This window comes from Streptomyces ficellus (genome assembly GCF_009739905.1).
GTDB classification, from domain to species: domain Bacteria; phylum Actinomycetota; class Actinomycetes; order Streptomycetales; family Streptomycetaceae; genus Streptomyces; species Streptomyces ficellus_A.
Genome location: NZ_CP034279.1, coordinates 568,675 through 626,345, shown reverse-complemented (window position 1 = coordinate 626,345; position 57,671 = coordinate 568,675). Strand labels below are relative to the sequence as shown.

Below are 57,671 nucleotides of genomic sequence, written 5' to 3'. Positions count from 1 at the left end.
GTCCGGACGTGATCCAGTTCGTCCTGGGCGTCGAGCACCCAGTCCCCGTGGAACGACGCACCGAGCGCGGTCACGCCGAAGTCGAAGACCGTCTCGCCGTGCTCGGCTGCGGGATCGTGCATGGTGCGGCTCCTTACAGCGGGTAGGCGGTCAGGACGTAGAAACCGCCGGGCTTGTGGCCCTTCTTCGCAGCCAGGGTCACGGTGAAGCGGTTGCTCGTGGTCGCACGGTAATTGCCCAGGTGGTCCACGCTATCGCCCAGTGACCCCGTGCCGTACGTGCCGGTGAGGCTGAGTGTCTGCGGCTTGCCGGGCTTGCCGGACTCCTGGATGAACTTCGCGATGCGGTCCTTGTTCTGGTCGACGAGCTGGTTGACGGCCTTCTGGGCGAGGTCGGCGCTGGACCAGCGGGAGTTCGGGGTGAGGCGGCCGATCTTCCGGGTCTTCTTCTCGGCCAGCTCCTGCATCTGCTGCCGGGTCACGTTGACGTGCTCGTCCAGCGTGTGCGCGACACCCGGGAACATCCGCTCGGCGCGCGCCAGGTCGGTGCAGTTGTGCACCAGGACGTCCTCGGTGCCGACCTGGACGTAATAGCTGTCGATCCCGCTGACGTCGAGGTCGTACGTGTCCTGCCGCTCGTCGGTGCGGTCGGTGGCGGCCACCGTCACGGCCCCGCCCTCCGGGCTCCGCAGACGGTCACCGGGCCGCAGCTCGCCGGCCGGGATCCAGGCCCCGCGCTCGGGCAGCCAGTAGCGGTGGTTCTCGGTGGAGGTGACGGTGCCCGACTGGAGGGCGTCACCCTCGCCGGCTGTCACGGTGAGGCGGACGAACGCCTTGTCCGTGTACGACGACGTGAACGGCACCGACTGCACCGGCCGCGGCACCGTCAGCTCGGTGTCACCGCCCGGGTCGGTGGCCAGCACGAGGTCACCGGCGCGTACCTCCTCGATCGGCTTGTGGGAGCCGTTCGCCATCAGCACCGGCGTACTGGCCGGGAAGCTGTTGCACTCGAAGACCGCGTCGCCCTTGCGCGCGCCCTTGATGTCGTCCGGGATGAGCTTGCCGCCGAGCTTGAGCCAGCGCAGCACGGCGAGGGAACCGAGGCCCCGGTCGAAGCCGCTGACGTGCTCACCGGTCACCAGGTCCTTGCCGGTGACGGCCTCGACGATGCCCTTGCCGTCCCCGATGCCGGGCAGCAGGCCGAGCAGGATGGACATGCGGCGCTGCTGCTCCTCGCTGTCCATTCCGGAGGAGCCGTCGCTCCAGGTCTTCCCGAGGTCGGAGAAGTCGAAGTCGAAGGCGGGTACCTGGCGGAGTCCCTCGGCGGCCTTCTTGATCGCGGGGACGACCTTGTTCATGTCGTCGACGGCCTTGTTGGCCTCGCCGATGCCCTGGTTGAGCTGGTCCATGCCCTTGTTGGCCTTGGCGATGGACTTGTTCATGTCGCCGAGCGAGCGGTTGATGTCGTCGACGGCGTCGTTCATGGTGTTCAGCCCGCGGTTCATCTGGGCGAAGCCGGCGTTGATGTCGTCGAGCGCCTTGTTGATGCCGTCGAGGCTGCCCTTGACGCTGTTGACCGCCGCCTGGAACTTCGGGTCACCCACGATCTTCGCCAGCATCAGGACGAGCTGGATCAGCATCAGAGTGAGCTGGATCATGACCAGGATGGTCTCGATCGTCTCCAGTACGTCCTTGATCAGCTTGTCGATGTCGCTCTGCGCACCGGCGGCGACCGCGCGGATCTGGGCCTCGACCTTCTTGCGGTAGTCGGGGTCCGCGATGGTGGCCGGGTCCTGCTTGAGGGCCTCCTTCAGCCCGTTGAGTCCGGCGACCTCCTTCTTCACCGTGCCGAAGTGCTCGACGGTGTCCTTGTGGAGGTAGTGCACGCCGTAGGCGAACATACCGATGCCCGCACCGACCTTGACGGCCTTGCCGGCGAAGTCCCGGTAGCAGGAGGGCTTCTCCAGCAGCGGCAGCTTGCCGCAACCGGAGACGGCGGCGGCGCTCTTGACGATGGAGGCGAGCCGGTCGGCGTCGAGCTCCGCCTCCGCGCGGGCCAGCTTCTTCTCCGCGGCGACGACTTGGATGCTTTGTGCGGCGACCGCGCTTTCCTTCCCCATGCCGAGCGTCACGAAGAGGCTGAGCAGAAGGAGGAAGGAGACAGACCGCAATCTGGAACGGTGATTCATGTACGTCCTGTGCCGGAGGGCGCGGCGCCACCGGATGGTCGGTCCGGCGCGTCCTGGGCCCTGAGTTCCCCTGGGGACACGCGGTTGCCCCGGCATCCCCCGATTACCGACGAGTAGCTTACGTCCTCCGCGGCACTGCTCGACCACGAGAGGCATGCGACAACGGGACCGAGTGCGTCTCAGGCCCGGGGCCGGAAGCCGGGACGGGTGAGGACGCACGGACTTCTCCGCATCCACCGGACCCGCGACCATAGGAGCATGGAACACTTCGCGCCGGTGAGCGTCCTTGCCCTTCGTCACGTCCTTCCGCATCCGAAGGCGCTGAAGAGGGGTGCGGGCATACGTCCGTTGATCGATGGCCGTGACGTGTTGCAGGAGGTCCATCCGGACGGCGATTCGAGCTGCTACCAGGAGACGTGGTTCGGTTCGCCCGAGACGTGGCCGTTGTGGGCCGGCGACGAGCCTCGCCGGGTCGAGCTGTCGAACAACGACTGCGACACCGGATGCTGTGGTGGAGTGTTCGTCACCATCCAACGCTTCGGCGGTCTCGTCGAGTGGACGGACTGGCAGAACACCGACGACATCTGTGTACCGGTCCCACCCGAGATCCACTTCGAGGCCGCGCAGTACGACGCCGGACTGGCCCGGGCCGTGGCGGACCACAGCTGGGAGGAGCCCGTCGACACCGCGGCACGCCTGCTGGCCCACCGGATCGCCGCCACCGGATGGTCCAAGCGGTGGAACTGCCGGCTGTTCTCGAATGGCATCTGTGTCCGTGAGCGCGGAGAGTCCCCTGCTGTGAGCATGTCCTTCGCGACCGACGATTCTGGTCGGATGAGGGGATACCGCTGGTACGTCATGCCGGTGTCCGTGCAGGAGCCCGTCGAAGACCAGGTGCTGCGCTTCGTGGAACGGATCACGGCCACCGACCCCCGCGAGAACGCGAAAGGCCCCTGAGGCGGCGGAAGTCTGCCCGCCGACGGAGGTTGCGGGCCCGCACCGACGTCCGGGTCCGCAAGTCTGGCGGCGCTGTCGACACCGCCGCCCTGCGCCGCAGAGGGCCCACATCGGCATCTGTCCGGTGGGGCCCTCGCGTTGTGGAGCAGTCGGTAAGCAGTCGGTACGTGGTCAGTGCGCCCTCAGGAGGAGTGGTTCCTCTTGTCGCGGGCGATCTGCATGTCCGTGTCGAGTGTGCTCAGCCGGACGGGGTCCCGCCGGTCGTCGATGACGACGGCGTGCAGGACGGTGCCGACCAACGCCTGCTGGTCGCCGGACGGCCACGCCGGGCTCTTGGTGTTGTCGACGAAGCCACGGGCACCGTTTTCCGCTTCGACCTCAAGCCCCCACGGGCGGGCGGCGACCACGGTCACGTCGACCTCGTAGTGCAGAACGTAAGTCACGGGCATCAGTCCTTTTTGCCCTTCTGCCACTCACGCTTGATGGTGAGATCGTTGAATTCCTTGAGCCGGTCGACGGGGATGACGAACTCGATACGAGGCTTGCCGTCCGGTCCCTTCCAGTCGTACCGCTCGGCGCAATCGGCGAATTTGGCCAGGAATTCGGGGGACATTTCGTAGCGGATCATACCATCGGCATAGGGGCCGCTTCCGCTGCCCACGTACTCGCTGGCGACGCTGTGCTCACCGAAGTAGATGGCGGCGTCGCCACCGGTGTGCGCCGCGCCGTTCGGCCCGTTCTTCAGCTCGTGGTCCTTGTCGACCATCTTCGGCGTGCGGTAGATGGAGATGGTCGTCAGCGGGCAGTCGTCGTCACCCTTGCCCTTGTCGGAGGCCGAGCGCATCACCGACGTGCGGGAGGCCTTGGACTTGCGGTCCTTCGCCTTGTTCGCCAGGCACTCCGGGATCTTCCGCCTGATCTCCTCGACGGCCTTCTCGCCCTTTTCGACGAGCTTCTTCGCCTTGGCCGCCTTGTCGAGGAAGTCGTCGATCCCCGCGATGGCCTTCGCGATCTTCGGCAGCTTGCTCGCGATCTTGAGAGCCTTGACCGGACCGAGGTTCTGGACGATGGCCCAGATGCAGATGCCGACGTCGGGGTCGTCCCAGCACTCCTTGATGTCCTCGGCGAACATCTCGACGAGCAGCTCGCCGCCGTTCTCCCTCAGGTAGTCGAGCAGGTCCTGCTGGGCCAGCGCCTTGGCCGCCTCGAACTCGGCCGGAGTCATTCCGGATGCCTCGATCGCCTTCCGGTCGGCGTCGGACAGGTCGCCCATGCCGTCCTTGTTGCCCTTCGCCGCCTCGGCGCGGGCCTTGCGTTCGAGTTCGCGTTGGTACTCCTCGGCCTTCTTGGCGGCCTCGTCGGCCTCCTTGGCGTACGTACCGGCGTTCTTGGCGGCCGTCTCGGCGGAGGTGGCGTGCTTCTCGGCGGACTCCGCGAACGTGTTGGCGTCGGCGGCGTCCTTCTCCGCCTGGGCGGCGGCGCCCTGGGCGACGCTCGCCTCCTGCTCGGCGAGGTTCGCGGCGCTGTTCGCGGCGGCCGCGTGGTTCTCGGCCTCGGTGGCGGCGCCCCGGGCGCGGGCCGCCTCGGCCTCCGCCTGGGTGGCGGCGTTGCGGGCGGCGGCCGCGTCGGCGAACGCCCGGTTGGCGGCCTGGCGGGCGAGCTTGGCGTCGGCCTGCGCCTGGGCGTCGGCCTCGTTGGCGCGGGCGGCTGCGGCACGCGCCTTTGCGCCGTCCTCGGCGGCCTGCGCGGCGGACTTCATCGCCGCGGCCGAGGAGCGTGCCGCGTCGGCGGAGGAACGGGCGGCGGCTGCCGCCGCCTTGAAGGCCGGAGCGACCTGGGCCTGGGCGCGGGCTGCCGCGGCCTCGGCCGCTTCGGCGGCCTTGACCGCTTCCGCCGCCCTCGCCTCGGCCTTGGTGACCTCGGCCTGGCCCAGCGCCACCGCCGCCTTGGCCACCTCGGCGGCGAAGTCGGCGTCGACATCGGTGCCGGTGAACGGCGCGGTGAGCGCGATGGCCGTGTTGGCCGGGTCGGCGATGCCGGCGGCGGTGGTACGGGCCGACGTGGCGGCCTGGACCGCGATCGTGGACTGCAGGCGGGCCATCGCCGCCTCGCGGGTGGCCCCGTCGGCCTCGTCGCGGGTGCGGTTGGCCGCCTGGAGCGCCTGGTTGGCGTGGACGGCGGCCAGCCCGGCCAGCCGGGACGCCTCATGGGCGGCGATTCCGGCGCGGGCCTCCTGCGCGGTGGCCTCCGCCGCCTTGGCATTGGCGCGCTGGGCGGCGGCGCGGGTCGCGGCGGCCTCGGCCTCGGCCCGGTTGGCCGCCGCGTTCGCCGCGAAGGCGGCCGCCTCGGCCTTGTTGGCGGCGGCGTTGGCGCGTGCCGCGTGCGCGGTGGCCTCGGCGGCAGCCGCCCGGGCCCGTGCGGCGGCGCCCGCCGCCTCGATGGCCGCGGAGCGGGAGCGTACCGCCGCCGCCGACGCCTGGTCGGCCGCGCCCCGTGCCGTACCGGCCGCCGAACCGGCGGCGTCGGCCGCGGAACGCGCCTCGGTCGCCGCCGCGCGGGCGGTCTCGGCGTGCTCGGTGCCCTTGGCCTTGGCGGCCAAGGCCTCGGTCGCCCTGGCCCTCGCCGCTTCGGCGTTGTGGACGCGCTCGGCCTCCACCGCCTTGTCGCGGGCGGTACGGGCCTTGGTCTCCTCGCCCCGCGCGAGGTCGTCGGCCTTGGCCGCGATGCCCTCCTGGGCCTGCGCGGTGGCCCGCTTCTCGGCGGCCACGGCCGCCGCGGCCTGGGCGTCGGCCCGCCGGGCGGAGGCGGTACGGGCTTCGGCCTCGGCACGCGCGCGGGCCGCCGCGGCGATGTCCCGCTCCCGCTCGGCCCGTGCCCGCGCGGCAGCCGCGAGGTCACGCTCGCGTTCGGCGATCGCCCGCTGCTCGGCCGCGATCCGCGCCTGGCGCTCGGCCTCGATCCGTGCGTCCCGGGTCTTCCTGGCGTGCTCCCACGCCTCCTTCTCCGCCTGCTCCGCCGCGATCCGCGCCTGGCGCGCCTTGGTCGCCGCGTCCGCCGCGATCCGTGCCTGCTTGGCGGCGGCGTCGGCGAGCCGGGCCGCGGCCTTGGCGTGCTCCTCGGCGTTGGCCCGCCACTTGGCGGCCTGCGCGGCGTGCAACTCGGCGGCGTTCTTGGAGTTCAGCCCGGCCGCGTCGGCGGCGGTGGCGTCCACCGCGTGCCGCGCGGTCGCCGCGGCCTTCGCCGCCGCGTCCGCCGCACCCGCGATGCCCGAGGCCACCTCCGACCACTGCACCCCGTGCGTCAGCCCGGTATCGGTGAGAATCCCAGCTTCGACCTTGGCCAGAAGGGCCGCCACCTGCGCCTGCTTGGCGGCGCCCTCGGCGATCCCGACCTGCCGGCCGACCTCGGCCTTCACCGGTCCGTAGTCCGACAGGCGCTTCCCGGCCTTGTCGGCGGCGAGCATCCGGTCGGCCTCACGGGACTGCGCCGCCGCGGAACTCATCGCGTTGGACGCCGTCTTCAGTGCCTTCACCGCGTCGCCGTGCGCGGCGATCAGCTTGGTGCGGGCCTCGGCCGCGACGGCGGCCTTCTCCGCCAGCTCACGCAGCTTCCGCGCCGCCTCCAGCGCTTCCTGCTGCGCCTTCTCGTGGGCGGCCCGGTCGTCGGCGTCCTTCTGCGCGGCGACCAGATAGCCCTTCTCCAGGAACTCCGCGATCACCTTGTCGTCGCCCGTGGCGAGCGCGGCCTGCGCGGTCCGCTTCACCTCCGGGCCACCGACCGCGGCGAGCATCTCGACCCGCTTGCGGTTCTCCGCCGCGCGTTCCCGCTCGTTCTGCTCCGTGGCCTTGTCCCGCTGACGGGCGATGTCCGCACCGAAGGCCAGGAAGTCGGCGCGGTCCTGCGCCGTGCCCTTCAGGACCCGCTCGACCTCGGCGTTGAAGAACGGTCCACCGGTACCGCGCAGCGCCTCGATCCGGCCGCGGTTGGCGACGTCGACACCGGCGCGCTTGTCCTTGGCGCGCTGGCGCGCCTCGGCCTCCCCGCGCTCCAGGAACTCGCGGATCGCGTTCGGATCGGTGCTCTCCAGCGCCTTCCTGGCGGCCTCGCGGACTTCCTCCTCCTCGTCGAACTCCGCGAAGTCCTCGACCAGTTGCCGGTCCCGCTCGTCACTGATGCGGTCCAGTTCGGAGGTGGCGGGCGGGGGCGGGACGGCAGCCGCCGACGGTACGCCGGCCATGACGGCCGTACGGGGGATGCCGCCGGGGCCGGACGGTGTGACGGCCCCGGCCTCCCCGGCCAGACCGCCGAGGACGGCCAGGGCGAGGACGGTGGACACCGCCCGGCCCAGCAGGCCGGGTGCCCGGCCGCGGGTTCTTCCGGCTCTGCGCCGGAATCCTTCCCTCACGGGAATCTCCTTCGATGAGTCGATACGCCGACAAGTCGGTGTGGTGATGGGCCGGCCGAGCCGCCGACCGAACCTGCCGGGCCCCTCCCCGGACCCGGCCGAACCGGGCTCCCGGCCGGGGCCGTCCCGGTCAGGGCGCCAGCGGCGTGACGACGTGCCAGGCGGCCATGCGGACCGGACGTGCCTCGCCGGGGACACCGCCGGGGAGCGGGAACGTGTAGTCCTTGCGGGCGTAGACGTCCTTCACCGTGGGTGCCAGCCAGTTGGTGGTGCTTCCCGCGGCCTGGCTGAACGAGATGCCCGTGCGGGGGCCGATGGGCCCGAACTTCGTCGGCTTGGCGCACCAGGTCGCACTGTTGCGGAAGGCGGCGCTCCGGTCGTCCGCGGCGATCTCGACCCGCAGGCCGTCCTTCTCCGCCTTGCCGCTGCGGAGGTAATGGCCGGGCTTGCGCACGGACTCGAAGGAGTAGCAGCCGGGCCGGCTCGCGAGAGAGGGCACGACCACCCAGGTCGCGTCCTCGCGGTCGGCCAGGGGGCTGGTCGACTTGATCGACCCGTTGAGGACGACCTTGCCCCCGTCCGCGGTGGACTGGCGCGCGTAGTCACCGCCGCCGAACGCCCGGAGGGACTGGCGCTTGAGGCGGTACTGGGTGTCGGACTTCAGGAAGTGCGCCACGTCGTCGTCGCTGCCTGCGAGCGCCTTCTTGGCCGCGGTGACCAGGTGGGGGTTGACCCCGCCGTTCTCCGCGGCGGCCTGGATCTGGAGGGCCAGCTTGCGGTTCGCCTCGGCGAGCTTCTTGCGCCGGTTCTCGTCGTCGCGCTTGTACGCGGCGTCGGCGCCGGTGTGGATGTACGCCTTCCACACGGCCGGGTCGGCACTGAGCGCGGCGCGCTGCGCCTCGGCGTACAGCTCGGTGCCGTGCAGGTCGGCGGCGGCCAGGCGCAGCAGCTCGCGGAGGAAGTTGTCGTCGGTCAGCGTGAGCATGGCCTCCGAGGGCGTGACACGGAAGAGGGCCGCGGTGTTCTTGCGGGCGGCGAGCTCCTTGCGGCGTTCGGCCTTCTTGCGGTCCTTCTCCGCCAGGTCCTCCAGTTCCTTGGCCACGTCCCGCTTGTGCGCTTCGCGGGCACCGGTGGCGATGAACGCCTGCCAGTCCGCCGGCTCGCCGGCGAGCGCCTGGAGCGCGGCGGCCCTGACCTCGGGACCGGAGGCCTCGTGCCTGGCCACGGCACGGACGAAGTTGTCGTCGGTGAGGGCGAGCAGCTCCGGGGTGCCCGGGATGCCGATGGCGAGGAGGACCTGGGACCTGGCCTCCCGGGCGGCCCGCGCGGCCTCGGCCCTGTCGCGCTCGCGCTGCTGGTCGAGCGCGTACGCCTGGTGGACGCCGGTGACGATGAAGCGGACGTGGTCGTCCGGCACCGTGCTCGCCATCGCCTGCTCGGCGGCGGTACGGACGGCGTCGAGCTTCTCGCCCGCGGCCTCCGCCTTCTGCCACAGGGCGTGGACGAAGTCGTAGTCGCTCAGCAGGAGCACGTCGGGGGCCGGGTCGAGGCGGACCACGGCGGCGGCTTCCACGCGCTGGGTGTCGGTCGTCCCGATGCCCCCGGCGCGGGCGGCCAGGTCCGCCGTGCCCGTTCCGGGGGCGGTGGGGGCGCTGTCGGCGGCCGCGCCCGGTGCGGCGGCGCCGACGGCACCGGCGACAGCGGCGAGGGCGGTGGCGGTCACCAGGCCCCGGGTCATGATCGTGCGTATCCGTGCGGGGGTGGTGTGATGCGTGTGCATGGTGATGCGAAGGCTCCCTCTGCCGCCGAGAGTGCCGGGCGGCTCGGCGTGGACAGGGCGTACGGCACACGGCGGCGGCGCCCACCGGCGGACGCGCCGGAACGGCGTCGCCGAGATGCGCGTCAATAGGGCCGCGGTCGCGGGGGAGGGGACCCCGAACGCTCAGCCGGAGGGTTCCGGCGCGCGCGTGATGCCGTCGACGACGGAACGCTCCGGCATACGCGCCACGAATCCCCCTGGGTGTACGTCATCCGCACGCGCACGTACGGGAAAGAATGCGGGCACCCGGTCCGCCGGTGCGGGAATGCCCGTGCGGTCCCCTCCGGTGTGCCACTCATCCGACTGGTCGTCAAAACCCTAACGCGCGGCGGCGGATGTGATCAATGCGGTTCGGCGTGCCGTGACGCATCACGCTTTCGGTGCGCGCAATTCCGTTTCCGTCACCGGGACGCCCCGCCCGACGGGTCCCGCAAGCGGGATTCCTTCCCCCGGACAGGTGAAGCCCCGCAGATCGGATCTGCGGGGCTTCACTGTGTTCTCTGTGTCGTCAGTCGAATGTCACGGAGAAGCGCTTCGACTCGTCATTCGCCCGGTCCTGCTCCTGCACACGCAGGAGCAGGTCGCGAATCTGGTCGAAGACGTTCTCGCCGAACGCCGCTCTGCTGAGGTGCGCGTCCTTCCAGACGATCTCCACCGGGCGTTCGACGTCCGTCGTGAGGCGATCCCACAAGGCGCTCAGGTTGGCCCCGTAGTACGGGCCGAAATCCAGAGCCTGGGCGAGGAAGCGGTGGAAATCCGGCGCGCTACGGATGACCGCACCTTCGATGACGACTTCCATGACCCTCACTTCCAGTTGGGGAGCAGGACGAAGCTCTTGTAGTGGTCGAACGTCACGTACGCGAGACCGTCGTCCGAGTAGACGAGGCGAGTGCCCGGCTGCTTGGAACGCTTCATCGTGTTGGTGATTCCGATGTCGGCTTCGTACCAGGTACGCCCAGGATAGTCGGGCAGCAGTCCGTCCTCGTTCCGGAACACGTCACCGCCGATCTGACCGTCCTTGAGGTGGTTGCCCAGGGCCTTGCCCTCCTCCCAGCCCGCGGCCTTCGCCTGGTCCTTGGTCACGTAGTGGCCGGGCAGCTTGCCCGTCTTCTGAAGGCTCTCGATCAGCTCGTTGGCCATCTCGGCGGTCTTCAGAGCGGCACCGTAGAGCTTGCAGGTGGAGTTGTGCGCCAGGACCGGAGCGGCCCCCGCGAGCACGTAGTACGTGTGCAGGTCGTCGACCGTCAGGTTGTGGACGCGCAGCGGCTCGCTCCAGGCGCGGACCTTGAGCAGCTCCCTCGTCGTACCGTCCGGGGCACGCAGCCGGTCACCGGCCACGAGCCCGGAGGCGTCCACCCAGGCGTGGCGGTTGACCACCCAGAAGGGGTGCCCGTCAGTGGCAGTGAGCGTACCGGTGGCATCACCGGCCGCACCGTCGGTGTCGACGGTGAGCTCCCGCAGGGACTTCTGCCCCTCACCGGTGATGAGGCGGGTGACGGCGCGACCACCGGTCTGCCCGGTGGCAGGATCGGTCGCGAGGACCCGCTCCCCGACCTGGACGTCCCTGATCTGCTTGTACGTACCGTCGGCCATCAGAACCCGGGTGGCAGGCGTGAAGCTGTTACCGGGGTCGGGGCACGGAGGGTTCTTGCGGAACTTGTCGATCAGCGCCTGGCTCTGCGAAATGAGCTTCTTCGCCGCGGCGGACTTGTCGAGGAAGTCGTCGAGCCCACCGACGATCTTGACGAGCGCCTTGGTGATCGCCGGCGTCGCCTTGATGACCTGTAGTGCCTTGCCCCACGGCAGTGCGCCGACCACGGCCCAGAAGCAGCTCTCGAAGTTGCCCTCGGTGAAGCACTTCTTGATGTCCTCGAAGAGGAGGTCGACGATGATCTGCCCGCCGTTCTCGACCAGGAAGTCGAGAAGGTCCTTGTCCGCGAGGGCGCGCGCCTTCTCGTAGTCCTCCAGCGAGATTCCCGCGGCCTTGAGCGCCTCGATCTCCCACGGGGTGAGCTTCGCCGACCCGCCCTTCTGCTCGGCCGCCTTCGCCGCCGCCTCGCGGGCCTTGCGCTCCTGCTCCCGCTGGTACTCCTCGGCCTTCTTCGCGGCCTCGTCTGCCTCGCGGGCGTAGGTGTTGGCGTTCTTCGCCGCCGCCTCCGCCGACTTGGCGTGGCCCTCGGCCGACTCGGCGAACTTGTTGGCGTCGGCGGCGTCCTTCTCCGCCTGGGCGGCGGCGCCCTGGGCGACGCTCGCCTCCTTCTCCGCCAGGCTGGCCGCGCTGTTGGCGGCCACCGCGTGGCTGTCCGCCTCGGCGGCGGCGCCCCGGGCACGGGCCGCCTCGGCCTCGGCCTGGTTGGCGGCGTTGCGGGCGGCCGTGGCGTCCGCGTACGCCTGGTTGGCGGCCGAGCGGGCGAGCTTCGCGTCCGCCTGCGCCTGGGCGTCGGCCTCGTGGGCGCGGGCCGCGGCGGCACGCGCCTTGGCCCCCTCCTCGGCGGCCTGCGCGGCCGACTTCATCGCCGCCGCGGCGGACCGCGCGGCGTTCGCCGCCGAACGCGCCGCGTCGGCAGCGGCCTCGAAGGCGGGCGCGACCTGGGCGTTGGCCCGCTTGGCGGCGGCCTCGGCGGCGTCGGCGGCCTTCACGGCCTCCGCGGCCTTGGCGTCCGCCGAGGCGACCTGCTCGGCGCCCATCTGCTCGGCCGCGGCCGCGACCGCTGCGGCGAAGTCCGCGTCCGCGTCCTTACCGGTGAACGGCGCGGTCAGCGCGATGGCCGTGTTGGCCGGCTCGGCGATCCCGGCGGCGGTGCTGCGGGCGGCCGCGGACGCGTTCACGGCGACGGTCGCCTGGACGCGTGCCATGGCCGCCTCGCGGACGGCGCCCTGCGCCTCGTCCTTCGTGCGGTTCGCGGCCTGGAGGGAGTTGTTCGCCTCCATGGCGGCGAGACCCGCGAGCCGGGCGGACTCGTGCGCGGCGATACCGGCGCGCGCCTCCTGCGCCGTGGCCTCGGCGGCCTTCTCGTCGGCGCGCCGGGCGGCCGCACGGGTCAGCGCGGCCTCGGCCTCCGCCTTGTTCGCGGCGGCATTGGCGGCGGCGGCAGCGGCCTCCGCCTTGTTCGCCGCGGCGTTGGCCCGCGCGGCGTGCGCGGTCGCCTCGGCGGCGGCCGCCCGGGCCCGGGCGGCGGCGCCCGCCGCCTCCGTGGCCGCGGAACGCGCCCGTACGGCCGCACCGCTCGCCGTATTGGCGGCGCCCCGGGCCTGCTGGGCCGCCGCACCCGCCGTGTCGGCGTCCGCGCGGGCCGCGTCAGCGGCGGCACGGGCCACACCCGCGTCGACGGTGCCACGACCGGCGGCGGCGAGCGCCTCGGTCGCCTTGGCGCGCGCCTCCTTGGCCTGGTGGTTCTGCTCTGCCTTGAAGGCGGCGTCGCGGGCATTGCGGGCGGTGGTCTCCTCGGCCCGCGCCCGGCGGTCGGCGTCGGCGGCGATGCCGTCCTGGTGGGCGGCGTCGGCCCGCGCGGCGGCGGCCGTCGCGGCAGCCGCCTGCGCCTGCGCACGGGCCGCGGAGGCGGTACGGGCTTCGGCCTCGGCACGCGCGCGTGCCGCCGCGGCGATGTCCCGCTCGCGCTCCGCCCGGGCCCGCGCGGCGGCGGCCAGGTCACGCTCACGCTCGGCGATCACCCGCTGCTCAGCGGCGATCTTGGCCTGCCGCTGCGCCTCGACACGGGCCTCCCGGGTCTTACGGGCGTGCTCCCACGCCTCGCGCTCCGCCTGTTCGGCGGCCACCCGGGCCTCCTTGGCGCGCGCGGCGGCGGTCGCGGCGACCTGGGCCTGCTTGGCGGCGGCGTCGGCGAGCCGGGCCGCGGCCTTGGCGTGCTCCTCGGCGTTGGCCCGCCACTTGGCGGCCTGCTGGGCGTGCAGCTCGGCCTGGTTCTTGGCGTTGAGACCGGCGGCGTCGGCGGCGGTGGCGTCCACCGCGTGCCGCGCGGTGGCGGCGGCCTTCGCGGCGGCGTCGGCGGCGGAGGCGATGCCGGAGGCGACCTCGGACCACTGGACGCCGTGCTCCAGACCGGTGCCCACCAGGACGTCCGCCTGGACCTTGGCCTGGGCCGCGGCGACCTGCGCGGCCGTGGCGGCGTCCTCGGCGTACCCGACCTGGCGCGCGACCTCCGCCTTGACCTGGCTGTAGTCCGACAGGCGCTTGCCCGCCCGGTCGGCGGCCAGCATCCGGTCCGCCTCGCGCGCGGCCGAAGCGGCCGACGACATGGCGTTGGAGGCGTTCTTCAGCGCCTTGACCGCGTCACCGTGCGCGGCGATCAGCTTGGTACGCGCCTCGGCGGCGACGGCGGCCTTGCGGGCCAGCTCGCGCAGCTTCTCGGCGGCCTCCTGGGCCTCCTTCTGCGCCTTCTCGTGCGCGGCCCGGTCATCGGCGTCCTGCCGCGCCGCGACCTGGTAACCCTTCTCCAGGAACTCCGCGATCACAGCGGCGTCCTTGGACTCCAGCGCGGCCAGCGCGGCCCGCTTGACCGCGGGGCCGCCCACGGACGCCAGCATCTCGACCCGCTTGCGGTTCTCCTCGGCGCGCTTGGCGGCGTTCTGCTTGTCCGCCTCGTCACGCTGCTTGGCGATGTCCGCGCCGAACGCCAGGAAGTCGGCGCGGTCCTGCGCCGTGCCCTTCAGGACCCGCTCGACCTCCGCGTTGAAGAACGGCCCGCCGGTACCGCGCAGCGCCTCGATCCGGCCGCGGTTCGCCCCGTCGACACCGGCGCGCTTGTCCTTGGCGCGCTGGCGCGCCTCGGCCTCCCCGCGCTCCAGGAAGACACGGATGGCGTCCGGGTCGGTGCTCTCCAGCGCCTTCCTGGCGGCCTCGCGGACTTCCTCCTCCTCGTCGAACTCCGCGAAGTCCTCGACCAGTTGCCGGTCCCGCTCGTCACTGATGCGGTCCAGCTCCGACGTGGCGGCCGGTGCCGGCGGGGTGTCGCCCTTCGGCTCCACCGCCGCCGCGAGCCGGTCCAGCGACTGGAGCGTCCGCGTCAGCGACACCTGCTCGGCGCGTACGGAGGTCGCCGCGGCGGCCTCACCGGTGACGGTGCCGAGCACCGCCACGGCGATCGCCGCGGACACCGCCTTCCGTACGTGCACGGCCACGCCGACGCGCAGCCCTCCGGCTCTGGGCCGGACTCTTCCCTTCACGGGAAACCCCCTAGACGAATGATCGAAAAAATCCCGCCCCGGTCACGGGCGGGTGGTCGGTGAGCCGTTGAGCCAGTGGGCCGTTCGGCCGTTCGGCCGCTGGGTTGGTGGTCGTCGCGTCGGCCGGCGGCATGGGCGACGAACCGGTGCGGCGACCGGCCACCGGGCCGGCCGCACGCATGGTTCAGCCTCGGGCGCGGCTCTCGCCGTCCTGGGCGCGGTCGAACATCGCCTTCCAGAACGCCGCCGCCTCGTCCGCCGCGGCCCGCTCCCCGGACCAGGCGGTCTCGTGGTCGTCGGCGGTGCCGGAGATCGCCTGCCAGAGGCGTTCGGCGGAGTCGCGGGACAGCTGGGCGACGGTCCGCCAGTTCTCCGCCTGGGCGGCAGCGGCGGCCTGTTCGGCCTGCCACGCGCGCCGCGCGGCACCGGCGTGCTCGGACACCGCCTGCCAGGCGCGCTCGGCCTCGGCACGCGCGCGTGCGGCGTCCGCCGCGCCGGCCACGGCCGCCTCGGCCGCCGTGGCCTCCGCGATCAGGCGGGTCAGCGTGTGGTGGCGTACGGCCTCCGCGTCGGCCACCCGGGTGCGGTACGCCGACAGGTCCAGCGTGGCGCCGGTGGCCCAGCCGTAGCCGAAGAACTCCGCCACGTCGGCGTCCGAGGCTCCCGGCCGCAGTGCCCACTGGGCCGCGACCCGCACCTGCCCGCCCGGGTCCTGCGTGCCGAGCGTGCGGACGAACTCGCGGTCGGCGGCGGCGACGTCCAGCCGCTGCTGCTCGCCGGCCTCGCGCGCGGCGCGGTCGCGGCGCTGGGCCTCGGCGTACCCGGAAGCGACGAACGCGGCCTGTTCCGCGGCGGTCCCCTTCAGCGCCCGCGTCGCGGCGGCCCGCACCTGCGGGGAGAACGCCGCCGTGTGGGTGGCGACCACCCGCTCGCAGAACGCCTTGTTGCGGGCGCGGGTGTCCCGGGCGCGCTGCTTCGCGCCGTCGAAGCCGCCGCCGGGAGCGAGCCAGTCCAGGAGCGCCTGGTCCCCACGGGTGCTGCGCAGCGCGTTCCACGCCGAGGTCCGCACCTCGGCGGCCGGATGGGTCTTCGCCATCGACGTCACCCGCTTGCGGGCCTCCTCGACGGCGGCGGCCATCTCCGGCGACGACGCCTGCGCCTGTGACAACGCCTGCGTCTGTGACAAAGCCTGCGCCGCCACCCGCTGCGGCGCGGCGGCCGGGGCACCGGCATTCGCCCACGCCGGTACGCCGCCCGCGAGGGCGATCGTGCCGGCCAGCGCGCCGACGGTCACCGCCCGCGCACCTCTCCACTGACGACTCAACTCAAGGCCCCCCTCGGGAAATGAAAAACGGTTCACGGCCGCCGGGGCGGGGCCGCGCGTACGGCCCCGCCCCTCCGCGGCGTTCAACGGGCGCACTCGTGCGCGCCGTCCAGCCGGTTCACGCGACCGGCCGGACCTGCCACAGCTGGGCGTCGGTGCGGTTGCAGGTGTACAGCTGGAGGTCGACGCCGTTGTCCTTCTTGCCGCTGGTCACGTCGACGCACTTCTCCGCGGCGTGCGCGGGCTGGAGCTCGTACAGCTTGCGCACGGGGTCGACCAGCATCATCCGCCAGCGCTGGTGGTTGCCCTGGCCGCAGGCGAACTGCTGGACGGCCGCGCCGTTGGCGACGCTCTGCGTCTGGATCTCCAGGCACTTGCCGCTCTTGACGTTGCGCAGTTCGAAGGTTCCGCCGGAGGTGGCGACGGCCTTCCACTTCTGCGAGTCGGTGCCGTTGCAGTCGTACTGCTGGACGTTGATGCCGTCCGTGGTCTTGCCGCCCTCGATCTCCATGCACTTGTTGCTGTGGGCGGCGGTGAAGGTGACGACCGTCTGGGAGGCCTGCGCACGGGCGATGGCCTCCGCCCGTGCCGCGGCGGCGACGGTCGCCGCCTCGCGGGCCGCCTCCGCGGCGGCCGCCGCCTTGCGTGCCGCCTCCTCGGCGGTGGGGTTGCGGGGGTCACCGTCGGCCTGGACGGCGGTGGCCGTGCCGGCGAGGACGGCGACGGCCGCGCCCGCGGTCAGTACGGCGCGGATGATCCGAGACATGTGGGGATCCGTTTCTCTCGCGTGTACGGGGGCTCAGGCGGCCGTGACCGGCTGGATGCGCCACTGCTGGGCGGCGGTGCCGTTGCAGGCCCACAGCCGCGCGACGGCGCCGTCCGTCTTGCTCCCGGACTCGATGTCCAGGCAGCGGTTCGTACCGGTCGGGGTGTGGGCGGGCCTCAGCTCGTACAGCTCGTTGGCGATGTCGACCATCACCAGGCGCCACTGCTGGTTCGGCTTGCCCACGCACCACCACTGCTGGACGACCGTGCCGGTCGCGGTGCCGGCGGCCTCCACGTCGAGGCACTTGCCACTGTGCCCGAAGCGCAGTTCGAACGTGCCGGCGCCGGTGGGCACCATGTCGACGCGCTGGTTCTCGGCGTCCGGGAGGCAGGTGGACTGGACGGTGTTGACACCGTTGCGGAGGCTGGCGTTGGGGGTGGTCAGGCACTTGTCGCTGTGCGCGGCCCTGAGCTGGACGGCCGGCAGCGGCGCGGCCGCGACTGCCGCGGCCCTGGCGTCGGCGGCGTCCACGCCGGCCGCAGCCACGGTGGTGGACGTGGCGACGGTGGCGTTGGGGGTCGGCTGGGGGCGCGCCTCGTCGGCGACGGCGACGGTCACGCCGCCGGCGAGCGCGGCGACACCGGCCGCCACGGCCAGGGCGGATCGGACGATCCGGGACATGGGTGCTTCCGTTCTTCTCAAGTCTGAAGGGAGAGGGCGCGCGGGCGGGGTGGTCGCCGCCCGCGCGGTCAGCGCGCGAGCGGGGTGACGATCTTCCAGGACGCGTCCTGGGCGAAGTCCTTCTCGACGTCGAAGCGGTTCTTGTCGGTCTTGTTGGCCACGAACAGGTCGCCGTAGTACTCGCGCAGGTAGCGGCCGGGCTGGGAAGCCGCCTCGAAGGAGGTGCCGGAGCCGCTCAGGCCCTTCTTGGCGCACCAGGTGGCGTCCTTGCGGAACTGGGTGCTGTTGTCGCTCGCGGCCATCCGGACGCGGAGGTCCTTGTGCGTGAGGTAGTGGCCGGGCTTGCGGGGCGACTCGAAGGAGTAGCAGCCGGGCTGGCCGTTGAGCGCGGGGAGGACGACCCAGGTGCCGTCCTCGCGGTCGGTCTGCTTGGAGGCGGCGGACAGGGGCGCGAGGAACGCCTCCCCGGCGTCGGGCGCGGACTGCCGGACGTAGAAGCCCGCCGGCTTGCCGCCCGCCGGCTGGAACGACTGGCGCTTGGCCCGGTACTGGCTCTCCCCGGTGAGGAACTTCGCGACGTCCTCGTCGGTGCCGGCCAGGGCCTTCTTCGCGGTGGCGACCAGGTGGGGGTTGACGCCGGTCTTCTCGGCGGCGGTCTGGATCTGGAGTGCGAGCCGGCGGTTGGCGTCGGCGATCTGCTTGCGGCGCGCCTCGTCGTCCTTCTTGTACGCCTCTTCGGCGCCGGTGTGGATGTACTGCTTCCACACGGCCGGGTCGGGGCTGAGGACCGCGCGCTGCGCCGCCGCGTAGAGCTCGCTGCCCTTGGTGTCGGCCGGTGCGGCGCGCAGCAGTTCGCGGATGAAGTTGTCGTCGGCGAGGGCGAGCATGGCCTCGGAGGGCGTGATGCGGAAGAGCGCGGCCGCGTTGGTGCGGGCGGCGAGTTCCTTGCGGCGCTCGGCCTCGGCGCGGTCCTTCTCCTCCAGTTCCTTCAGCTCGTTGGCCACGTCGCGCTGGTGGGCCTCGCGGGCACCGTTGGCGATGAACTCCTGCCAGGCGGCCTGGTCCGCGGCCAGGGCCGTCGCGGCGGCGGCGCGGACCTCGGGTCCGGCGGCCTCGTGGCGCATCACGGCGCGGATGAAGTTGTCGTCGCTCAGGTCGAGCAGGTCGGGGCTGTTGGGGATGCCGATGGCGATGAGAGCCTGGGACTTGGCGAGCCGGGCGGCGCGTGCGGCGTCGGCCTTGTCCTTCTCGCGCTGCTTGTCGACGGCGTACGCCTCGTGGATGCCGGTGACGATGAACCGCACGTGGTCGTCGGCCGTCTCGCTCATCATGGCGGCCTCGGCGGCCTGGCGCACCGCGTCGAAGGTCTCCCCGCCGTCGCGGGCCTTCTGCCAGAGGGCGTGGATGAAGTCGTGGTCGCTGAGCAGCAGTACGTCCGGGCTCGGGTCCAGGCGCACCACGGCGGCGGCGTCCACCCGCTGCGTGTCGGTGGTGCCGATGACGGCCGCCGCGGCCGGGGCGGCCGGCGGCGCCGCGACGGCGGCCTGCGGTGCCGCGACGGCGGTGACGGAGGCGAGCGCGGTGGCGGTCACGAGTCCGCGCGTGACGGCTCTCCGCACGCGGGCGGAGTGCGTGTTGCTGTTCTTCATTCTGGTTTCGGTCCCCCTGCTAGGTCCCGCACGCGGTTCCCGAACGCGTGCCAGGTGGTCGGGGCGCAGTCTTGGAGATCACTGAGGGGGAGTCAAAGTGGAATTGACAGCTCCTGTCCGATCACCCGCCGGTATGGCTGCTTAAGGTGTTACTTGGCGCCAATCTTTGACTGAAAGGCGACTTGTATCAGCTGGTTCAGAACTCACGGGTAACTCGGAACACACTGTTCCGTTTAATGCGCCACCAGCGACGACGACCGTAAGCGGTGATCGGGGAGCCGTCCCGCCCCAAGCGGCACATGGCGCGACCGGCTCGGGCGCTCGGCCGGATCGTGTCGGTCCACATTCGTGCGGAACATGTGAGGAAAAAATGTGGGCCGGTACACATCAATAAAGTCGGTCCCGGGGTGCCTTAAAATGCGCCGCCGATGCTCCGCCTCGCCCTCCCGGCCCCGCGATCCTCCGCCCCTGTTAGGTCGTACGTTCGATTCCGCGGGGTGCGCCGGTGTCCAGTGCGGACACCCGGTCCCGCGCCGAGCGCGCTTTGTCCCTTCTGCGCAGATAGTCTGGTGAGGGTGATCGAGTCTGTACGGCGGCGGCTACGGCAGCGCTACGGAGAGTGGAGGCTTGTGCGGCTGTCGCCGGTCGTCCTGACCGTCGTGATCGCCAGCCTGGCCTACGCCACTCCACCGGAAATGGCCTTCAGCCGGCTCCTGCCCGCGGCGCCGGCCCTGGCCGCCGCCATGTGGCCGGTCCTGCCCACCGTCCTGCTCGGGACGGTCTGCCTCTGCCTGATGATCGGTCTCAGCCTCGTCTTCCCGGATCTGGGCACGTGGTGGACGGCCGCGGGCATCATCGCGGTCACCGTCGCCGCCGCGTACGGAAGCCATCTGCGGCTCCAGCGGGAACGCACGCTCTTTCACGTGCGGCTCGTCGCCGACGCGGCGCAGCAGGTGGTGCTGAGCCCCCTGCCGCGCCGCATCGGAGTCATCGAGATCGAGTCGCTGTACCTCGCGGCCGCAGCGGAGGCCCGCATCGGCGGAGACTTCTACGAGGTGGTCGACACCCCGCACGGGATCAGGCTGCTCATCGGTGACGTACGGGGCAAGGGCCTGCCCGCGGTGGGGGCGGCCGCGGCGATCGTCAACGCCTTCCGCGAGGCGGCCTACGGCGAGAGCGACATGGTCAACGTCGCACGCCGGCTGGACGCCAGCAGCACCCGTTACAACGCCGCCTTTCCCCCCGAGGGGCCGATGGAGCGCTTCGCCACCGCCCTTCTCGTGCAGATCCCGCACGAAGGGAGACGCATCGACATCCTCAACTGCGGACATCCTCCGCCGCTGCTCCTGAACCGCAGCGAAGTCCGCGTCCTCGACCCCGGGAACCCCTCGCCGCTGCTGAGCCTCGCGGGACTCATCGGCGACCACTACAACGTCGACTCGTACGACTTCCTCCCCGGCGACCTGCTGCTCCTCTACACCGACGGGATCGCCGAGGCCCGCGCCCACGACGGCGAGTTCTTCCCGCTGGCGGCGTGGCTGCGCCGACAGCCCCCGACGCCGCCCCGCGACCTGCTCACCGCTCTCCACCGCGACCTCCTCGGCTACAGCAGGGGCCGCCTCGACGACGACATCGCCGCCCTCGCCGTACGCCTGAGCGCACCCTGAGGCACCGCGCCCTGTGAGCAGCCCTCGACGGGGGAGCCGGAAGGGGAGGCGGACCGGACCGGGGCTCCCGGTCCGCCTCCCCGGCGGTGGCGGTTCAGGTTCAGGTTCCGGTGGCGGTTCAGGTTCCGGTGGCGGAGCCGGTTCCGGTGTCGATGGCGGTGCTGGGCCGGTAGCCGCCGGCCTGCATGGTGAACATGGCGGCGTAGTCACCGCCGGTGGCCATGAGCTCGTCGTGGGACCCGGACTCGGCGATGCGGCCGTTGTCGAAGACGAGGATGCGGTCGCAGTCGACGACGCTGGCGAGCCGGTGGGAGATCAGCACCGTGATCTGGTCGGCGCGCAGCCGGCCGCGCAGGACCGCCTCGTACACGGCGTGCTCGGACGGCGGGTCCATGCTCGCCGTCGGCTCGTCCAGCAGGAGCAGCGGGGCAGCCTTGTACAGGCCCCGGGCGACGGCGATCTTCGCCCACTGCCCGCCGGAGAGCTGCTGCCCGCCCTTGAACCGTTTCGACAGCAGTGTCTTCCACTGCGCCGGAAGTGAGGCGACGACCCCGTCGGCGCCCGCCGCCCGTGCGGCGGCCATGACGCGCCGGGGATCGGCCTCGGTGAGCGTGCCGGTGCCGGCGACGATGTTGGACAGGGCGCTGAAGGGGAACCGCACCGGCTCCTGCAGCACGCAGGCGACCTGCCGGTGCACCGACTGGGCGTCCATCTCGCGCAGGTCGGTGCCGTCCCAGCTCACGCTGCCCCTCTGTGGTTCGTACAGGCCGGCCAGCAGCTTGGCGCAGGTCGACTTCCCCGACCCGTTGAGGCCGACGAACGCCACCGTCTCGCCGGCGCGGAGGGTGAAGGAGACGCCGTTGAGCGCCGGTGTGTCCTTGCCGGGGTAGGTGAAGTGGACGTCCTGGACGGTGATCTCCTGCACCCTCTCCGGCGCGCGTACGGCGGCCGTACGGGGCAGGAGACGGCGGCTGCGCTCCTGGACGGCGAGGAGGTCGTCGACCCACAGGGCGTGCTCGTAGACGAGGTGGGCGAACTCGATGAGCTGGGTGAGGGAGGTGCGTCCGGACTGGATGGCCAGGACCGCACCCGCCCCGGCGGCCAGGGGAAGCCAACCGGCGATCAGCATGGCGGCCAGCGCCGTGTACGTGATGCCGGTGCCGATCCCGCCCACCGCCCGGCCCGCCAGGTTGACCAGGGCCGAGTTCACGCCCAGGCGGGTGTCCTCGTCCGCGATCCTGGTGGTCAGACGGCGGTGCTCGGCCAGCAGGGCGCCCTGGGCGGTGTCGGAGCGCAGCTCCGCGGCCGCGTCCACGTCGAGCAGCAGCCAGGAGAAGACCCGGACGCGGCGTTGCAGCGCGTTCCATCGTTTGAACGAGTGGAAGCGGGCCCGCGCGCTGTGCACGGCGGCCGCGCCCACCGGCAGGACGGACAGCGACAGCAGCGGGAGCAGCGCGGGGTGGAGGACGCCCAGGACACCCGCGGTGCCGATGAGGCCGAGCGCCGCGGAGGCCAGGGACACGACCTGTCCGACGATCTTCCGGGCGTAGAAGAGCCCGCGGTCGTTGGCGCGGTGCACCTCGTCGTGCCAGTCGGCGTCCTCCACCGCCTCCAGCCGTACGTGGGCGGTGAGGCTCAGGAAGTCGCGTTCGAGTGCGGTGCGGATCTTGGGCGTGACGCGCGCCTGGGCCACCGAGACGGCGGCCTCCAGCAGGGCCCGTACGGCGAGGAAGCCCGCCACGAGGAGGATCTGCGGGACGGCGGCGCGGACGCGGTCGGGCGTGGGCCCCTGGGCGAACAGGTGCTGGAGGACTCCCACCGAGGCGATCAGCCCGAAGGCGGCCATGGCGGCCGAGGCCAGCTGGCAGACGACGGCGGTGAGGGTGGACGCGCGGTCCGCCCGCCAGGCGAGCCGCCCGATCAGGGCGGTGATCCTGGGCAGACGGGCGAGGACCTGGCGCACCGTGGCACCGGCGGCGGCACCGTCGTGGACGGACCAGTACGTCTCCTCCAGCGCGTCGGTGATGTCGCCGTCCTCCGGCCCGGCGGGCACGGTCTCCGGCGGCAGGGGCAGGGGAGCGGGGGCGGACCGCGGCCCGGGGAGGCTTTCGGGTGCCGCACCAGTGGGCCCGCTCATGCCGCCGGCCCCGTCCCTCGCCACGGCGGCACCGTGCCGTCCGGCCTGAACCCGCGTGTGTCCGCTGTGCTCAACTGCGGTCCCTCCATCCTGATCGGTACGGCTCGGTGTGCCTCGGTGTGCCTCGGTGCGCCTCGGTACGACGACACCCAGGTCAACGAGGTGGACGCGGATATCGAACACGCGTGTTTGAGACGTTGCCGTAACCCCGGGATGAAGCGCCCGACGCCGTGTGCAGGGGCCACGGACCCTTTGTTCGGCCGGGTTGCCCACCGATCGACCGGTGGCCGACACGCCGATGTCGGGTACGCGTGTGGCGCCTGATCGTGGACCGAGGTTGATTAGTCCGTTCTGTCCGGGTTCGGGGTGGGTAAGGGGGTGGATAAGTCCCCTGAGGGCTGAGGGAGGCTGGTTCGATGCCGTGGTTCGTCTGGCTGTTCGCCGCCGCGGCCCTGGGCGTGGTGGAGTTCTTCACCCTGACGCTGGTCCTCGGGCTGATGGCGGGAGCCGCGCTGGTCGCCGCTGTCGTCGCCGGAGTGGGCATCGGCCTGCTCGGCCAGCTCGTGGCGTTCGGAGTGGCGCTCGCCGCCGGTGTCCTCGTCATCCGTCCTGCCGCGCTGCGGCAGATGGCACGGGCGCCGCTCGTGCGGGAGGGCAGCGACGCGCTCATCGGCCAGAGGGCCGAGGTCACTCAGGAGGTCACGGCGAGCCGCGGTCTGATCAGGCTCTCCGGTGAGGAATGGTCCGCCCGCGCTCTCGACGAAACCCTGGTGATCCCGGTGGGAGCGCTGGTGGACGTCATGGAGATCGAAGGCGCCACGGCCGTCGTCCACCCTCGCGACCTCCTGCCGTGAGCGGCTGAGGGGCTGCCGGGCTGAGGGGCTGCGGGGCTGAGGGGCTGAACACAACACAAGGGAGGAAGCGTGGATCCGGTCGTCATCCCGATTCTCGTGGCCGCCATCGTCGTGGTCTTCCTCGTGGCCTCCACGGTGCGCATCGTCCCGCAGGCCCGCCGCTACAACATCGAGCGGTTCGGCCGGTACCGGCGGACGCTGCAGCCCGGCCTGAACTTCGTCGTGCCGGTCGCGGACCGCGTCAACACCAAACTCGACGTGCGCGAGCAGGTGTACTCCTCCGACCCCAAGCCCGTGATCACCGAGGACAACCTCGTGGTGAACATCGACACGGTGCTCTACTACCAGATCACCGACCCGCGGGCGGCGGCCTACGAGGTCGCCGACTACCTGCAGGCCATCGACCAGCTCACCGTGACCACCCTGAGGAACGTCATCGGTTCCATGGACCTGGAGGAGACGCTCACCTCACGCGAGGAGATCAACGCCAGGCTGCGCACCGTCCTCGACGACGCCACCGGCAAGTGGGGCATCCGCGTCAACCGCGTCGAGATCAAGGCCATCGACCCGCCGCACACCATCAAGGAGGCGATGGAGAAGCAGATGCGGGCCGAACGCGACAAGCGTGCGGCCATCCTGCACGCCGAGGGGGAGCGGCAGGCCAAGATCCTCACCGCGGAGGGCACGAAGCAGAAGGACATCCTGGAGGCCCAGGGCACCCAACAGGCCATGATCCTGCGCGCGGACGGCGAGGCGAAGGCCGTGGAGCGGGTGTTCCAGGCCGTCCACCGCAACAACGCCGACCCGAAGATCCTGGCGTACAAGTACCTCGAGACGCTCCCGCACCTGGCGAAGAGCGACAACAACACGTTCTGGGTGATCCCGGGTGAGCTGACCGAGGCCGTCCGCGCCGTGACCGGCGCGTTCGGCGACCGTTCGTCGATGGGGCTGCGGGAAACCGGGCACGGGGAGGGGGCGGCCACTCCTGATGCCGGTGGTACGAAGGGCGAGGACGGGGCTCCGGAGCTGGAGACCGGCTCTGCGCTCCCGCTCGACGCCGCCACCGCGGCCGACGAGGTCGCGAAGCAGGCCGCGGCCGTGGTGAGCGACGCGAAGGCCGAGGCCGAAGCCGCGAAGGCGCCCCAGGTGCCGGGCCGGGGGCAGCCCGCCGCCGAGTGAGCCGAGTGAGCGGCGCCGGCGGCGGACTGGCAGCGGATCAGTGGCCGCCGGTGAGTTCGCCGCTGAGCTTGCCGTGCAGGTGGGCACTGGGTCGGTTGAGGCCGGTGATCTCGACGGTCTTGCCGCGCTGGGCGTACTTGGTCTCGATGGCGTCGAGCGCGGCGACGGAGGACGCGTCCCAGATGTGTGCCTCGCCGAGGTCGATCACGACCTTGTCCGGGTCGCCCGCGTAGTCGAACCGGCCGACGAGATCGTTGGAGGACGCGAAGAACAGCTCACCGGTGACCCGGTAGACCACCGCCGTGCCGTCAGGGTCGGTCACGGCGGTGACGTCGGCGAGGTGGGCGACGCGCCTGGCGAAGATGACCATGGCGGTGACCGAGCCGGTGACGACGCCGACGGCGAGGTTGTGGGTGGCGACCACGCACACGACGGTGACGGCCATGACGGTGATCTCCCCGGCGGGCATCCGCTTCAGGGTCTTCGGCGCGACGGAGTGCCAGTCGAACGTGGCGAAGCACACCATCACCATCACCGCGACCAGGGCGGCCATCGGGATGTCGGAGACGACCGGCCCGAAGGCGATGCAGAGCACCATCAGGAACACACCGGCCAGGAACGTCGACAGGCGGGTGCGGGCGCCGGACACCTTCACGTTGATCATCGTCTGGCCGATCACCGCGCAGCCGCCCATACCGCCGAGGAAACCCGTGACGATGTTGGCCACGCCCTGCCCGACCGACTCACGCGTCTTGGACGAGCGGGTGTCGGTGATGTCGTCGACCAGCTTCGCCGTCATCAGCGATTCCATCAGCCCGACCAGTGCCATCGCGAAGGCGTACGGCGCGATGATGGTCAGCGTCTCCAGGGTGAACGGCACGTCCGGCAGGCCGGGAACCGGCAGCGAGGACGGCAGCGCGCCCTTGTCGCCCACGGTCGGCACGGCGATCCCCGCCGCGACCGTGATGACGGTGAGGATGACGACGGAGACCAGCGGGGCCGGGACCGCGGTCGAGACCTTCGGGAAGAACACCATCAACGCGAGCCCGCCCGCCATCAGTGGATACACGGGCCACGGAACGTCGTGCATCTCCGGCACCTGGGCCATGAAGACCAGGATGGCGAGGGAGTTAACGAAGCCGACCATCACCGAACGCGGGATGAACCGCATCAACTTCGCGACACCGAGCGCACCCAGCGCGATCTGGAAGACGCCCGCCAGGATGACGGCGGCGACCAGGTGGCCGAACCCGTGCTCACGCTGGAGCGGGGCGATCACCAGGGCCACGGCCCCGGTCGCGGCGGAAATCATCGCGCGCCGACCGCCGACGATCGAGATCACCACGGCCATCGTGAACGAGGCGAACAGCCCGACCGCCGGTGCCACACCGGCGATGACCGAGAACGAGATCGCCTCCGGGATCAGCGCCAGGGCCACGACCAGACCGGCCAGTACCTCGGTGCGCCAGACCTTCGGATCGTGCAGCCAACCGGGCTTCAGGTCGCGCAGGCGGGCGGCGGTGGTGGCTACGGCGGAAGACAACGGATCAGGAACCTGTCGTACTCGGGCGCCCCCGTCCTCGGACCGGGGAAGCGTGGGAGGGCACGGGGACGCCGCGGGACCGGCCCGCGCGGCGGTGCGCGGAGTCACGTCCGGATGCGGAGCGTCACGGGGGCAGGCGGCGGCGCCGGGCGTCGGAGGTGCAACTTTACCCTTGCGTACGATCCGCCCGTACGAGGTGACCGGCTCGGTCGTCCCCTCCGCCCACTCCAGCTGCGCGTCCCGTCGACCGCGCCGAAGACTTCGACGTCACTCTCCGCGAGCGCGTGCCCGAGGCGTCCCCGCGGACGGACCGCCAACGGCCCCCGCCGGAAGGCCACACCGCCCCGCCCGACGGCGGACAACCATGTGCGGTACCTGTCAACAGGTCGTATGGAACGTGTAAGGTCGTCAGCGGAGTGCCGGGAAGCCTGGTCGGCGATGCAGGACACGTGTCTTTGTCGGCCGGAGGTCTTCCATGGTGCTCCTTGCTGTTTTCGGGGCCGCGCAGCTCGTCGCGTTGTCGTCCTCGGGGCCTGCGGCAGGAACGCCGCTCTCCGCCCTCCCTCCTCCACCACGGCGTGCACCGCCGACGGAGTCACCGGCACCCGACGAACCACCAGCGGCGCGCGCCACGCGCCCACTTCCCGGGGACGGAGCCACCGTCCGACGCACGCCCGACGCACGACGCACGACGCCCGTCAACGGTGAGGAATAGCGCATCATGGGATGGTTTCTCGGCCTCGGTATCGCAGGGCTCGTCCTGCTGGTCCTGGCACTGCTTCTCGACGGGTTCCTGGAGGGGCTGTTCGACGGGCTCGGCGGCGGACTGGACGGAGTGCTGTCACTGCCCGTGATCGCGGGCTTCCTGTCGATGCTGGGCTTCACCGGTGCGATCGTGCTCGGGGCCACCGGTGCGGGGGCCGTGGCCGCGACCGGTGCCGGCGTCCTGGCGGGCACCGGGGCGGGCTGGTTGACCTGGCGGTTCAGCACGTCCCTCATACGTGGCCGCACCGATGCGACACCACGCGGCGACGACCTCGTGGGCACCTCCGGTTCGGTGGTCACCGCCATCCCCGCGTCGGGCTACGGCGAGGTGTTGCTCCGCCTCGGCGGTCAGCCCGTCAAGTACGCCGCGAAGAGCGACACCCCCGTACCCCGCGGAACCGAGGTCTGGGTCGACGCGGTCCTGTCCTCCACCTCCGTCTCGGTCAGGCCCGTCACCCGCTGACGCCCCCGGGCGCGAGCAACCCAGCAATCCAGTTAGCCAGCAAGCCAGCAACTCAGCAAGGGATACCGTATGAGCCCTGTACTCACCGCCGTGGTGGGCATCGTCGTTCTGATCGTGCTGCTCGCCCTCGTCGTCATCACGCGCTACAAGGTGGCCGGACCCAGCGAGGCGTTCATCATCACCGGCCGCCGCGGCAAGAAGTCCACCGACCCCGAGACCGGCCGGGTCTTCACCGACAACAGCGGTCAGAAGGTCGTCGTCGGCGGTGGCGTGTTCGTCGTGCCGTTCGTCCAGCAGAAGTTCACGCTCGACCTCTCCTCCCGGCACATCCCCGTCGCGGTGCGCGGCGCGGTCACCCTGCGAGGTGTGAAGGCCAACCTGGAGGGCGTGGCGATCGTCAAGGTCGGAGGCACCGAGGACTCCATCCGCGCCGCCGCCCAGCGCTTCCTGATGCAGCAGGACGGCATCGTCGGGTTCACCCAGGAAGTCCTGTCCGGTGCGCTGCGGTCCATCGTCGGCCGGATGTCGGTGGAGGACATCATCCGTGACCGGGCGGCGTTCGCGGGCCAGGTCGCGGAGGAGGCCGAGGCGAGCCTGTCCGGTCAGGGCCTGGTGCTCGACGCCTTCCAGATCCAGGACATCACCACCGAGGGCTCCTACCTCGAGGACCTCGGCCGACCCGAGGCGGCACGCGCCAAGCAGGAGGCCGACATAGCCGAGGCCGTCGCCCGGCGGGCCTCGGAGCAGGCGCGGCTGAAGGCGGAGGAGGAAATCGCCATTGCCCAGCGGACGTTCGCGCTCAAGCAGGCCGAGATCAAGGCCGAGACCGACGAGGCAGCCGCGAAGGCGGCCGCCGCCGGCCCGCTCGCCGAGGCGGACCGCCAGCAGGAGATCCTCAGCCAGCAGGAGAAGGTCGCCGAGCGGCAGGCCGCGCTCACCGACCGCGAACTCGACACCCGGGTCCGCAAGCCCGCCGACGCCGCCCGCTACCAGGCCGAGCAGGAAGCCGAGGCCCGCCGTATCGCCCAGGTCAAGGAGGCCGAGGCCGAGGCGCAGCGCGCCCGCCTGACCGGTGAGGGCGAGAAGGCCCACCGTGCGGCGCTCGCGGACGCCGTACGCATCGAGGGCGAGGCGGAGGCCGCCGCCATCGCCGCGAAGGGTGGCGCCGAGGCCGAGGCCATGCGCAAGAAGGCGGACGCCTTCGCCCAGTACGGGGAAGCCGCGGTGCTCCAGATGCTGGTCGAGATCCTGCCCCAGGTCGTCGGCAAGGCCGCGGAGCCGCTCGGCGCGATCGACAAGCTGACCGTCATCTCCACCGACGGCGCCGGTCAGCTGCCGCGAACCGTCGCCAACAACGTCACTCAGGGCATCGAACTGCTCAACGCCGCCACCGGAGTCGACCTGGCGAAGATGCTGCAGGGCGTCACGGGCAAGGGCGGGGACAGCGGCTCCACGCCCGCCGGCAGGACGTCCGACGACGGCAGGATCGACGTCACCGGCTGAGGACGCGTACGCCGGGGGAGGCGGGGAGTGCGTGTGGTGCACGCGGCGCGGGTTCCGGCCGCGTGCACCACACGTCACAGGCCCGGACCGCCGGCGGTTGACGTGACGCGGGGGGCGCGCGGTCGGGCCGGGCGGAAGGACGCCGTCTCGACCGCGCGTTTTTCCGCGCTGCCGTCCGGGCACGCGAGGAGGCATGATCCTAAGTGACAGCCCGGGCGAGCCCGGGGCGCCGGACGGACTCAGGCGAGTACCGCTTCCTCGACCGTCGGGTGACAGGGAATGAGGCTGTCCAGGCCGACGATCTCGATGATCCTCAGGACGGGTTCCCGCACCCCGGCGAACCGGAGCCGGCCCGGCGGGCCGGCCTGGGCCCGGTGGGCGGCGATGAAGACGTTGATCCCGCTGGAGTCCATGAAGGTGACACCGCTGAGATCCACCACCAGCCGCGCGCCGTCCTGACCGTCCCGGGGCAGCAGGGCCGTGCTGAGCACGTCCTTGACGTCGTGGTCGATCTCGCCCCGGAGGGCGACGACACGAACGCCGTTGACGGATGAGCGGTCGATGGAGAGCCGGCCTGGCCGCTGTGCTCCGTGAGTGTCGGTCACCGTCTCCTCAACTCTGGTTACGCTCGCCTTGGGCAGGGTTGTCCGGTCGATTCTGCCCTACCGCTCCTGTCATATTCATCCGGTTCGCTGTGCCGCAGGGCACACATTGCATACGTGACGCGGCGCCGGGTAGGCGCGCGCGTGGGAACGGGGGTAGAGGGCAATGCTGTGGTGAACGAGGCTGAAGGTGACGACTGTGCTGTGCCGAACGACAACCTGATGCAGGTCGAGTACTCGCTGGGCGGCGACGACGGCTGCATCGCCGAAGCGCGCCATCATGCCACCGCGTTTCTCGACAAGGCCGACACCGCACGTGTCGCGGCCGTCTCCGCGCGCGCGAGAGACCTGACGCAGCTGGTGGTCAGCGAGCTGGTGACCAACGCCCGCAAATACGCCCCGGGCCCGATCCTGATGCAGCTGCGCATCACGGACGCAACCGTGGACGTCATCGTCTGGGACAGCGACCCCACCGCTCCGGAGGCCCGGGCCGCCGATCCCGGCAGGATCGGTCAGCACGGACTGGAGATCGTGAAGGCCATCGCCGAGGACCTGCACATCCGGCAGGAACCGGTCGGCAAGCGCATCACCGCCCGCATCGCCCTGGCCTAGGTTCTGTCCGGCGGATCATGTGACCTTCCCGCATCGTCCGAAGCGGCGTCGAATCCTCCACGAGGCTGGGCCGGCATCGCTGCACGATGTCCTGGCCGGGCGGCTGCCGCCCCCTGCACCGCCGCTACGAGCGCAAGGCCGAGCACTTCCAGGCCTCGGCCGGGATCGCAGCCGCCCCCAGCCCCCGTCCGCTACCGCAGACCGACAGCCTGACGAGTGACAACCGCAGGTGGGACGATCCACAGCATGACCGGATGGATGCATTACACCCCGCGCTGTGCGGTCATTTCGGCCTGCGTCATCGCAACCGTATTGCTCTTCGTCGGTGCTTCCTCACACGTGACCGACCTCCTCGGCCACGGTCTGCACCCGTACGACTGGGCACCAGGGTGGCTCAACCTCTACTGGTCGTCGCTGGCGCTGTTCGACACGCTCGCCGCCGTGCTCTTGATAAGGGGTAAACGCCGAGGGATCGACCTCGCCTCGGCCATCATGGCGACCGACCTCGCCGCCAACTGGTACGCGGTCTACGGCCTCCAGGAAAGCACCCTCGGCGCTCAGCCAGGCCTGCAACGACTGTCCGTCTTCGCCGCACTCGTCCTGGGAGCGGCACCGTTCATCCGACGTCACCTCACCCGTTGAGGTGACGTCCCAGGGAAGCAGGTCTACCGCGCCGGTGGTCCTGGGGCGGACTCGGCGATGGTCTCGCCGGCCTGCTCGGCCTTGATCAGTTCGGCGACCTGGCACGCGCTGTGCCGCCCCGGCGCCGTGGCCTGCGCCGGATGCGACGCCGCCGCCTCGCTGGGCGCGGTCGCGTCACACTGCGCCCTCTGGATGATTCATGCGTGACGTCGCTGTCACGGGCGCTCGGCAGCGGATCCGCCCGGTGAGACGAGTCCCGTCTCGTAGGCGAGGACGACGGCCTGGGCCCGGTCGCGCAGGGTCAGTTTGGCGAAGATCCGGGCCACGTGGGTCTTCACTGTCGCCTCACTGAGCGTCAGTTCCTGCGCCAGTTCGCTATTGGATAGCCCCCGGCCCATGAGCGTCAGCACTTCGCGCTCGCGCGGTGTCAGTGCGGCCAGGTCTCGGTGGACGGCCGGGGTCGCGAGGCCCGATCCGGTTCTGGGGGCGCTGGGGGCGAAGCGCTCCACCAGGCGGCGGGTGATCGAGGGTGCGAGCAGGGCGTCACCGGTGTCGACCAGGCGTACGGCGGCGGCCAGATGCGCGGGGGTGACGTCCTTGAGCAGGAATCCGCTGGCTCCGGCGGCGAGGGCGGCGTAGACGTAGTGGTCGAGGTCGAAGGTGGTCAGCATGATCACTCGGCAGGTCGGGGCCTGCGCGAGGATGCGGCGGGCAGCTTCCAGGCCGTCCATTCCGGGCATCCGGATGTCCATGAGTACGACGTCGGGCCGCAGCCGCCGCACGGCGGTCACGGCCTCGGCCCCGTCACCGGCTTCGCCCACCACGTCGATGCCCCGGGCGGTCAGGATCAGGCGGAAGCCGGTACGGACCAGCTCCTGGTCGTCGGCGATCACGACCCGTGGGCCGGGCTCGGTGTGCGTGGTCACGGGCGGTCCAGCGGGATCCGGGCGCGGACACGGTAGCCGCCGCCAAGGCGGCGGCGGGCGTCCAGATCGCCGCCGTAGACCGCGACCCGCTCCCGCAGGCCGAGCAGCCCGCGTCCCGTTCCGGCCGCCCGGCCCTGTCCCGGCTCCTTGGGCGTGGGCGCGCCGCCCGACAGGACGCTCGGTCCGCTGTTCAGAACCTCGACGCGCAGGTACTGGCCCGCGTACCGCACCGTCACCTCGGCCTTCCCCCCGTCGCCGTGTTTGAGCGCGTTGATCAGGCCCTCCTGGATGATGCGGTAGGCGGTGACGTCGATCCCGGTCGGCAGCGGGCGCGGCTCACCCGAGATGCGCATCTCGACGGGCAGGCCGGCGAAGGCGATCCGGTCGACCAGCGGGCCGAGGCGGCTCAGGCTCGGCTGCGGCGACAGGTCGACGTCGTAGGGCTCGTCCTCGCCGTTCTGCGCGGGTGCGAGCAGGCCGAGCAGGTGCCGCAGCTCAGTCATCGTGTTGCGCCCGGCAGTCTCGACGGCGCTCATCGCCGCCGCGGCCTCCTCGGGCATCGTGGCCAGCACCTCACGAGCGGCGCCTGCCTGAACCACCATCAGGCTCACGTTGTGGCTGACGATGTCGTGGAGCTCGGCCGCGATCCTGGCCCGCTCGGCGTCGACCGCGGTCCGCGTCGCGCTCTCGCGCTCCCGTTCGAGGAGCCAGCCGCGCTCCCCAATGGCCGCGCGGTGCAGCCGCCGCGCCCGCACCGCGACCGCGCCCAGCAACCCGGCGGCACCAACTGCCACCGCCAGGGCGGTGGCCAGCCAGATCATCCCGAATCCCCCCACCGGATCATCTTCGCAGGTGCACCACGCGGCCCGCATCGGCACCCGGATGCAACTTCCGTACATCCCGAGGATGACCTGTCCGGGCGGATACATCGAGGGGGTGACGCCCCGTCATCGGCCTGGACCTAGGTTCGAGCCATGACAACTGATCACGGCAGTGCGCGGCCCATAGTGGTGCGGCTGGACGGCGTGCACAAGGAGTACGGCGACGCGAAGGCCCTGGACGGACTCTCGCTGGAGATCCGGGCGGGCGACGCGGTCGCCGTGATGGGCCCCTCCGGCTGCGGCAAGTCCACCTTGCTCAACATGGTGGCCGGACTGGACCGGCCGACTTCGGGCACAGTCGAAGTGCAGGGCCACGACGTGGGGAAGCTGAACGAGACCGGCCTGGCACTGTTCCGGCGGCGCAACATCGGCATGATCTTCCAGTTCTTCAACCTCATCGACGACCTGCCCGTCCTGGACAACGTCGCGCTGGCAGCGCAGCTGACCGGCACCCCGGCCCGGCAGGCACGCCGCCGAGCCCTGGAGCTCCTGGACGAACTCGGTGTCGCCGAGCGCCGGAACAACTATCCGGCCACGCTCAGCGGCGGCGAGCGCCAACGCGTCGCCGTCGCACGGTCCTTGATGAACCGTCCGGCCCTGCTCCTGGCCGACGAGCCGACCGGCGCCCTTGACAGCCGATCGGGCGAGCAGGTCATGGACCTGCTGATCGACCTCAACCAGATCGGCCAAACCCTGCTGATCGTCACCCACGACCCGCAGCTGGCCACCCGCTGCGCCAGCCGGCTGATCGAAGTCGCCGACGGCCGGGTCGCCCGCGAAAGCACACTGGAGGCCACCGCGTGAGTGCCGTATGGACCGCCTCGCGCGCGGCCGTCAAGCGCCGTCGGCTCCAGACCTTCGTGATCGGACTTGTCGTGCTCTGCTCCACCACGACCGTCCTGCTCGCCCTGGCGCTGCTGAGCGCCGCCTCGAGCCCCTTCGACAAGGCCTACGCCGAACAGCGCGGCGCCCACACGGTGGCGGCTTTCGACACCACGAAGGTGTCGCAGGAGCAGCTGGCACGGACCGCCAGGCAGCCCGGGGTGGAGGCCGCGGCCGGACCGTTCGGGCAGGCGGTCGTCGACATCCCCAAGGACTGGCTCTGGATGGCGGGCGGCACCCTCACCGTGGTGGGCCGGGCCGACCCGGCGGGCCCCGTCGACCGGATCGAGCTGCTTGAGGGCCACTGGGCCACCGCGCCCGCCGAGATCGTCGTCAACTGGTCCGCCCAGGGCTCTCCCGGCACCGCGCTCCTCGGCACCAAGCTGAAGACGCCCGGCGGAGTGACGCTGACCGTCGTCGGATTCGCCGCAAGCATGAGCAAGTCGGCAAGCGCCTGGGTCTCGCCCGAGCAGATGGCCGCACTGCACCCGACGTCCGCCCAAATGCTCTACCGCTTCACGGACTCTTCGACGGAGGCCCAGCTGAGCGCCGCGCTGGCACGGGCCACCACGGAACTGCCCAAGGAAGCGCTGACCGGCGCACAGACGTACCTCACGCTCAAGCAGGCCTTCTCCGCGCTGGCCGACTCCTACCTCCCGTTCATGACGCTCTTCGGCATCCTCGGCCTGCTCGTCTCCATCCTGATCGTCGGCAACGTGGTCAGCGGGGCGGTCGTCTCCGGGCACCGGCACATCGGGGTGCTCAAGGCCCTGGGCTACACCCCCAACCAGGTTGTCGCCGTCTACCTGATGATGCTCTCCGTACCGGCCGTGGTGGGCTGTGTGCTGGGCACGCTGGCCGGCAACGCACTGGCCGGGCCGATCCTGAAGGTCGCGTTTGCCGGCATCGACGTGGGCCGGGCCTCGGTCGGGGACATCAGTCCGTGGCTGTCCGTGGCCTGCCTCGTGGGCATGCCCGCACTCGTCCTGCTGGCCGCGCTGGTCCCCGCCCTGCGAGCCCACCGGCTGCCCGCCTCGCAGGCGATCAGCGCGGGTGGCGCGCCGCGGACCGGGCGCGGGCTGCGCGTCCAGCGGATGCTCGGCGCCACCCGGCTGTCGCGCCCGGTCAGTCTGGGTCTGGGCCAGCCGTTCGCCCGCCCCGGCCGCACCCTGCTGGCCATGGCAGCCATCGTCCTCGGGGTCACCACGGTGACCCTGTCGACCGGACTGACCAGCACCTTGCTGGCGTACGGCAACGTGGGGAGGGAGGACGGAGGCGCCAGGATCCACGTGACGACCGGAGGGTCGGGCAACGACCGGACCTCGCCCCGGCTCAGTGACCCGCAGATCGAGGAACGGCTGCGCTCCTTGCCGGGTGCGGAGGGGGTACGGGCCCGCGCGCTGTCCCAGGCGAACATGGCCGGGCAGACCCAGCCCGTCTTCGCCGACTTCTACCGCGGGGACGAGTCCCTGTACGACCACACGATCGTCAAGGGCCGGGCGCCGGCCGCGGCGGGCGAGATCGTCGCCGGGCCGGCCTTCCTGACCCAGCGCGGCCTGAAGCTCGGTGACCGGGTCACGTTGGAGCTGAACGGAAGGAAGATCACCGCGACCGTCGTGGGCCAGCTCATCGAGGGCAACGCCCGGGCCCTGGAGGCCACCTGGCAGACCCTGGCCCGACTCGCACCGGATGCCCACGCCAGCGAGTACACGGTGCGGCTCGCCCCCGACGTCGACGCGCGCGCCTACGCCGAGGCGGTCGCGACGCTCGACCCGGGCCTGCACGCGTCGGTGATGGACTCCGGCAACGCCGGCACGGCAACCGTCATCACCTTCTCCACGGTGTTCACCGTGCTGTTGACCCTGGTGGCGTCGCTCGGTGTCTTCAACACCGTCCTCCTGAACACCCGTGAGCGGCGCCGGGACCTGGGCATGCTCAAGTCGATCGGGATGACCCCCCGGCAGGTGGTGGTGATGACGGTGACCTCGGTCGCCGGGCTGGGCGCGGTCGGCGGGTTGCTCGGCATCCCCCTCGGGATCGTGGCGCACCGCCTCGTCGTGGACCATGTCGGGGTGGTCGACTTCCCCGAGTCCATGAAGGACGTGTGGCACGCACCGCACCTCGCCGCGATGCTCTTGGCGGGTGTCGCGATAGCGGTCCTCGGCGCCCTGGTCCCGGCCCGATCGGCGGCCCGGATGACCATCGCCTCGGTGCTGCACACCGAGTAGATCACCCGCCGGCGCCAGCCTCTGAAAGGGGCCCGAGGGAAACCGGCCACGGCCAGTCATCGGCTACCCACGGCCGGCGCCGAGTGCCGCCCGCCCCGGCATTGTCAGTGCGGCGTGCGACTGTGTGACTGCCCGGCGGCCGCGAAGCCGATGCTCCGCCGGGCACCCTCGGCACGGACAAGAGCGGTGGCTCGGTGGACGAGCACGAAGGCCCCGTCGTCGGGCAGAGCAGCCGGGAGGGTGAGCGCCTGGCGCTGTGGGGCGAGGATGACGCCCGACCCCACGGTGGCACTGCCGACGTCCACCCCGCCCGCGATGCGTCGGCGAGTGCGGCTCCAGCCCAGCCGACTCCTCGTCCGAGCGGTCTCCCCGCCCCACGGTCCCGCGCCATGAGTTCCCAGCGGGAGCGTCACTCGGCCCTTCGGACACGCCCTCGGCGGGCCAGGGGACATCGGTCTCGACCGGGGCGCTGTGGTCGACGCCCGGGACCGAGAAACCATGGAGGCGGCGACCCCGTCCCGTAAGTCTGCGGCCGTGCGGACGGCCGTGGTGATCTTGACGGGCACAACGATGGCCCGCCGGGCTTGGAGGGTCCCCACCGCGAGAAGCGCCTATGTATCGCGCTGCGCGTGGCCGTCGACGACGTGCTCGCCGCCTGGCTGACCGCCGCCGTCGCGGGCCGGCTGATCCTGGTGTGGCTCGTCCTGCCCGTCTGGGCCAGGCACCACTACACCACCCGGAAGTAGCGCGGTGCCGTCGCGGGACGGCAATCCGCTTGCGGTGCGGCCAGCCGGCCAGGACGATCCGCAGGGAGTACGAGGGGGAAGAGGACCGGGAATGCGGCAGGCGGATCGTGCGGATCAGGCGTACGAGGGCGAGAAGGCCTACGAGGTGGAGGAGCTGACGCAGACCGAGCGGATGACCCTCAGGTGGCACCTGCACTGTGTCGCGTCGCTGCTGCCCTACGAGCAGAGGGCCGCCGTCCTGGAGGCGTGGCTCACCGTCGACCCGTCCGTGCTCTTCATCGCCCGCGACCCCTCGCCGGAGCTGACGGTCGCCGTCATCGAGCGGGGCAGTGTCCCGCTCCGGGTCGCCCTCGCGGGGTGCGTCGGTGACCGTGCCCTCCAGGACCGCCTCATCGACGCCGACGAACCGGAGGTGGACCGGCGGCTGGCCGGCAACCCCCGGCTCCAGTACGAGCCCGGGTGCCGGCTGCGCCTGCGCGACCCGGCGGTGATGGCGACGGCCCGCCACGGCTACCGTGCCGACCACCACCGGCGCGCCCTGCTGTCGGGTGACCCCGATCTCGCCGCCGCGGCGCTGGTCGACCGGCGCGGCGACGCGCGGGGCGACGTGGGACCGACGACGTGGGCCGCCGCGTGGGTGACCGTCCGCCGACACGGTGGCACGGCGCGGATACGGCGGGTGCTGGAAGACCTGTCGGCGCTGCCCGGGCCGCTGGACCCGGTCGGCGCCGACGTCGCCGCGGCGTGCGCCGAGGCGTGGCCGGAGCCGTTCCTCGACACGGTGGAAGAGCGATGGCTCGGTACGGGCGCCCTGCTGCGACGGCTCCGCTCGGTGCGCGAGCCGTCGCTCTGGGAGGCCCGCCGCACGGTCGGCGGCATCCTCCGCGAGCCGTACCGCATCGACTGGCGGCTCGTCGCGGCGGCCCGGTTCGGCGGGCGACGGCGGCTCCCGCGCGCCGCCGTGACGGAACTGCTGCTCCACCCGGACTGCCCGCCGGACGTCGCCGTCGTCCTGCGCACCGGGCGACCCGCCCTGCCGGGCCGGCCCCTGCCGCCACCCGCCCCCCGGCCCGCCGCTCCGGCTGACCCGGCCGCCCAGGCGGGGAACCGCCACCGGCCGCCGTGGGTGCCCGCCTGGCAACCGCCGGGTGACACCGGGCCGTTGGGCGACAGCGCCGAGTCGGCCAGGGCCGTGCTGCGCGAGGCGCCGGTCGCGTACAGGAGCGCGGACGGGCCGACGCTCGACCACCTCCACGCGGTGATCGAGCGCGGCCTGCTGCACGCGGACGAGGTCGCGGCGCTGGTGCGCCCCGCCGAGGTGCTCACCTCCTGGGTCGGCCAGGGCTCCGGTCACGCCGACGTCAGGCGCGCCGCCTGGAGCGGCCGGTCCGCCCTGCACGTCGCCACGTCCGCGCTCCTCGCCCGCTGGACGGCAGGTGAGGTGCGCCCGGGGCCCTGGATCGCGATGTACTCGAGGATCCGCCGCTTCCCGGGGTCCCTGCCCGAATTGCTCGCGCACGTGGAACGGTTCGGGCGGGCCGGCGGGGTGGACTGATCCGCCCCGCAGGGTCAGGCCGTGAGGATGCCCGGGTCGCTGAGCCCGGGGGCGCCCGTCTCCACGTGCCCGGCCAGGCGGCGCACGAAGTCCGCGGTGGTGGCGGCGGTGACGGTGACGTCGTACCAGTTGCGGCAGCCGCTCAGGTCCACGGTGTGCCGCACGGTCGCCCCCTTCGGCACGGTGACCGCACGGGCCCCGCCACCGTAGGCGTTGGTGACGGTGAGGCGGGCCTCGCCCGTGCCCGCGTTGGTGAAGGTGAGGTCGAGGTTCCCCGTGGTTGCGTTGTGGCGTGCCGTGACCTCCGGCCCGGCCGTCGTGCCCGGGTTGCGGAAGCGGCGCAGGAAGCCGTTGGGCCCGTGCACGGTGAGGTCCGTCACGCCCTTCGAGTACCGCGTGTTCCAGCTGTCCGCCAGCGACGTGCCCGCCTCGGTCGTGTACGTCCAGGGCGCGTCGGTGCGGTTCGCCGAGGTCACGTGGAACTGTGCGCCCGCGGCCGGGCCGCCGCTGAACGTCAGCCGGTACTTGCCGGTCGCGGTGTCGGCGGCGCCGTCGACGAACGGGGCGTAGGCCAGGGGGCGGGTGGGCCTGCTGCCCGGCTCCTGCCGGGGCATCGTCCCGACGGCCGGGGCGGTCGGCCGGAAGTCCGGGTGGCGCTCGCGGTCGGGCGGGTAGTAGCCGGCCGTCGGCGGCAGCGCGGCCGGCGCCGTCTGCGTACGGGCGAAGTCGAACGCGGAGGTCAGGTCACCGCACACGGCCCGCCGCCACGGCGAGATGTTGGGCTCGCGGACCCCGAAGCGGCGTTCCATGAACCGGATCACGGAGGTGTGGTCGAAGGTCTCCGAGCAGGAGTAGCCCCCGGTGCTCCAGGGCGAGACCACCAGCATCGGCACGCGCGGGCCGAGGCCGTACGGCCCGGCGACGTACCCCGCCGCGCCGGGGAAGTGGTCCAGCGCGGTGGGGGTCGTCGACAGGCCCTCGGCGGCACCGGACGGCGCGTAGGGCGGCACCACGTGGTCGAAGAACCCGTCGTTCTCGTCGTAGGTGATGAACAGGGCGGTACGGGCCCAGACGTCCGGGTTCGAGGTGAGCGCGTCCAGCACCTGCGCGATGTACCAGGCGCCGTAGTTGGACGGCCAGTTGGAGTGCTCGGAGAACGCCTCGGGTGCGGCGATCCACGAGACCTGCGGGAGCCGGCCGGCCCGGACGTCCGCGCGCAGGTGGTCGAAGTAGCCGTCGCCCGCCTTGGCGTTCGTACCGGTGCGGGCCTTGTCGTGGAGCGGTTCGCCGGGCTTCGCGCCGCGGTAGGTGTTGAAGTACAGCAGCGAGTTGTCGCCGTAGTTGCCGCGGTAGGCGTCATCGATCCAGCCCCAGTGGCCGGCGGCGTCCAGGCCGTCACCGATGTCCTGGTAGACCTTCCAGGACACGCCGGCGGCCTCCAGGCGTTCGGGGTATGTCGTCCAGCCGTACCCCGCCTCCGCGTTGTTCAGGACCGGCCCGCCGCCGAGGCCGTCGTTGCCGGTGTGCCCCGTCCACAGGTAGTAGCGGTTGGGGTCGGTCGAACCGATGAAGGAGCAGTGGTACGCGTCGCAGACGGTGAAGGCGTCGGCGAGCGCGTAGTGGAAGGGGATGTCGTCGCGCGTCAGGTACGCCATGGTGGTGGCGGTCTTCGCCGGCACCCACTGGTCGTACCTGCCCTTGTTGAAGGCCTTCTGGCCGCCGGCCCAGTCGTGGTTGAGGCCCTGGAGGAACTCCATGCCGAGGTCGTCGCTAGGCGGGCGGAACGGCAGCGTGACCTTGCCGGCGCCGTCGGCCTGGTGCCAGACGGACGTGCCGCTGGGCAGGGTGACGGGGCGGGGGTCACCGAACCCCCGTACGCCCTTCAGCGCCCCGAAGTAGTGGTCGAAGGAACGATTCTCCTGCATCAGGACGACGATGTGCTCGACGTCCTGGATGGTGCCGGTGCTGCCCTGGGCGGGGATGGCGGCGGCGCGGGCGATGCTGTCGGACAGCATGGTCAGCCCGGCGGCGCCACCGGCGAGCTGGAGGAACCGGCGGCGGTTGAGATCTGCCATGGATGCGTTGACCTCTGCGGTGAAGGGGGCGGCGAGGGGCGCCCCAAGGACAACGTGCGTGAGGTACCGCACGGCGGACGCTCCATGACTGCCCGCGGTACGCCGGGCGAACGCCCCGTGCGCCTGCCCGCCCGGCGGCGCCCGGCTCGGGCGTCGCGCGGGTCAGGCGGTCAGGCGCGAGTCACGCGCGGGTCAGGCGCGGGTCAGTTCCGCCGCGCCGAACGAGACGTCGAAGCGGTCGCACCAGATGCTGACGCTGGTGTAGGCGTTCCAGTCGATGCCCGCGGGCAGCGCGTAGTTCTGGTCGCCCTTGTTGCCCTTGAGCTTGCCGAGACTGATGTGCTTGCCGTCGTCGAACACGTGCCAGCCCGCGCGGCCCGCCTTGACCGGCGCGTCGGTCAGCCAGACCCGCAGGTCGGGTCCGCTGCTCGTGTCGAGGCCCTCGAAGCGCAACGTACGCGTGCCGTCCGCCAGCTGGACCAGCTTCACCGACCCGGTGGTGGCGTGCTCGTGGCTGATCAGCTCACCCCGGGCCAGCTCCCGCGGCCCGGCGGGGGCGGGGGACGCGGCGGTGCCCGGCTCCGCTCTGCCGCCGCCCGTGGACGTGGCCGACGGCAGCTCCTCCTTCACCGTCTCGTCGACCCACAGCGCCCACGGTTCGAACCAGACGAGGCCGAAGGCGACGACGGCCAGGACGACCGCCGCGAGTCCGGCCCGGAGCCTCTTCTTCGTACGCGCCGCGCTGTGCACAGTGTCGTCCCCCTCGTCTCGCCGGCCCGTCCGGCCGTGTCCATTCAACCGGGGACGGCCCGCTCGTAGTGCCTCTGGCGGGTTACGGAATCCTTACCGCTACCGCCGCCACCGCTACGCTGCCGCGGCGATGTGACGGAAGCCTTACGGAGCGGCGCGGACAGCGGCGCACGCCCGGTCCGGCCCGTAGCGTCGGGCGTATGCGTGTACTGGTCACCGGAGGAGCCGGGTTCATCGGCTCGCACATCGTCGCCGCGCTGCGCGAGCGCGGCCATCAACCACTGGTCCTGGACGCCCTGCTGCCCACGGCCCATCAGGAGCCGGCGGTGGTCCCGGACGGCGTGGAACTGATCGAGGGCGACGTGCGGGACACCGCCACCGTGAGGGACGCCCTGCGCGGTGTGGACGCGGTGTGCCACCAGGCGGCGATGGTCGGCCTCGGCAAGGACTTCGGCGACGCGCCGGAGTACGTCGGGCACAACGACCTCGGCACCGCGGTCCTGCTCGCCGCGATGGCGGAGGCGGGCGTGCGGAACGTGGTGCTGGCCGGTTCCATGGTCGTGTACGGGGAGGGGCGCTACACGTGCCCCCGGCACGGCGACGTGCGCCCCGGACCCCGGACGCCGTCCGACCTGGCGGCCGGCCGGTTCGAGCCGAGGTGCCCGCGCTGCGGGGCGGAACTCGCACCGGGGCTCGTGGGGGAGGACGCCCCGGCCGACCCGCGCAACGTGTACGCCACGACCAAGCTCGCCCAGGAGCACCTCACCGCCGCGTGGGCGCGTGCCACCGGCGGCCGGGCCGTGTCGCTGCGCTACCACAACGTCTACGGGCCGGGCATGCCGCGCGACACTCCCTACGCCGGTGTCGCCTCCTTCTTCCGTTCCTCCCTCGCGCGCGGCGAGGCGCCGCGCGTGTTCGAGGACGGAGGGCAGCGGCGTGACTTCATCCACGTCACCGACGTGGCGGCGGCGAACGTCGCCGCCCTCGAAGCCGGCGGCGACCGGGAGCCGGGCGCGCTCACGGCGTACAACACGGGCAGCGGGGACCCGCACACCGTGGGCGAGATGGCGGCCGAGCTGTGCGCCGCGCACGGCGGGCCGGCCCCGGTCGTCACGGGTGAGTACCGGCTCGGCGACGTACGGCACATCACGGCCGACTCACAGCGGCTGCGCCGGGACCTCGGCTGGCGGCCGTCGGTGGGCTTCGCCGCGGGCATGGCGCGGTTCGCCCACGCGGGACTCCGGGGAGCGGACGTACCGGGCGCGGCGGGTGCGGCGGACACGGTTCCCGCCCGCCCTTGACACGCCGGGCCCCACGCCCGGACGGCCGGCACTCTCAGCCGGCCGGTACTCTCAACCGGCCGGCATTCTCAGCCGGTCGGCACCGGCAGGGTGACCTCGAAACGGCAGCCGCCCTTGACGTTGTGGACCTCAGCCCGGCCGGCGTGCGCCTCGACGATGCCGCGGACGATCGCCAGGCCCAGCCCCGCCCCGGCGGGCGGGGTACGGGCCCGGGTGCCGCGCCAGCCGGTGTCGAAGACCCGGCTGAGGTCCTCGGGCGGGATGCCGCCGCACCCGTCGGTCACCGACACCACCACGTGGTCGTCCCGGCGGGCGGCGTCCACGGCGACCGTGCCGTCGGCCGGGGTGTGCCGGATGGCGTTGACGAGCAGGTTCGCGAGCGCCCGGGTCATCTCCTTGCCGTCGACCTCGAGGGGTGCCTGGTCGACCCGGCCCCCGACGAGCCGGACCCCGTGGGCCCGGGCCAGCGGATCGGCGCCGGCCAGTGCCTCGTCCACCAGGTCGTAGACCGACATCCGGGACGGGACGAGGGTGAGGGCGCCCGCGTGGATGCGGGACAGCTCGAACAGGTCGCCCACCATGACGTTGAGGCGGTCCACCTCGGCGAGGATGCGGCGGTGGTACCGGGCGGGGTCGGGGACCACGCCGTCCTCCAGCGCCTCCGACATGGCGCGCAGCCCGGCGAGCGGGGTGCGCAGGTCGTGCGAGATCCACGCGACCAGCTCGCGGCGCGAGGACTCCAGCGCGCGTTCGCGGGCCCGGGACTCGGCCAGCTTGGCGCTCGTCGCGGCCAGTTCGCGCGAAAGGTCGGCCAGTTCGGCGGTCGACACCCCGACCGGTGCGAGGAAGTCGCCGTCGGCCCCGAAGTCGCGGGCCGCGGCGGTCAGCGCGCGGCTGCGGGCGACGACCCAGCGGCCCAGCAGCAGCGCGGTGAGCAGCGAGACCACCGAGGCCATGGCGACGACCGTGGTCACCACGTACAGGTCGTGCGGGGACAGGAACATCGCCTGCGCCACCGCCAGCGTGCCCGCGAACATCGCGGTGACCGTGACGGCGGCGACCACGGTCAGGGAGACGGCGACGGACCGGTGGCGCACGAACCGCAGGGCCGCTGCCCCCAGCAGACCGGCCGACACGGCGCCGGCGAGGGCGAACGCGGCGATCAGCAGCAGGTCTTTCACGGCTGCCCGCCCGCCGACCTCGTGGTCACCACCGTGCCGTCCGCCACCGTGCCGCCCCCCACCGTGCCGTCCAGTACCGTGCCGTCCAGTACCGTGCCGCCCCCCACCGTGCCGTCCGGCACCGATGCGGCAGGGCGGCCCGGCTCGAAGCGGTAGCCGACGCCCCACACCGTCCGGATCAGGAGAGGCCGCGCCGGATCGTCCTCGATCTTGCCGCGCAGGCGCCGCACGTGCACGGTCACCGTCGACAGGTCACCGAAGTCCCAGCCCCACACCTCCCGCATCAGGGCCTCACGGGTGTGCGCCCGGTCCGGGTGGCGCAGGAAGTACGCGAGGAGGTCGAACTCCCTGAGTGTCAACGCGAGTTCGTCCCCGTCCTTCGTCGCGCGGCGGGTGGCCGGATCGAGCCCGATGCCGGCCGCTTCGAGGAGCGTGCCCGCCGGGCCGGCGGAGCCCGCGGCGGGGACGGCGGCCCGGCTGCGGCGCAGCACCGACCCGACCCGCAGGACCAGTTCGCGGGGGCTGAACGGCTTGGTGACGTAGTCGTCGGCGCCCACCTCCAGGCCGGTGATCCGGTCCTCCTCCTCACCGCGGGCGGTCAGCATGATCACGGGTACGGGGCCGGTGGCCCGCAGCCTCCGGCACACCTCCAGCCCGTCCATGCCCGGCAGCATCAGGTCCAGGACCACGAGGTCCGGCCGGGCGAGGGCGGCCGCTTCGAGGGCCGCGGGGCCGTCGGCCGCGTACTCGACGTCGAAGCCCCCGCGCCGGAGGTAGCCGGTGACGACCTCGGCGACCATCGGGTCGTCGTCGACGACCAGCACGTGGGCGGGCGATGCACTGTCCATGGGCCAAGCCTCGCACCACGGCGGCGGTGACGTCCCGGCCAGGGGCGGAACACCGCGACGACGTCCCTGTTTCGTAAGGAGTCGATGCCCGATATGTCCGCGCGCCGTCCCTACGGTGAAGTCCGTGAACCTCAAGGCGAACCCCACAGTCGATGTTGTACTGCCCTGTCTGGACGAGGCGCAGGCCCTGCCATGGGTGCTGGCCAGAATCCCCGCCGGCTGGCGTGCGATCGTCGTCGACAACGGCTCCACGGACGGCTCGGGCGGCATCGCCCGCGACCTGGGCGCGGTCGTCGTCGACGAACCGCGCAAGGGCTTCGGCGCCGCCTGCCACGCCGGACTGACCGCGGCCACCGCCGACGTGGTCTGCTTCTGCGACTGCGACGCCTCACTCGACCCCGGCCTGCTGGCACCCTTCGCCGCAGCCGTCGCGGCGGGCGACGCCGACCTGGTGCTCGGCCGCCGACGCCCCCAGGCACCCGGCGCGTGGCCCCCGCACGCACGCCTGGCCAACCTGGCCCTCGCCCGGATGGTGCGCCGGCGCACCGGTCTGCGCCTCGGCGACCTGGGCCCCATGCGCGCCGCGTCCCGCCACGCGCTGCTCGCGCTGAACCTCACCGACCGCCGCAGCGGGTACCCCTTGCAGATGGTCGTGCGGGCGGCCGACGCGGGCTGGCGCGTGCGCGAGGTCGACGTGCCCTATCTTCCGCGCACCGGCCGGTCGAAGGTCACCGGCACCTGGCGCGGCACCTGGCAGGCCGTACGCGACATGAGCAGGGTGCTCGCCGTTCCGGGGGAGGCGCGATGACCACCCTGCTCGTCATCGCCAAGGCCCCCGTACCGGGGCGGGTGAAGACCCGTCTCACGCCGCCCTTCACCGCCTCCGAAGCGGCCCGGCTGGCCGAGGCGGCGCTCAGCGACACCCTGCGTACGGTCGCGGCCCTCCCGGCGGCGCGCCGGATCGTCGTGCTGGACGGCCCGCCGGGACCGTGGCTGCCGCCGGGCGTCGACGTGGCACCGCAGTGCGGAGGCGGCCTCGACGAACGGCTCGCGGCCGCCTTCGCCCTCAGCGACGGCCCCGCGCTGCTCGTCGGCATGGACACCCCCCAGATCGGCGAGGCGGTGCTGGCGCCCGCGCTGGCACCCGGCGCCTGGCGGGCGCACGACGCCTGGTTCGGTCCGGCCGTCGACGGCGGCTTCTGGGCCCTGGGGCTCGCCCGGCCCGACCCACGGCTCCTGCGCGGCGTACCGATGTCGCGGCCCACGACCGGCGCGGCCGTGCGACGGCGGTTGACCGGAGCCGGTCTGCGCGTCGCCGACCTGCCGCTGCTGCGGGACGTGGACACCGGGCACGACGCCCGGCTCGTCGCGGCCCAGGCCCCCGGGACCCGGTTCGCCACGCTGCACGCCCGGCTGACGGCGAGGGCCCGATGACCACCACGGCATGGCGGGCGGACCCCTACACGGACGCCCTGAGCCGGGGACGCGGCCGGCTGTTCCTGCGCCGCGACGACGGCTGGATGCTGCCGCTCGACGTGGAACGCTGGTGCGGCGCACCCGACCGCGCCGACCTGACCGTGCTGCGGCGCTGCCTCGGGCCCGTGCTGGACATCGGCTGCGGTCCCGGCCGCCTGGTCGCGGCGCTCACCGCGCAGGGCAGGACCGCCCTCGGTATCGACGTGAGCCCCGCGGCCGTGGACCGCACCCGGCGCAGCGGGGGCACAGCATTGTGCCGCTCGGTGTTCGACCCGCTGCCGGGGGAGGGCACCTGGCGCACAGCCCTGCTCATCGACGGCAACATCGGCATCGGTGGCGACCCCGTGGCGCTGTTGCGCCGGGTGGCCGAACTGACCGGCGGCCCGGCGAGGATCGTCGCCGAGACCACCGCCGACGACACCACCGACGAACGCTGCGAGGTCCGCGTGGAGGACGCCGACGGCGCCCGCGGCGCCCCCTTCCCCTGGGCCCGGGTCGGCGCCCGGGCCCTGCGCCGGCACGCCGCGGCGGCCGGCTGGCGGCAGGCCCGTCAGTGGACGGCCGGCGGGCGGGTGTTCGTCGAACTGCGACGCCGCTGACGCACCGCCCGCACGACGGCGAGGCCCGCGCCCGCGGCCGCCACCGCCGCGAGGACGACCAGCAGGTTCCGGCCGTACGGCAGGGGCAGGGCCGACGGGTTGGGCGGCGCGCCGGGGCGCAGCAGCAACGGCAGCGTCACCACCACCAGGGCGCCACCGGTCACGAGCACACCGCGCACCACCCCACGGGCGGCGCCGCCCCGCCGGGGCAGCGCCGCCAGCGCCATGCCCGCCGCCAGCACCAGCGGGGCCAGCACGGCATCGTGCAGTACCAGCGCCCCACCCAGCCAGAGCAGGACACCGAGCGGGTCCCGGACACCGGCCAGCAGGAACGCCCCGACCCCGATGAGACACACCCCCACCACACCCGTCACCGTGCGCAGCATCAGAGCACCTCCAGGCGGGTGACCCACTTCGTCTGCAGCACCCCGGGCCGGTTGGGCGCGATGATCCGCGCCGGGAAGCCGTGGTCGGCCGACAGCACCTGGCCGTTCAGGCGGAGCGCGAGCAGCGTCAGGGGGTCGCCGGCGTACTCCCCGCCCATCTCCATCACCCGGTACGCGCCCCGCGCCTCCAGGGACACCACCCGGACCGCCGCACCCGCGGGGGCTCCCGCCCGCTCCAGCAGGTCCCGGATCCGCACTCCGCCCCACCGGGCCGACACGCTCCAGCCCTCCACGCACGCGATCGGCAGCGTCGCCTCCGTCTGCGGCAGGGACGCCAGCCGAGGCAGCGACAGCTCGTACGGCCGGGGCCCGAGCACCTCCAGCCGCCACCCGCGCAGCGACGCCCCGGTCACCCGGGCCGCCGCGGCGGTGCGGTTCACCGGCACGCCCTGCGGGCCCACATCGGGGTGGCGGGGCGCGAGCAGGTCCAGCGACCTCAGCGGGGTGAACGCCTGGCCGACGGTGGTCACGGTGACCGCCCCGGCCGCCGCCCCGACCGCCAGCAGCAGCGACCGCCGGTCGGCCGCGTCCTCGTCCGGCAGCGCGAGCGTGCCCGCGGACCGCCTGCTCCAGTGCGCCCTGATGTCCGGCGCCTTGACCGCCACGTGCAGCAGGACCGAACCGGCCAGCACCCAGGCGACGGCGAAGTGCACCGGGACGAAGGAGAACGGCCACGGATACCACTCGACGATGTTCAGCAGACCGGTGAACAACTGGAAGACGGCGGTGGCGACGAGCACGGCCACCGACAGCCGCTCCAGCGCGTGCCGCGCGGAACGGACCGGGGGCCACACGAACAGCCGCGGATAGACCGCCCACAGCTTCGCCAGCAGCAGCGGAATGGCCGCCAGGCCACTGGCGACGTGCAGGCCCTGGCTCAACCGGTAGCCCCACACGGGCCGGCCGGGAAGCCGGTCCGCCAGCCACCCGGGCGGCTGCTGCAGGTAGTGGCTGACCACACCGGTCAGGAAGCACACCGCCACGGCCGCGCCCAGCAGGCGTCCGACGGCCGTGGCGGTACGCGGGTCGTGCAGCCGGCCCGAGAAGGACGGTGGTGCGGGGCGGGGGAGGGGTCGTGGACTCATGCCCCCATCACACCGCCCGAGCAGCCCGCCGGGGCGGCCCGACACCTTACGAAACGCGGACGCCGGGCCTCGCGTCCGGCCGTACGGGCCGCTCCGCTGCCAGGCTGGACCGCATGCCCAGCCCTCGTACCCTCACCGTGTGCGCCCTGCTCGCCGCCCTCACCACAGCCCTCGCGGTGACGGTCGGCACCGACGGCTACCACTCCGACCCGGCGGGGCTCTCCTGGTGGTACGCCGTGTGCTGGGCGCTGTTCGCGGTCGCGGTGTGGGCGGTGCGCAAGGTTCCCGCGCGCGCGGTGGTTCCACTGGTGCTGGCCGGGTCCCTCGCGATCGCCGTCACCGGTCTCGTGGCGCCGCCCCGGACCAGCACCGACATGTACCGCTACGCCTGGGACGGGCGCGTCCAGGCCGCCGGGATCTCGCCCTACGACCACGTCCCCGCCGACCCCGCGCTCTCGCGCCTGCGCGACCCCTGGCTCTTCCCGTCGGGCGCCGCGTGCACCGGCCCCGACCGGGCACGCGTCTCCGCGGAGGTGTGCACCCGGCTCAACCGTCCCCGGGTCCACACCATCTACCCGCCGCAGGCGGAGGGCTACTTCCGGGTCGTCCACGCGCTGTCCCCGGACGGCGCCCGCCACAAGCCCCTCCAGATCGGCGGCGCGCTGCTCTCCGTGGCCACCACGGTCGCGCTGCTGCTGATCCTCCGCCGGCGGGGCGCCCGCTGGAGGGCGGCGTACTGGGCGTGGTGCCCCGCCGTACCCGTCGAAGCGGTCAACAACGCCCACGTCGACGTCCTGGGCGTGCTGTTCACCGTCGCCGCCCTGGGCGTCGTCGCACGCCACCGCCGCGCGGGCGGCGCCCTGCTGGGACTGGCCGTCGCGACCAAGATGCTGCCCGCCGTCGTCCTGCCCGGCGCCCTGGCCGGCGTACGCGGCGTGCGGGACGCGGCCAGGGTGGCCGTCACCGCGGCCGCCGTGGTGACGGTCCTCTACGCCCCCTACCTCCTGTGGTCGCGGGCGTCCGTCTTCGGCTTCCTCGGCGGCTACGTGGCGGAGGAGGGATACGACGACGCGTCGGCCCGCAACCGCTTCGCCCTGCTGCGGCTCGTCCTGCCCGACGCGTGGGCGCTGCCGGCCGTGGTGGTGGTCCTCGCGGCCGTCGCGGTGTACGTGATGCGGCGCGGCGACCCCGAACGCCCCTGGGCCGGCGCCCTGACGGTCACCGGCACCGCCTTCCTCCTCCTCACGCCCGGCTATTCCTGGTACGCCCTGCTCCTGGTCGCCCTGGTGGCGCTGGACGGCCGGTGGGAATGGCTCACGGTCGCGGTCGCGGGCGCCGCCCGGTACGTCACGGCCCGCGCGTTCGACGAACCGGACACGGTCGGCACCACCGCGTACGCCGTCGCGGCGGGGCTGGTCCTGGCCGCCTGGGTCCGGCGGCGGCACACCGGCCGGCCCGGCGGGCAGGAGCCCACAGCCCGGGGAGGGCCGTCGGCCGCAACCCGCGACGCGTCGTCAGCGGCGTCACGCTGAGGGGTCCCGGCGCTGAGGATGCGACAGGAAGTAGACACTGTCTACTTCCATGTTGTAGACAGTGTCTATGACTGCTGGAGACTCCCTGCGGGAGCGACTGATCGACGCCGGCGTGGACCTCGTGCTGACCGAGGGCTCCGCCTCCGTGGGCCTGCGCGACATCGCGCGCCGGGCCGGGGTGTCGCACGGGGCGCCCCGTCGGTACTTCCCCACGCACCACTCGCTGCTGTCGGCGATCGCCCGGCGTGGATTCGAGGACCTCCGGGCCCGGTTCGAAGCCGCCACCGCCACCGCGTCCACTCCGCGGGCCCAACTGGACGCCTTCGCGCGGGTGTACGTGGCGTACGCCCTCGACCGGCGTGGCATGTTCGAGCTGATGTTCCGGCACGACCTGCTGAACAGCGAGCAGCAGCCCCCACAAGCACAAGCACAAGCACAAGCACAACCACCACGACTGCGTGAGCTGACCCTCCCGCTGGCCGGGCGGTTCGCCGCACTGGTCGCCCAATGCCGGGGCGAGGCCCCCGCGCAGGCGGGCGAGCACGAGGTGACGGCGGCCCTGCTGTGGTCGGGCCTGCACGGCATCGCCCAACTCTGGGCCTGGGGAAGCCTGCCACTCGTCCTGGGCGGGCCGGACCCGGACGACGACGCGCCGAAGGACCCCCGCCTCGACCGGCTCGTCGCGGCGCTGCTGGACGCCCATCTCGGCCCGGTGCAGGCATGACCGCGCTCAGGAAGCACGCGGCGCTCCTGGTCAGTGTGGCCGGCGCGATGATCGTCGCCCTGGACGGCACCGTGCTGCTCGTGGCGCAGCCCACGCTCCAACGTGACCTCGGCGCGAGCGCCGCACAGGTCCAGTGGACGAGTACGGGGTACCTGGTCGCGGTGGCGGCGCTCCTGATCATCGCCGGACGCCTCGGGGACCGGTACGGACACCCCCGGGTACTGCTGGTCGGCGTACTGGGTTTCGGGGCCGCCTCCGCCGGGATCGCCCTCGCACCCTCGGCGGGCTGGGCCATCGCCCTGCGCGTCGCGCAAGGCGCCTTCGGCGCGCTGCTCCAGCCGGGGACGCTCGCCCTGCTGAGGCTGACGTATCCGGCCGACCGGCTCGGCACACCGGTGGCGATCCGCACCAGCGCGATAGCGGTCGCCGCCGGCAGCGGACCCATCCTCGGCGGCGCTCTCGTGGCCGCCTTCGGATGGCGAGCCGTGTTCTGGGTGAACGTCCCGCTCACGCTCGCCATCGCCGCGCTCACCCTGGCGCTCCGCACCCCGGAACCCGCCAACTCCGTCACCCAGCGGCTCAACCTCACGAGTTCGGCCCTGCTGGCGGGTCTGCTCGCCGTGGCCGTCCACACCCTGGCCGGCGTACCGGCGCACGGGTGGACCGCCGGGCCGACGCTGCTGGGAGCGTGCGCCGTCGCCGTGCTCACCGTGGCGCTCACCCGCCACGAACGCCGCACCGAGCACCCGGTCGTGCCGTGTGCCGTCGCCCGATCGGCACCGGTGACGGCGGCGATGGCGCTGCTGCTGACGACCGGCGCGGGCTTGTTCGGCACGCTGTTCACCGCCACCTTCCACCTCCAGAACACCCTCCGCCTCGACCCGCTCGCCTGCGGACTGCACGTGCTGCCGCTCACCGCGCTCATGGTCCTCGGCTCGCCCGTCGCCGCCGCGGCACTGCGCCGCCACGGCCCGCGCCGCACCGCGATCGCCGGCACCGCCCTCGTCGTCCTGGGCGTCCTGGGGCTCTCCCGGCTCGGGCCCACCACCCCGTGGGCGGCCATGGGCCTGTCGTTCGCCGTCCTGGGCGCCGGGTTCGCCGCCGTGATGGTCACCTCCACCGGAACCGTCGTCGGTGACGCGCCACCGGGGTACGCAGGAGTCGTCGGCGGACTCAAGCAGACCGCCATGAACGTCGGCCCCACGCTCGGCATCGCCGTCGCGGCCGGCACCCAGGGCGTTTCGGCGTCGGCCATGGGCTCCAGCCTGCCGGTCCTCGCGGCGCTCACCGCCCTCGGGCTGCTGTCCGCCGCCCGGCTGCCCCGGCACACGCCCCGCCCTGCACCGCCCCGGCGCGTCACCCCAACGGCAGCGGAGACGTCGAGGCAGGCGGGGACGTGACAGCGGGGCGGGCGGCAGGCGACTGACTCCTGCCGCCCACGCGACCCGCCACCCGGACCCGGAAACGGCCCGTTTTCGTACGCCCCGAAGGGCTACTCGTGCCGCATGAACCCTTCTGTCACACGTCGTCGCGCGATGGACGCCCTGCATCGGCTGGCACCGTCACCCGAAGGACCCGGCCGCGTCCTGCGGGGCGTGGACCGGCTGGAGCGGTGGCCGGGCGCCGACGGGCTGATCGACGCCCTGCGGGCGCTGGTGCGGGCGGCGCCGCTGGGGGCCGCCCGGGACGTGCTGCACGGGCGCTGGCTCGGCCATCCGGTGCATCCCCTGCTGGTGCAGGTACCGATCGGGACGTGGTTGTCCGCGGCGGTGCTCGACATGCTGCCCGGCCACCGCCGGGGCGCGCGGGTCCTGATCGCCACCGGCCTGGCCGCGGCGGGACCGGCGGCGGTCTCCGGCTGGACGGACTGGGCCGAGCTGCCGAAGGAGCAGCAGCGTGTGGGGCTGGTGCACGCGGCCGGCAACATCACGGCCGTCGCGCTGTACGCCGCCTCGTTCAGCGCCAGGTGCCGAGGACGGACGGGGCGCGGCAAGGCGCTGGGGCTGGCCGGGCTGTGCGCGGTGTCCGCGGGCGGGGCACTGGGCGGTCACCTCGCCTACCGCCAGGCCGCCGGGGCCAACCACGCCGAGCAGGTGCCCCACATCGTCGGCCCCGGCTGGCACACCATCGGTGACGTCGCCGACTTCCCCGTGGGCGAGGCGGTACGGCGGCACGTGGGGGAGGTGCCGGTCATGGTGGTACGCGAGGCGGGCGGTGCCGTGCACGTGCTGGCCGACCGGTGCAGTCACATGGCCGGACCGTTGTCGGACGGCGAGATCGCCGACGGCTGCGTGCGCTGCCCCTGGCACGGAAGTGTGTTCCGCCTGGAAGACGGCTGGAACGTCCGCGGGCCCGCCACGGCTCCTCAGCCGGCCTTCGACACCCGGATCACCGACGGACGGCTCGACGTGCGCCTTCGTGACGTGACCGGGAGCACCGGGAGCACCGCCGACGCCGCGTGACGCCCCCAAGGGCCGTAGACGCCGCGCGCCGGGGCGCGAGCACTGGGATCATGAGGGGGCGAGCGTTGCAGAGCCAGACGAGCGGTGGTGGTGAGCACCATGGCCGAGACCAGGGAGAGCGGCGCGGCCCGGAGACGGCCGTACGCCGATCCGTACGCCGATCCGCACAGTGATCCGCAGGCCGATCCGCACGGTGAGCCGTATCTGCTCACCCGGTTCGCCGTACCGGCCCTTCCGGGGACGTTCCTGCGGCGTGGACGCCTGACCGCCCACCTCGACGAGGCCGCCCGTACGCCGCTGACCATGGTGAACGGGCCCGCCGGCGCGGGCAAGACCCTGCTCGTGGCCGACTGGGTCGCGGGGCGGGCGGAACCCGTCGCCTGGCTCACGATCGGCGACGGGGACCTCACCACCGACGCCACGGAGCCGGGCCCCGGGATGTGGTGGGCGTACCTGCTCCAGGCGCTGCGGCTCTCCGGCGTACCACTGCCCCCGGACATCGGCTGCCCCGCGGACGCGAACCGCGCCGACCCCGGCCTGCTGACGCGCCTGGCCGCCCACCTCGGCACCCGTGAACGGCCGGTGACCGTCGTCCTGGACGAGTTCGACCGGGTGACCGATCCGCGGTTCGCGGAGCAACTGGCGTTCGTCCTGCACCACGCGGGCCCCGGCCTGCGCCTGGTCCTCGTCACCCGTACGGAACCCCTGCTGCCCCTGCACCGGTACCGGGCCGCCGGCGAGCTGACCGAGATCCGGGGCGCGGAACTCGCCTTCACCCCCGCGGAGGCGACCGCGCTGCTGGAACGGCACGGCATGCGCCTTCCACCCGCCGCGGTACGGGCCCTGGTGGACCGCACCCGGGGATGGGCGGCCGGGCTGCGGCTGAGCGCCCTCGCCGCGCGGGAGCACCCGGACCCCGAGACGTACCTGAAGGAGTTCGAGGCCCGACGGACCACCGTGGCGGACTTCCTGCTCGCGGAGGTCCTCGAACGGCAGTCACCGGAGACGCAGGACCTGCTGCTGAGGGCCGGCGTCCTGGACCGCTTCTGCCCCGCCCTGGTGAACGCGTTGACCGGACGTGCCGACGCCGCGGCCGTCCTGGCGGAACTGCACCGTGAGAACGCGTTCGTCGAGGACCTCGGCCGCGACCAGTACCGTCTCCACCCCCTCTTCCGCGAGATCCTCCGTGCTCATCTGCGTGTGCGGAGCCCCGGCCTCGAGCAGGAGCTGCACCGGCGGGCGGCGCACTGGTTGCACGGCTCCGCCGCCGGATCGCTGGAGGAGACGCTCGCGCACGGGGCCGCCGCGCAGGACTGGGACTTCACCGCCGGTGCGCTGGTGGACGACCTCGCCATCGGCCAGCTCTTCACCGGTCTGCGCCGCGGCGACCTCACCGAGTTGTTCGCCGCGATGCCGCCCGACGCGGCGGGCCCCGCCGTGGATCTCGTACGAGCGGCCCGGGCGCTGTCCCTGTCGGACGCGGACCGGGGCCTGACCCACCTGCGCCGGGCGGAGGACCGCCTCGGCGAAGACACCGCCGGCCGGGCGGCGGCCCGGCTGAGCTGCGCCCTCCTCGAAGCCCTCGCGGCGCGTCTCACCGGTGCGCCGGACAGGGCCGGCAAGGCCGCGGACGCGGCCGGCGAGCTTCGCCGCGAGGTCCCCGCCCGCCTCCTCGACGAGCATCCGGAACTCTTCGCCCTCCTGCTGGCCCACGTGGGCTCGGCGCATCTGTGGGCCGGCCGCTTCGGTGACGCGCGTACCGCACTGTCCCGGGCGGCCGGTACCGCCAGAGGGCCCGCCACGCCCGCCGCCCCCGCAGCGACGCCTACGCCCGCCACGGCACTGCCTCGGGAGGACGCGCTCGGCGGCCTGGCGCTCATCGACTACCTGGACGGCCGGCTCGACCGGGCGGAGCGCAACGCGCTGGCGTCCCTGTCCGTCACGGAGCGGTTCGGCCCGCCGCATCTCCCCGGCTCCGCCCTCGCGCGGCTGGTCCTCGCCGGTGTGGCCGTCGAGCGCCACGAACTGGCCACGGCCCAGCGGCTCCTTGACACGACGGCCGCCGCGCCCGCGCACGGCCCGCCGCGCGACCCGGTCACGGAAGCGGGCCGGGCCGTCGTCACCGCGCGTCTGCTCCTGGCCCGTGGTGGGGCCCGTGCCGTGCTCGACGCGCTGGAGCGGGAACCGGGTCCGGGGGCGGGGCTCGCGACCGCCACGGGGTCGCCGTGGGCGGACGGTGCGACCGCGCTGGCCGCCGCGGCCGCCCACCTGGCCGAGGGCCGGCCGGAGGCGGCTGTCGGGCTGCTGCGCACCGTGCCTGATGACTGGCCGGCGGGTGCGGCGGAGGCCGCCGGGATCCGGCTCGCCGCCGAGGAGGCCCTCACGGCCGACAGGACCTTCAGCGGGGTTCGCGCCGCCGGCGAGTCCTTCACCGAGTCCCTGGCGGCCGACGGGGCGACGCTCCGTCTCCCCGACCACGCCGGTCCCGGGCTGACCGTACGCGCCATGCTGGCGAGGGCGCGGGCGGCGGACCGCGTCGGGGATCGCGCGACGGCGTGCCGACTCGTCGCCAAGGCCCTGTACGCGGCCCGCCGCGAGCGGGTCCGGCGCCCCTTCTTCGAAGCCGGACCGTGGATCCGGCCGCTCCTGGGCACGGCGCCGCTGCAGGGCCTGGCCGACGGGTGGCTCGACCCCCACCGCGCGGCACCCGCCGGGGCACCCCGCACCGGCGAGCCCCCGCCCGTCGTCGAGGAACTCAGCGGACGGGAGCGCGACGTCCTGAGGCGGCTGGCCCAGTTGATGTCGACGGACGAGATCGCCGCCGACCTGCACGTCTCGCCGAACACGGTCAAGACCCACCTGAAGAGCGTGTACCGGAAGCTGGCCGTCAGCCGGCGCAACGACGCCGTCCGCCGCGCGCGGGAGCACCACCTGCTCTGACGCGGGAGCCCGGTGGCCCGGCGGCCGCGGTCACCTGCGCGGGGTGAGGCCGGCACGGGCCAGGGCGGCGGACCATCGAGGAGTACGCGTCATCCGCCTGTTCCGGGCCGGCCACCGGGAGAGCAGCCCATGCGTTACGAGATCCGCGTCGAAGGACACATGTCGGAGCCGCTGACCGCGGCCTTCCCGGAGCTCGAGCACGTGACGATGGCCGGCCAGACCGTACTGTTCGGGCCCGTCGTCGACGAGGCGCACCTGTACGGTCTGCTGGCCCGCTGCCAGGCGTTCGGGCTGCGCCTCATGGAGATGCGCCGACTGCCGGAGTGACCCGCCACCGCGCCGCGCCAGGACCGGTCGACGGCGCCGGGCCGACCGGTCGGCGCGCGGCTCAGGGGCTCTCGGCCCGGATCCTGCCCGAGCGGGCGGCGGCGCCCAGCGCCTCGAAGTCCCGTTCGTTCTGGTCGGCGTAGGCCTGGGCGAACGCGACGAGGGCGCGGTCGAAGCGGTCGCTCCCGCCCAGGTACGCGGCGATGGCCACCGGATCGCCCGAGCGGGCGTGGGCGCGCGCCAGACTGGCCCCGCACAACTCGGCGAACAGGCCGAGCAGTTCCGGGTCCATGGTCTCCGGCCGCGCGATGCCCTTCCAGTCCCGCAGCTGACGCACGTAGAAGTCCCGCCCTTGCCCGTCGAGGCCCACGACGTGCGTCCAGCCGAGGAAGATGTCGCTGGTGGTCTGGATCAGCCGCTGCCCCGCCACCACCCGGTGGCCCTGGTTGTCCCAGCGGCCGGCTCCCGTGTGCGCGGCGAGGACGGACTCCTGGGCCTCCTTCGCCTGGAGCAGCAGCGGATCGTCGTCGTCCCGGCCCAGCAGGAGCAGGATCCAGCAGCGCGTGCCGACGCTGCCCACGCCGACCACCTTCCGGGCCATGTCGACCAGGTGGTACTGGCGCAGCAGGTGGCGCCGCTCGGACGAGAGGGTCCTCGCGTACGTGCCCAGGAGGGCGCCGAGCTGGCGACGGTCGTCCTCGGTCGGGTCGGTCACCAGGCTGCGCAGCGGGGTGATCAGTGGCGGGTCCGGTGCGATCCGCAGGCCTTCCGCGGTGGCCCGGGTGAGTTTCGCGAAGGCTTGGAGGTGGGTGCGCGTACGGGCCTTGGCGGTGGCCTCGGCGGTGCGGCGCCTGGCCTCCTTGCTCATCGACGAGGTGAGCAGCTCCCGCACGCGGTCGGCGTCGTCCTGCGCGTACCAGACGTCCAGCGCGCGCATTCCGGCGAACTTCCGCATCCGCTGCCGGTACGCCCGCACGCACGCACCCACCGCGAGATCCTGCACCCCGACCGGGAAGCCGTTGGCGCGGCCCGCGATCGCGAAGCTGGCCGCCAGCCGTTTCACGTCCCATTCGAAGGGGCCGGCCAGGGTCTCGTCGAAGTCGTTGATGTCGAAGACCAGGTGGCGTTCGGGGGAGGCCAGGAGCCGGAAGTTGAGCAGATGGGCGTCGCCGCAGAGCTGGACCGTCAGACCGGTGTGCGGCAGTGGCCCGAGGTCGGCCGCCATGATCGCCGCCGCACCCCGGTAGAAGCGGAACGGGGACTCCAGCATGCGTCCGTAGCGGATGGGGACCAACTCGGGCAGCCGGGTGGCCGACTGGCGCTCCACCACCGCCACCGGGTCGAGCCGTTCCGTGTCCCTGGCGAACCGGCCGTGGGAGGAACGCGGGGCGCGCGCCCGCGCGTTCCTGCCGTGCGCCGCCCTCTCGGCCGGTGACGGCGGAGGCGGAGGGAGCGGGGGAGCGGGGTCGTCGGGTACGGGGCCGGGTACGCGGTCGGGTGTCGGTACGGCCATGGGGGCACACCTCCTGGGCGGCGGTCCTCGTGCTCGGGGCGGGGCCTACTCCGGCGGCGGGGGGCGGCCCTGGCGCCGCAGTCCCGCCTGTACCGCCGCCGCCAGGATCCGGGCCGCGACCCCGACGAGCAGCAGCCCGCCGAGCATCTGAAGCATGGTCACCACCCGGCCGGGCGGGGAGACGGCGGTGATGTCGCCGTACCCGACGGTGGTGAACGTGGTCAGCGTGAAGTACAGGGCGTCCGTCCTCGACA

General features: G+C 72.9%; 46 protein-coding genes (2 of these 46 only partly in view). 21 read left to right on the top strand and 25 right to left on the bottom strand.

The window, feature by feature from the left end; translation table 11 throughout:
- Positions 1-122 carry the start of a hypothetical protein gene (locus tag EIZ62_RS02730; RefSeq protein ID WP_156691115.1) on the bottom strand. 577 nt of this gene lie to the left of the window's left edge, so 122 of the gene's 699 nt are visible here — the first part of the coding sequence; it begins with the start codon at positions 120-122; its stop codon lies beyond the left edge, outside the window.
- 11 nt (positions 123-133) lie between these two features.
- Positions 134-2,170 carry a pre-toxin TG domain-containing protein gene (locus tag EIZ62_RS02725; protein ID WP_244375389.1) on the bottom strand — a complete coding sequence of 679 codons (2,037 nt, stop codon included), beginning with the start codon at positions 2,168-2,170 and terminating at the stop codon, positions 134-136.
- 384 nt (positions 2,171-2,554) lie between these two features.
- Between EIZ62_RS02725 and EIZ62_RS02720 the strand changes: the two genes are divergently transcribed.
- A complete protein-coding gene (locus EIZ62_RS02720; RefSeq protein WP_244375387.1) occupies positions 2,555-3,145 on the top strand; it encodes a hypothetical protein in 591 nt (196 codons plus the stop codon).
- A 182-nt stretch (positions 3,146-3,327) separates the two neighbouring features.
- On the opposite strand, the gene EIZ62_RS02715 is transcribed toward EIZ62_RS02720, so the two are convergent.
- From EIZ62_RS02715 to EIZ62_RS02675, 9 genes are all read right to left on the bottom strand, one after another.
- Positions 3,328-3,588 (bottom strand): hypothetical protein, encoded by a 261-nt coding sequence (locus EIZ62_RS02715; RefSeq protein ID WP_156691112.1) that lies wholly within the window; start codon positions 3,586-3,588, stop codon positions 3,328-3,330.
- Between the two features lie 5 nt (positions 3,589-3,593).
- Positions 3,594-7,550 carry an ALF repeat-containing protein gene (locus EIZ62_RS02710; protein ID WP_208827739.1) on the bottom strand — a complete coding sequence of 1,319 codons (3,957 nt, stop codon included), beginning with the start codon at positions 7,548-7,550 and terminating at the stop codon, positions 3,594-3,596.
- 130 nt (positions 7,551-7,680) lie between these two features.
- On the bottom strand, positions 7,681-9,330 hold the full coding sequence (locus EIZ62_RS02705; RefSeq protein WP_156691111.1) for an AbfB domain-containing protein: 1,650 nt from the start codon (positions 9,328-9,330) through the stop codon (positions 7,681-7,683).
- Positions 9,331-9,877: 547 nt separating this feature from the next.
- Positions 9,878-10,168, bottom strand: a complete 291-nt coding sequence (locus tag EIZ62_RS02700; RefSeq protein ID WP_156691110.1) for a barstar family protein — start codon at positions 10,166-10,168, stop codon at positions 9,878-9,880.
- 5 nt (positions 10,169-10,173) lie between these two features.
- Positions 10,174-14,553: a polymorphic toxin-type HINT domain-containing protein gene (locus EIZ62_RS02695; RefSeq protein WP_156691109.1), complete on the bottom strand. Its 4,380-nt coding sequence runs from the start codon at positions 14,551-14,553 to the stop codon at positions 10,174-10,176.
- A gap of 184 nt (positions 14,554-14,737) precedes the next feature.
- A complete protein-coding gene (locus EIZ62_RS02690) occupies positions 14,738-15,847 on the bottom strand; it encodes a hypothetical protein (RefSeq protein ID WP_156691108.1) in 1,110 nt (369 codons plus the stop codon).
- A gap of 148 nt (positions 15,848-15,995) precedes the next feature.
- A complete protein-coding gene (locus EIZ62_RS02685; protein ID WP_156691107.1) occupies positions 15,996-16,643 on the bottom strand; it encodes an RICIN domain-containing protein in 648 nt (215 codons plus the stop codon).
- Positions 16,644-16,676: 33 nt separating this feature from the next.
- Positions 16,677-17,324, bottom strand: a complete 648-nt coding sequence (locus EIZ62_RS02680; RefSeq protein WP_156691106.1) for an RICIN domain-containing protein — start codon at positions 17,322-17,324, stop codon at positions 16,677-16,679.
- A 68-nt stretch (positions 17,325-17,392) separates the two neighbouring features.
- The gene (locus EIZ62_RS02675) at positions 17,393-18,973 is read right to left on the bottom strand and encodes an AbfB domain-containing protein (protein ID WP_156691105.1); all 1,581 of its coding nucleotides are present in this window, start codon (positions 18,971-18,973) and stop codon (positions 17,393-17,395) included.
- A 575-nt stretch (positions 18,974-19,548) separates the two neighbouring features.
- Between EIZ62_RS02675 and EIZ62_RS02670 the strand changes: the two genes are divergently transcribed.
- The gene (locus EIZ62_RS02670) at positions 19,549-20,640 is read left to right on the top strand and encodes a PP2C family protein-serine/threonine phosphatase (RefSeq protein ID WP_156691104.1); all 1,092 of its coding nucleotides are present in this window, start codon (positions 19,549-19,551) and stop codon (positions 20,638-20,640) included.
- 118 nt (positions 20,641-20,758) lie between these two features.
- On the opposite strand, the gene EIZ62_RS32690 is transcribed toward EIZ62_RS02670, so the two are convergent.
- On the bottom strand, positions 20,759-22,777 hold the full coding sequence (locus EIZ62_RS32690) for an ABC transporter ATP-binding protein (RefSeq protein WP_156691103.1): 2,019 nt from the start codon (positions 22,775-22,777) through the stop codon (positions 20,759-20,761).
- A gap of 416 nt (positions 22,778-23,193) precedes the next feature.
- On the opposite strand from EIZ62_RS32690, the gene EIZ62_RS02660 reads away from it, so the two are divergent.
- Both EIZ62_RS02660 and EIZ62_RS02655 read left to right on the top strand, forming a co-directional pair.
- Positions 23,194-23,631 carry an NfeD family protein gene (locus tag EIZ62_RS02660; RefSeq protein WP_156691102.1) on the top strand — a complete coding sequence of 146 codons (438 nt, stop codon included), beginning with the start codon at positions 23,194-23,196 and terminating at the stop codon, positions 23,629-23,631.
- A gap of 69 nt (positions 23,632-23,700) precedes the next feature.
- Positions 23,701-24,810, top strand: a complete 1,110-nt coding sequence (locus EIZ62_RS02655) for an SPFH domain-containing protein (protein ID WP_156691101.1) — start codon at positions 23,701-23,703, stop codon at positions 24,808-24,810.
- Between the two features lie 37 nt (positions 24,811-24,847).
- Here EIZ62_RS02655 and EIZ62_RS02650 read toward each other — a convergent pair whose 3' ends face one another.
- The gene (locus EIZ62_RS02650) at positions 24,848-26,353 is read right to left on the bottom strand and encodes a SulP family inorganic anion transporter (RefSeq protein ID WP_156691100.1); all 1,506 of its coding nucleotides are present in this window, start codon (positions 26,351-26,353) and stop codon (positions 24,848-24,850) included.
- Between the two features lie 721 nt (positions 26,354-27,074).
- Between EIZ62_RS02650 and EIZ62_RS02645 the strand changes: the two genes are divergently transcribed.
- Together EIZ62_RS02645 and EIZ62_RS02640 are read left to right on the top strand one after the other, a co-directional pair.
- Positions 27,075-27,581, top strand: coding sequence for a hypothetical protein (locus EIZ62_RS02645; protein WP_156691099.1), 507 nt, complete (start codon positions 27,075-27,077; stop codon positions 27,579-27,581).
- A 69-nt stretch (positions 27,582-27,650) separates the two neighbouring features.
- Positions 27,651-29,084 carry a flotillin family protein gene (locus EIZ62_RS02640; protein ID WP_156691098.1) on the top strand — a complete coding sequence of 478 codons (1,434 nt, stop codon included), beginning with the start codon at positions 27,651-27,653 and terminating at the stop codon, positions 29,082-29,084.
- Positions 29,085-29,323: 239 nt separating this feature from the next.
- Here the strand turns inward: EIZ62_RS02640 and EIZ62_RS02635 are convergent, their stop codons facing one another.
- Positions 29,324-29,689: an STAS domain-containing protein gene (locus tag EIZ62_RS02635; protein WP_156691097.1), complete on the bottom strand. Its 366-nt coding sequence runs from the start codon at positions 29,687-29,689 to the stop codon at positions 29,324-29,326.
- Between the two features lie 219 nt (positions 29,690-29,908).
- On the opposite strand from EIZ62_RS02635, the gene EIZ62_RS02630 reads away from it, so the two are divergent.
- A complete protein-coding gene (locus tag EIZ62_RS02630) occupies positions 29,909-30,298 on the top strand; it encodes an ATP-binding protein (RefSeq protein WP_156696164.1) in 390 nt (129 codons plus the stop codon).
- 246 nt (positions 30,299-30,544) lie between these two features.
- Complete coding sequence (locus tag EIZ62_RS02625) at positions 30,545-30,940, top strand: hypothetical protein (RefSeq protein ID WP_244375385.1); 396 nt, start codon at positions 30,545-30,547, stop codon at positions 30,938-30,940.
- A gap of 215 nt (positions 30,941-31,155) precedes the next feature.
- On the opposite strand, the gene EIZ62_RS02620 is transcribed toward EIZ62_RS02625, so the two are convergent.
- The gene (locus tag EIZ62_RS02620; RefSeq protein ID WP_156691096.1) at positions 31,156-31,866 is read right to left on the bottom strand and encodes a response regulator; all 711 of its coding nucleotides are present in this window, start codon (positions 31,864-31,866) and stop codon (positions 31,156-31,158) included.
- Positions 31,863-32,687: a sensor histidine kinase gene (locus tag EIZ62_RS02615; protein ID WP_156691095.1), complete on the bottom strand. Its 825-nt coding sequence runs from the start codon at positions 32,685-32,687 to the stop codon at positions 31,863-31,865. Before EIZ62_RS02615 ends, EIZ62_RS02620 begins: the two co-directional genes overlap by 4 nt.
- A gap of 153 nt (positions 32,688-32,840) precedes the next feature.
- On the opposite strand from EIZ62_RS02615, the gene EIZ62_RS02610 reads away from it, so the two are divergent.
- Entirely contained in the window at positions 32,841-33,551 is a 711-nt protein-coding gene (locus EIZ62_RS02610; protein WP_156691094.1) for an ABC transporter ATP-binding protein, read from the top strand.
- Positions 33,548-35,857, top strand: a complete 2,310-nt coding sequence (locus tag EIZ62_RS02605; protein WP_156691093.1) for an FtsX-like permease family protein — start codon at positions 33,548-33,550, stop codon at positions 35,855-35,857. Before EIZ62_RS02610 ends, EIZ62_RS02605 begins: the two co-directional genes overlap by 4 nt.
- A 104-nt stretch (positions 35,858-35,961) precedes the next feature.
- On the opposite strand, the gene EIZ62_RS02600 is transcribed toward EIZ62_RS02605, so the two are convergent.
- Complete coding sequence (locus EIZ62_RS02600; protein ID WP_156691092.1) at positions 35,962-36,162, bottom strand: hypothetical protein; 201 nt, start codon at positions 36,160-36,162, stop codon at positions 35,962-35,964.
- 532 nt (positions 36,163-36,694) lie between these two features.
- Between EIZ62_RS02600 and EIZ62_RS02595 the strand changes: the two genes are divergently transcribed.
- Positions 36,695-38,158: a hypothetical protein gene (locus EIZ62_RS02595; RefSeq protein ID WP_156691091.1), complete on the top strand. Its 1,464-nt coding sequence runs from the start codon at positions 36,695-36,697 to the stop codon at positions 38,156-38,158.
- Positions 38,159-38,172: 14 nt separating this feature from the next.
- Here the strand turns inward: EIZ62_RS02595 and EIZ62_RS02590 are convergent, their stop codons facing one another.
- Positions 38,173-40,233 carry a phosphocholine-specific phospholipase C gene (locus tag EIZ62_RS02590; RefSeq protein ID WP_156691090.1) on the bottom strand — a complete coding sequence of 687 codons (2,061 nt, stop codon included), beginning with the start codon at positions 40,231-40,233 and terminating at the stop codon, positions 38,173-38,175.
- Between the two features lie 192 nt (positions 40,234-40,425).
- Positions 40,426-40,983: a DM13 domain-containing protein gene (locus EIZ62_RS02585; RefSeq protein WP_156691089.1), complete on the bottom strand. Its 558-nt coding sequence runs from the start codon at positions 40,981-40,983 to the stop codon at positions 40,426-40,428.
- A 200-nt stretch (positions 40,984-41,183) separates the two neighbouring features.
- Between EIZ62_RS02585 and EIZ62_RS02580 the strand changes: the two genes are divergently transcribed.
- Entirely contained in the window at positions 41,184-42,284 is a 1,101-nt protein-coding gene (locus EIZ62_RS02580; protein WP_156691088.1) for an NAD-dependent epimerase/dehydratase family protein, read from the top strand.
- A 68-nt stretch (positions 42,285-42,352) separates the two neighbouring features.
- On the opposite strand, the gene EIZ62_RS02575 is transcribed toward EIZ62_RS02580, so the two are convergent.
- On the bottom strand, positions 42,353-43,465 hold the full coding sequence (locus EIZ62_RS02575) for a sensor histidine kinase (RefSeq protein WP_156691087.1): 1,113 nt from the start codon (positions 43,463-43,465) through the stop codon (positions 42,353-42,355).
- On the bottom strand, positions 43,462-44,313 hold the full coding sequence (locus EIZ62_RS02570; protein WP_156691086.1) for a response regulator transcription factor: 852 nt from the start codon (positions 44,311-44,313) through the stop codon (positions 43,462-43,464). Before EIZ62_RS02570 ends, EIZ62_RS02575 begins: the two co-directional genes overlap by 4 nt.
- A gap of 124 nt (positions 44,314-44,437) precedes the next feature.
- On the opposite strand from EIZ62_RS02570, the gene EIZ62_RS02565 reads away from it, so the two are divergent.
- From EIZ62_RS02565 to EIZ62_RS02555, 3 genes are read left to right on the top strand one after another with little or no spacing between them, the layout of a single operon-like run.
- The gene (locus EIZ62_RS02565; protein WP_425281791.1) at positions 44,438-45,121 is read left to right on the top strand and encodes a glycosyltransferase family 2 protein; all 684 of its coding nucleotides are present in this window, start codon (positions 44,438-44,440) and stop codon (positions 45,119-45,121) included.
- Positions 45,118-45,747 (top strand): TIGR04282 family arsenosugar biosynthesis glycosyltransferase, encoded by a 630-nt coding sequence (locus EIZ62_RS02560; RefSeq protein ID WP_156691084.1) that lies wholly within the window; start codon positions 45,118-45,120, stop codon positions 45,745-45,747. The genes EIZ62_RS02565 and EIZ62_RS02560 overlap by 4 nt, the downstream gene beginning before the upstream one ends.
- Positions 45,744-46,388 (top strand): methyltransferase domain-containing protein, encoded by a 645-nt coding sequence (locus EIZ62_RS02555; RefSeq protein ID WP_156691083.1) that lies wholly within the window; start codon positions 45,744-45,746, stop codon positions 46,386-46,388. The genes EIZ62_RS02560 and EIZ62_RS02555 overlap by 4 nt, the downstream gene beginning before the upstream one ends.
- Here EIZ62_RS02555 and EIZ62_RS02550 read toward each other — a convergent pair.
- Positions 46,340-46,774, bottom strand: a complete 435-nt coding sequence (locus tag EIZ62_RS02550) for a hypothetical protein (RefSeq protein ID WP_156691082.1) — start codon at positions 46,772-46,774, stop codon at positions 46,340-46,342. The genes EIZ62_RS02555 and EIZ62_RS02550 overlap by 49 nt on opposite strands.
- A complete protein-coding gene (locus EIZ62_RS02545; RefSeq protein WP_156691081.1) occupies positions 46,774-47,919 on the bottom strand; it encodes a molybdopterin-dependent oxidoreductase in 1,146 nt (381 codons plus the stop codon). The genes EIZ62_RS02550 and EIZ62_RS02545 overlap by 1 nt, the downstream gene beginning before the upstream one ends.
- 113 nt (positions 47,920-48,032) lie before the next feature.
- On the opposite strand from EIZ62_RS02545, the gene EIZ62_RS02540 reads away from it, so the two are divergent.
- The 6 genes from EIZ62_RS02540 (at position 48,033) to EIZ62_RS02515 (ending at position 55,904) form a co-directional block, all read left to right on the top strand.
- Entirely contained in the window at positions 48,033-49,451 is a 1,419-nt protein-coding gene (locus EIZ62_RS02540; protein WP_156691080.1) for a glycosyltransferase 87 family protein, read from the top strand.
- A 67-nt stretch (positions 49,452-49,518) separates the two neighbouring features.
- Positions 49,519-50,175: a TetR/AcrR family transcriptional regulator gene (locus EIZ62_RS02535; protein WP_156691079.1), complete on the top strand. Its 657-nt coding sequence runs from the start codon at positions 49,519-49,521 to the stop codon at positions 50,173-50,175.
- Entirely contained in the window at positions 50,172-51,575 is a 1,404-nt protein-coding gene (locus EIZ62_RS02530) for an MFS transporter (RefSeq protein WP_156691078.1), read from the top strand. Before EIZ62_RS02535 ends, EIZ62_RS02530 begins: the two co-directional genes overlap by 4 nt.
- A gap of 135 nt (positions 51,576-51,710) precedes the next feature.
- Positions 51,711-52,637 (top strand): Rieske (2Fe-2S) protein, encoded by a 927-nt coding sequence (locus EIZ62_RS02525; protein ID WP_156691077.1) that lies wholly within the window; start codon positions 51,711-51,713, stop codon positions 52,635-52,637.
- Positions 52,638-52,736: 99 nt separating this feature from the next.
- Entirely contained in the window at positions 52,737-55,577 is a 2,841-nt protein-coding gene (locus EIZ62_RS02520; protein ID WP_156691076.1) for a winged helix-turn-helix domain-containing protein, read from the top strand.
- A gap of 129 nt (positions 55,578-55,706) precedes the next feature.
- Positions 55,707-55,904: a hypothetical protein gene (locus EIZ62_RS02515; protein ID WP_156691075.1), complete on the top strand. Its 198-nt coding sequence runs from the start codon at positions 55,707-55,709 to the stop codon at positions 55,902-55,904.
- Between the two features lie 61 nt (positions 55,905-55,965).
- Here EIZ62_RS02515 and EIZ62_RS02510 read toward each other — a convergent pair whose 3' ends face one another.
- Together EIZ62_RS02510 and EIZ62_RS02505 are read right to left on the bottom strand one after the other, a co-directional pair.
- On the bottom strand, positions 55,966-57,417 hold the full coding sequence (locus tag EIZ62_RS02510) for a DUF2252 domain-containing protein (RefSeq protein WP_156691074.1): 1,452 nt from the start codon (positions 57,415-57,417) through the stop codon (positions 55,966-55,968).
- A 45-nt stretch (positions 57,418-57,462) separates the two neighbouring features.
- Positions 57,463-57,671, bottom strand: partial view of an ion channel gene (locus EIZ62_RS02505; protein WP_156691073.1) — the 3' end only. The gene runs 379 nt beyond the window's last position; 209 of the gene's 588 nt are visible here — the last part of the coding sequence; the start codon falls outside the window, past its right edge; it ends in the stop codon at positions 57,463-57,465.

Coding starts and splice junctions, on each gene's coding strand:
- EIZ62_RS02705 (WP_156691111.1), bottom strand. CDS start 9,330: ATGCACACGCATCACACCACCCCCGCACGGATACGCACGATCATGACC.
- EIZ62_RS02700 (WP_156691110.1), bottom strand. CDS start 10,168: ATGGAAGTCGTCATCGAAGGTGCGGTCATCCGTAGCGCGCCGGATTTC.
- EIZ62_RS02685 (WP_156691107.1), bottom strand. CDS start 16,643: ATGTCTCGGATCATCCGCGCCGTACTGACCGCGGGCGCGGCCGTCGCC.
- EIZ62_RS02680 (WP_156691106.1), bottom strand. CDS start 17,324: ATGTCCCGGATCGTCCGATCCGCCCTGGCCGTGGCGGCCGGTGTCGCC.
- EIZ62_RS02675 (WP_156691105.1), bottom strand. CDS start 18,973: ATGAAGAACAGCAACACGCACTCCGCCCGCGTGCGGAGAGCCGTCACG.
- EIZ62_RS32690 (WP_156691103.1), bottom strand. CDS start 22,777: ATGAGCGGGCCCACTGGTGCGGCACCCGAAAGCCTCCCCGGGCCGCGG.
- EIZ62_RS02660 (WP_156691102.1), top strand. CDS start 23,194: ATGCCGTGGTTCGTCTGGCTGTTCGCCGCCGCGGCCCTGGGCGTGGTG.
- EIZ62_RS02645 (WP_156691099.1), top strand. CDS start 27,075: ATGGGATGGTTTCTCGGCCTCGGTATCGCAGGGCTCGTCCTGCTGGTC.
- EIZ62_RS02640 (WP_156691098.1), top strand. CDS start 27,651: ATGAGCCCTGTACTCACCGCCGTGGTGGGCATCGTCGTTCTGATCGTG.
- EIZ62_RS02630 (WP_156696164.1), top strand. CDS start 29,909: ATGCAGGTCGAGTACTCGCTGGGCGGCGACGACGGCTGCATCGCCGAA.
- EIZ62_RS02625 (WP_244375385.1), top strand. CDS start 30,545: ATGACCGGATGGATGCATTACACCCCGCGCTGTGCGGTCATTTCGGCC.
- EIZ62_RS02615 (WP_156691095.1), bottom strand. CDS start 32,687: ATGATCTGGCTGGCCACCGCCCTGGCGGTGGCAGTTGGTGCCGCCGGG.
- EIZ62_RS02610 (WP_156691094.1), top strand. CDS start 32,841: ATGACAACTGATCACGGCAGTGCGCGGCCCATAGTGGTGCGGCTGGAC.
- EIZ62_RS02595 (WP_156691091.1), top strand. CDS start 36,695: ATGCGGCAGGCGGATCGTGCGGATCAGGCGTACGAGGGCGAGAAGGCC.
- EIZ62_RS02590 (WP_156691090.1), bottom strand. CDS start 40,233: ATGGCAGATCTCAACCGCCGCCGGTTCCTCCAGCTCGCCGGTGGCGCC.
- EIZ62_RS02580 (WP_156691088.1), top strand. CDS start 41,184: ATGCGTGTACTGGTCACCGGAGGAGCCGGGTTCATCGGCTCGCACATC.
- EIZ62_RS02570 (WP_156691086.1), bottom strand. CDS start 44,313: ATGGACAGTGCATCGCCCGCCCACGTGCTGGTCGTCGACGACGACCCG.
- EIZ62_RS02560 (WP_156691084.1), top strand. CDS start 45,118: ATGACCACCCTGCTCGTCATCGCCAAGGCCCCCGTACCGGGGCGGGTG.
- EIZ62_RS02555 (WP_156691083.1), top strand. CDS start 45,744: ATGACCACCACGGCATGGCGGGCGGACCCCTACACGGACGCCCTGAGC.
- EIZ62_RS02550 (WP_156691082.1), bottom strand. CDS start 46,774: ATGCTGCGCACGGTGACGGGTGTGGTGGGGGTGTGTCTCATCGGGGTC.
- EIZ62_RS02545 (WP_156691081.1), bottom strand. CDS start 47,919: ATGAGTCCACGACCCCTCCCCCGCCCCGCACCACCGTCCTTCTCGGGC.
- EIZ62_RS02540 (WP_156691080.1), top strand. CDS start 48,033: ATGCCCAGCCCTCGTACCCTCACCGTGTGCGCCCTGCTCGCCGCCCTC.
- EIZ62_RS02535 (WP_156691079.1), top strand. CDS start 49,519: ATGACTGCTGGAGACTCCCTGCGGGAGCGACTGATCGACGCCGGCGTG.
- EIZ62_RS02530 (WP_156691078.1), top strand. CDS start 50,172: ATGACCGCGCTCAGGAAGCACGCGGCGCTCCTGGTCAGTGTGGCCGGC.
- EIZ62_RS02525 (WP_156691077.1), top strand. CDS start 51,711: ATGGACGCCCTGCATCGGCTGGCACCGTCACCCGAAGGACCCGGCCGC.
- EIZ62_RS02520 (WP_156691076.1), top strand. CDS start 52,737: ATGGCCGAGACCAGGGAGAGCGGCGCGGCCCGGAGACGGCCGTACGCC.
- EIZ62_RS02515 (WP_156691075.1), top strand. CDS start 55,707: ATGCGTTACGAGATCCGCGTCGAAGGACACATGTCGGAGCCGCTGACC.
- EIZ62_RS02510 (WP_156691074.1), bottom strand. CDS start 57,417: ATGGCCGTACCGACACCCGACCGCGTACCCGGCCCCGTACCCGACGAC.